We start from the raw sequence: 57,671 nt of genomic DNA on the forward strand, positions 1-57,671 counted from the left end.
CGCCGTAGCGCCGATGGTAGTGTGGGGTCTCCCCATGTGAGAGTAGGGAACTGCCAGGCATCAAATAAGTAGAGAGGCCATCCGGAAGGATGGCCTTTTTGCGTTTATACGCCAAAAAACGGTAGGCCGGGTAAGGCAAAGCCGCCACCCGGCAAGTCAGACCGCACTCCACGCCACAATAAACTCCGCAATCCCATCCACATCATTTAAGTCCAGCACCGGAACTTCAAGCGGCAATACAACATCACTGGCCACCGCAATCACATGCTCATCCAGCGTTAACTCGCTGACATCATGCCCGGCATCGCTTCTGAACAGCAGGATCTTAGGCACGGCCTCATGCTTAAATCCCTCAACCAGCACCAGATCGAGCGTGGAATGATCCATCCTGCTGACCAGATAAGCGAGATCCAGCGGCGCCTCATCCGGGGTTTCTGTCATCAACGCCCAGCGTTGAGTACTTGCTACCATCGTCTGTGCTGCACCCGCTTTACGCAACGCATAGCTATCTTTGCCCGGTTTATCGACATCCATATTATGGTGGGTATGCTTAATCAATCCTGGACGGATACCTCTGGCACAAAGGGCAGGAATGAGCTTTTTCAGCAGCGTGGTTTTCCCGGTCCCACTCCAGGCGGAAATGGCTACAACAGGTATCATCTTTTCTCCTGCATCATCTGCAGATCTTCACGCGTATTGACGTTCAAAAATGCTGATTTCAAATCGCTAAAATCAACGGGATGGCCGCCAGACTCGCGCATAAAAACCATGACCCTGCGCTCTCCCGCAGCCAGATAGGCCTGCAGGGCTGGTACTAGCGATCGGTGCATCAATGCGATAGCGGGATGGTCACGCTCACCGTCATGTACCCAAACCACAGGAGCAGTACCGCGAAGCAATAACAAACGCTCGACAAGACAGGACGGAATAAACGGGGTATCGCAGGGACAGAAGATAAACCACTCACCTTGAGACTGTTGCATGACCGAAAGCATACCGGCCAGCGGTCCTGGGTAATCCTCAAGGATATCCTGGTAAACGGCGTACCCGCTGAGCTGATAAGTGTCGATATGCCGGTTAGCGCTGATGACTATTGTCGACACCTGGCCTGCAAGCGTATCAGCGACACATTGCCATAAGGGTTTGCCGTTCAGGCGTTGAAGCCCCTTATCTTTTCCGCCCATTCGCGTCGCTCTGCCACCCGCCAGAACGACCCCAATGATTTCCTGGCTAAGATTCACGAATATCGCCTCTTTTATTGTGGGATTGACCCTGCTAACGTGTCACTCTAAATGAAAGGAGCACCACCATGAAATGTAAACGTCTGAATGAAGTTATTGAACTCCTCCAGCCCGCCTGGCAAAAAGAGCCAGAGCTAAATCTGATGCAATTTTTACAGAAACTGGCGAAAGAGTCAGGTTTTGACGGCGATCTGGCAGACCTTTCTGACGACATCCTGATCTACCACCTTAAAATGCGTGACTCAGCCAAAGATGCTGTTATTCCTGGTATTCAGAAAGATTATGAGGAAGATTTTAAGACTGCATTATTGCGCGCCCGAGGCGTAATTAAAGAGTAAAAGCTTGTAAGCGGCGGCACCGAAATCGCCACAAGATGATATCCTGAATCATTCGTATAATTTCCGGATGATCGGATGAACGACCAGGCTTTTACTTTCCAGACATTACACCCGGACACCATTATGGATGCCCTGTTTGAACAGGGTATTCGGGTGGATTCCGGGCTAACACCGTTAAACAGCTACGAAAACCGCGTCTATCAATTTCAGGACGAGGATCGTCAGCGCTTCGTCGTAAAGTTCTATCGTCCTGAACGCTGGTCCGCAGAACAAATTCAGGAAGAGCATCAGTTTGCTCACGATCTGCTGGATGACGATGTTCCCGTTGCCGCGCCGCTAAAATTCAATAACCAAACGCTCCTCACGCACGAAGGGTTTTACTACGCTGTATTCCCGAGCCTGGGTGGTCGCCAGTTTGAAGCGGATAATATCGATCAGATGGAGTGGGTTGCCCGCTATCTTGGGCGTATACACCAGACGGGACGCAAAAAACCCTTTATTGCCCGCCCGACTATCGGGATTCAGGAATACCTTCTTGAACCGCGGGGAATATTCGAAACGTCTGCCATGATCCCCACTGCGTTAAAGGGTGATTTCCTCAACGCCACCGATAAGCTCATTGCTGCCGTTAAAACCTGCTGGCGCGACGATATTTCCGTCCTGCGCCTGCATGGCGATTGTCATGCTGGAAATATCCTCTGGCGCGATGGCCCGCTGTTTGTCGATCTCGATGATGCGCGTATGGGGCCAGCGGTTCAGGACCTGTGGATGCTGCTCAATGGCGATAAAGCCGAGCAACGCATGCAGCTTGAGACCATTATTGAAGCTTATGAAGAATTTAGTCCGTTTAATTCAGACGAAATTGCCCTGATTGAGCCTTTACGTGCGATGCGTTTTGTTTATTATCTCGCATGGTTAATCAGGCGTTGGGACGATCCCGCATTTCCCCGGAATTTCCCGTGGCTTACCGGAGAGGATTACTGGCGTAGCCAGATATCTACATTTACTGAGCAGGTCAAGGTTCTTCAGGAACCCCCTCTGCAATTAACGCCGATGTATTAATTAGACACACCCAGGAGAGAGTTAATCATGAAAAAAATTTGGCTGGCGCTGGCAGGTATGATTCTGGCATTTAGCGCTTCTGCTGCGCAGTTTACCGACGGTAAACAGTTTACCACGCTGGAAAAGCCGGTTGCTGGCGAGCCACAGGTTCTGGAGTTCTTCTCGTTCTATTGCCCACACTGCTATCAGTTCGAGCAGGTTCTGCATGTGTCTGACAACGTGAAGAAAAAGCTGCCAGAAGGCACCAAAATGACCAAGTACCACGTCGAGTTCCTGGGTCCATTGGGTAAAGACCTGACTCAGGCATGGGCTGTTGCTATGGCACTGGGTGTGGAAGATAAAATCACTGCGCCAATGTTTGAAGCCGTACAAAAAACCCAGACCGTTCAGACCACTGCGGATATCCGTAAAGTGTTCGTTGATGCCGGCGTGAAAGGTGAAGAGTACGACGCAGCCTGGAACAGCTTTGTGGTGAAATCCCTGGTGGCCCAGCAGGAAAAAGCGGCTGCTGACCTCCAGCTTCAGGGTGTTCCGGCGATGTTTGTTAACGGCAAATACCAGCTGAACATGCAGGGCATGGACACCAGCAGCATGGATATCTTCGTACAGCAGTATGCTGATACCGTGAAATACCTGGTTGAGAAGAAGTAATTTCGCTGATGTAAAAACGCCGGTCACTGACCGGCGTTTTTGTATGAAGATTTAATATTGTCTATCTGTTCGTCTTTCTCTTTCCAGAGCGTATTGAGCCACTGCTGGAAACGACGTTTGAAATTCTTATCGTTAACGTAATCACCATGCAGCTCGCCATCAATCGGGACCAGATCGACACGCACAACAATGCGCGTCAGGTTGCCGCTGAGCATATCGAAGAACGGCGTCTTATCATTTTCCGGATAGCAGAGCGTGACGTTCAGGAGTTTATCGAACTGTGCTCCCAGCACGTTAAGCGCCATCGCAATACCCGCCGCCTTCGGCGGCAGAAGATGCTGATAAGGAGAGCGGGTTTGTTGATGCTTCTCTTCCGTAAACCGGGAGCCTTCAACAAAGTTCACGATGGTCGTTGGATGCGCGCGAAACTTTTCGCAGGAACGGCGCGTGGTCTCCACATCTTTGCCGCGACGCTCGGGATGACGAATCAAATAGCTGCGCGAATAGCGTTTCATAAACGGCATATCGAGCGCCCAGCAGGCCAGCCCGATAAAAGGCACCCAGGCGAGCTGCTGTTTCAGAAAGTATTTGTTCATCGGGATGTGTTTGCGAAAAAGCACGCATAACACTACGATGTCCGCCCAGCTGTGGTGATTGCAGATCAGCAGATACCAGTTCTTCTTGTTAAGGCTCTCCAGCCCTTTGATATCCCACTTCAGATGCGGGTTCAGGCACAGCAGGATCGCCAGTCCTTCGCACCAGCAGTACATCATGAAGTTACAAAATGCGGACACGGCTCGCCACACCACAGGTACAGGCAGCAACAGTTTAACGATCCCGGCGACAATGATCGGCACAGAGCAGGCGACCGTCACCAGAATAGTTAAAATGATGCTTAAAAGTAATGTTATTGCAGCGAGCAATCTCGGCATGATGAGCTTTTTCAGGTAGTTAGCTGTAAGTGAGCGGCCGGCTATGCAACGCCGGGCGCTGATTTTATCAGAAAACAGACAAATTAATGGTGCTTTCACGTGATGATTTGGCCGCTTTTACCCTGTCGTAGACGATTTCACTGTCATTCGGCGCTTATCAAGGCTTATATCCACATAGACTAAATTGCCATCAGTTGGCCATATAGGTAGGATCTAATGCTATAACAGCATGATAATTAAGATCTAAAAATTATCTAATATGTGTTTTTTGTGTCTGTTATTCATATGAAGTGAAAATATGCACAAACTTATCCACAGTTTGATTTTTGCGAGCGATCCTCACGATCGCAAAATCTTTTCCTGTATCAGGCGCTAATAACTGATGTTTTCATCCTTCTGTGGCATCCTTTACCCATAAATTGATTAAAGGCACGGACATTATGGTTCAGATCCCAGAAAACCCTCTTATTCTCGTCGATGGCTCTTCTTACCTGTATCGGGCATACCATGCGTTTCCTCCTCTGACCAATAGCGCAGGGGAACCCACCGGCGCGATGTACGGCGTGCTGAACATGCTGCGCAGCCTGATCCTTCAGTATCAGCCAACCCATGCGGCTGTGGTCTTTGATGCGAAAGGTAAAACCTTCCGCGATGAGCTGTTTGAGCATTACAAATCTCACCGTCCGCCAATGCCTGACGATCTGCGTGCACAGATTGAGCCGCTGCACACCATGGTAAAAGCGATGGGGCTGCCGCTGCTGGCCGTCTCCGGCGTTGAAGCCGATGACGTCATCGGTACGCTGGCGCGTGAAGCAGAAAAGATGGGGCGTCCTGTACTGATCAGCACCGGTGATAAAGATATGGCGCAGCTGGTGACGCCAGGTATCACCCTGATTAACACCATGACCAACACCATTCTGGGGCCTGAAGAGGTGGTCACAAAGTATGGCGTGCCGCCCGAGCTGATTATCGACTTCCTCGCGTTGATGGGCGACTCCTCGGATAACATCCCGGGCGTCCCTGGCGTCGGTGAAAAAACCGCGCAGGCGCTGCTTCAGGGGCTGGGCGGTCTGGACACGCTGTACGCGGAATCGGATAAAATCGCCGGGCTCTCCTTCCGTGGCGCAAAAACCATGGCCGGAAAACTGGAAGAGAACAAAGAGGTGGCTTATCTCTCGTATAAGCTGGCTACAATCAAAACCGATGTCGAGCTGGAGCTGGGCTGTGAGCAGCTTGAAGTGCAACAGCCTTCCGCTGACGATCTGCTGAGCCTGTTTAAGAAATACGAATTCAAGCGCTGGATCACTGACGTGGAAGCCGGTAAATGGCTACAGGCAAAAGGGGCCAAACCTGCTGCAAAGCCGAAGGAGACGATCGTCGTTGACGCAGAAGAGCAGGCGGAAGAAGAAGCCGTGGCGCTTTCCTTCGACAACTACGAAACCATTCTTGAAGAGTCGCAGCTGATCGCCTGGATCGAGAAACTGAAAAAGGCCCCGGTCTTTGCCTTTGATACCGAAACTGACAGTCTCGATAACATCTCAGCCAATATGGTTGGCCTGTCATTTGCGACAGAGCCGGGTATTGCCGCCTACGTTCCTGTGGCGCACGATTACCTGGATGCGCCGGAGCAAATTTCCCGTGAACGCGTGCTTGAGCTGCTGAAGCCGATCCTGGAAGACGAAAAGGCGCTTAAGGTTGGACAAAACCTTAAGTACGACCGCGGCATTCTGCAAAACTACGGCATTGAACTGCGCGGGATTGCCTTCGACACCATGCTTGAATCCTACATTCTGGACAGCGTCGCGGGTCGTCATGATATGGATTCCTTATCTGACCGCTGGCTCAAGCACAAAACCATCACCTTTGAAGAGATTGCCGGTAAAGGGAAAAATCAGCTCACCTTTAACCAGATTGCTCTTGAAGAGGCGGGGCGCTATGCGGCGGAAGACGCTGATGTCACGCTACAATTGCACCTGAAGATGTGGCCAAAACTGCAGAAGCATGAAGGTCCGCTGAACGTGTTCCAGCATATCGAGATGCCGCTGGTGCCCGTGCTGTCACGCATTGAACGTAACGGCGTGAAAATCGATCCCACGGTGCTGCATAACCACTCCGGGGAGCTGGCGCAGCGCTTGACCGAGCTCGAGCAAAAAGCGCATGAGCTTGCAGGCGAGGCGTTTAACCTTTCGTCACCGAAGCAGCTGCAAACCATTCTGTTTGAAAAGCAGGGCATCAAGCCGCTGAAGAAAACCCCTGGCGGCGCACCGTCAACCTCTGAAGAGGTGCTGGAAGAGCTGGCGCTGGATTACCCGCTGCCAAAAGTTATTCTGCAGTACCGTGGTCTCGCGAAGCTGAAGTCTACCTACACCGACAAGCTCCCGCTGATGATCAATCCGAAAACGGGTCGCGTGCACACGTCGTATCATCAGGCTGTCGCGGCGACCGGTCGTCTCTCATCTACCGATCCTAACCTGCAGAACATCCCGGTACGTAACGAAGAAGGCCGCCGTATTCGCCAGGCTTTCATCGCACCAGAGGATTATCTGATTGTCTCTGCTGACTACTCGCAAATTGAGCTGCGCATTATGGCGCATCTGTCCCGCGACAAAGGCCTGCTGACCGCGTTTGCGGAAGGGAAGGACATCCACCGTGCAACCGCGGCCGAAGTCTTCGGCCTGCCGCTGGACAGCGTGACCAACGAGCAGCGCCGCAGCGCTAAAGCGATCAACTTCGGCCTGATTTACGGTATGAGTGCATTTGGTCTTTCGCGCCAGCTCAACATTCCGCGTAAAGAGTCGCAGAAGTATATGGATCTCTACTTCGAGCGATATCCGGGCGTGCTGGAATATATGGAACGCACCCGCGCGCAGGCGAAGGAAAAAGGTTACGTCGAAACTCTGGATGGCCGCCGTCTCTACTTACCGGACATCAAATCCAGCAACGCGGCGCGTCGCGCTGGCGCTGAACGTGCGGCAATCAACGCCCCGATGCAGGGTACCGCGGCGGACATTATTAAGCGTGCGATGATCGCCGTTGATGCCTGGCTGGAAGAAGAGAAGCCTCGCGTGAAAATGATCATGCAGGTACACGATGAACTGGTATTTGAAGTACACAAAGACGACCTCGACGCCGTGTCGAAGAAGGTCCACGAACTGATGGAAAGCAGCATGACGCTTGACGTTCCGTTGCTGGTGGAAGTGGGAAGTGGCGAAAACTGGGATCAGGCTCACTAACGGTTCTTCGCATAACGCGCCTTTTATGTAAGTTTGCAACATAACAACGCGCGTTTTGTGACGATCATTAGAATTCCCTATGTAAAGAATGAAAAAAAACTACAAAAAGTGCTTTTTCTGCAGCACAAAAAGGGGTAGAGTTATCGGCGTAGGGTACAGAGGTAAGATGTTCTATCTTTCAGACCTTTTACTTCACGTAATCGGATTTGGCTGAATATTTTAGCCGCCCCAGTCAGTAATGACTGGGGCGTTTTTTATTGCGGCAAAGAAAAATCCAGGCAAAAAAAAACGCGGCCATCGCCGCGCTCGGTATTACTCTTTTTCCGCTTCCGTCGCGGGTTCCAGCTCGCTAAACCAGGTGTCGAGCTTCTGACGCAGCTTGTCCACGCCCTGCTTTTTCAGGGAGGAGAACGGCTCAACCTGCACATCACCGTTGAATGCCAGCACCGCTTCGCGAACCATATTCACCTGCGCTTTGCGCGCGCCGCTTGCCAGCTTATCGGCTTTCGTCAGCAGCACCAGCACGGCGATATCGCTTGCTACAGCCCAGTCGATCATCTGCTGATCCAGATCTTTCAGGGGATGGCGAATATCCATCAGCACCACCAGACCTTTCAGGCACAGGCGTTTTTCCAGGTATTCACCCAGCGCACGCTGCCATTTGATTTTCATCTCTTCCGGGACCTGCGCGTAACCGTAGCCCGGTAAGTCGACCAGGCGTTTGCCCTCAGCGACTTCAAACAGGTTGATCAGCTGGGTACGGCCAGGTGTTTTTGAGGTACGCGCCAGGCTCTTCTGATTGGTCAGCGTATTCAGGGCGCTGGATTTCCCCGCATTGGAGCGGCCAGCAAATGCCACTTCAATACCGGTATCAGAAGGAAGGTGGCGAATATCGGGCGCACTGGTGACAAAATGCGTCTGTTGGTAGTTCCAGGTAGTCACGTGGTCGTCTCCAAAATCGTAATCTGAAGGGGATTATACCCGAATGCAGGCAAAAGGCTTTTCCGATTGCTACGACCTGTAGGCGAATGCCCCAACCGGTGTGAGAGATCGGCCAGTGATGCTATGGGAGATTTCAGAGAATTCGCAGGCGTTAAAAAAGCCAAACTGTTTTAAATCATAAGTTTATTTCCGGGTAATTGTCTGAAAATCTCTTTTTGTACCGTTTCGTTGCTTGTTAGTTTAACGGAACAAGGTAAAGTGTGCGTCAAGGCGAGGAAGCCAACAGGATATCGACTTAAGGATTAGGGTCAGGAGCGCCAGGAGGCGAAGACGCAGGATTGTCAGGATGACCAGCGCCTGGAGGCGTTTTAACAGGAAATGGAACCGTATCACGGACGGTATTAGCCAAGGGATAAACAGGGTTTGTTGTTGGCAAACATGGAATGTCTGACCCGCTAAGGGTTGTGAGTCAGGAAAAAAGGCGACAGATTGCTCTGTCGCCTTTTTTCTTTGCTTGCTTTCTGCTAGATTTCGCCGCAATTCTATACTGAATAAAACGGCTTAAAGATAAAACATCATGAAAAAACCGACCACCGCAGCGGGCGCGAAACGCCCTGCAAAAGCACGCCGCAAAACGCGCGAAGAACTCAACCAGGAAGCGCGCGATCGTAAACGCGACAAAAAACATCGCGGTCACACTGCGGGTAGCCGTGCCAACGGTGGTGGTGCTGCGGGTACTTCTGCAAAAGGCAAACAGCAGAAAGACCCTCGTATCGGCAGTAAAACTCCCATTCCACTGGGCGTGACAGACACCCCGGTCACTAAGCAGCACAAACCAAAGAGCGAGAAACCTATGCTTTCACCGCAGGCTGAGTTGGATTTGCTGGAGAACGATGAGCGCCTGGACGCGCTGCTGGAACGTCTTGAAGAGGGTGAAACCCTGACCGCTGAAGAGCAGTCATGGGTGGATGCCAAACTGGATCGTATCGATGAACTGATGCAGAAGCTGGGCCTGTCATACGACGATGACGAAGATGAAGAAGAAGACGAGAAGCAGGAAGATATGATGCGTCTTCTGAAGGGTGGAAACTAACATTTGCACCCGGCAGGCACGATAGTCCTGCTTATAACCCTTCCGGTTATATGTTATCTGGTGTGGTTATTCGTTAAACTACGGCGGTTGTCGCGGCGACAGAAGTGGCTGCGCACCCGAGTGATGGCCCGCAATGGGGCCAGAACGGGCCGCCGTATACGAACGCGACACCAACGGAAGGAGTGAGCATGTCAGCACCAACTATCGACTGGGATTTGGCCCTAATCCAGAAATATAACTATTCCGGGCCGCGTTATACGTCATACCCCACCGCGCTGGAGTTCTCCGATGCCTTCGGAGAGCGTGATTTCCAGCAGGCTGTCGCGCGCTATCCTGAGCGTCCGCTGTCGCTCTACGTCCATATTCCGTTCTGCCATAAGCTGTGTTACTTCTGCGGCTGCAATAAAATCGTTACCCGTCAGCAGCACAAAGCCGACCAGTATCTTGATGCGCTCGAACAAGAAATTGTCCATCGCGCACCGCTTTTTGCTGGCCGTCACGTCAGCCAGCTTCACTGGGGCGGCGGCACGCCAACCTATCTGAATAAAGCGCAAATAAGCCGCCTGATGACCCTGCTGCGCGGCAATTTCAGTTTTAACGCCGACGCGGAAATCTCGATCGAGGTAGATCCGCGTGAAATTGAGCTGGATGTACTGGATCACTTACGCGCCGAAGGCTTCAATCGTCTGAGCATGGGCGTGCAGGATTTCAATAAAGAGGTTCAGCGTCTGGTGAACCGCGAGCAGGACGAAGAGTTTATCTTCGCCTTGCTCAACCACGCGCGTGATATCGGCTTTACATCGACCAATATCGACCTGATTTACGGCCTGCCAAAGCAGACGCCGGAAAGCTTCGCCTTCACCCTGAAGCGCGTGGCCGAACTTAACCCGGACCGCCTGAGCGTCTTTAACTATGCGCACCTGCCGACCCTCTTTGCCGCCCAGCGCAAAATCAAAGATGCCGATCTTCCTTCTGCCCAGCAGAAGCTGGATATCCTGCAGGAAACCATCACCTCGCTGACCGAAACCGGCTATCAGTTTATCGGGATGGATCACTTTGCCCGTCCGGATGACGAGCTGGCGATTGCTCAGCGTGAAGGCGTACTGCACCGCAACTTCCAGGGCTACACGACGCAGGGCGATACCGATTTGCTGGGGATGGGCGTCTCCGCCATCAGTATGATTGGCGACTGTTACGCGCAGAACCAGAAAGAGCTGAAGCGCTACTACCAGCAGGTTGATGAATCGGGCAACGCGCTGTGGCGCGGCATTGCGTTAACGCGCGACGACTGCATCCGTCGCGATGTCATTAAGGCGCTAATCTGCAACTTCCGTCTCGATTTCAGCGACGTTGAGTCGCAGTGGGATCTGCATTTCAGCGATTATTTTGCGGAAGACCTGAAGCTGATTGCACCGCTGGCGAAAGACGGGCTGGTGGATGTGTCGGAAAGCGCGATTGAGGTCACGTCGAAAGGGCGTCTGTTGATTCGTAATATCTGCATGTGCTTTGATGCGTATCTGCGCCAGAAAGCGCGCCTGCAGCAGTTCTCGCGGGTGATTTAAGGCGCATTGCCAAAAGCGCGAAACGTAGGCCGGGTAAGGCGAAGCCGCCACCCGGCTTTTACGTTCAACTCGCTAGCTAAACAGCCCCACCAGCGCCGCGCACAACATAGCCGCAACGGCTGTTTGTGGCGTGTGGCTTTCAGCGGCTCCGCTAGAGAGCATATTCACGATTGTTTCCAGCATGATGTTCACCCCCAATTTCCGGGCACGATCATACAAAACTCATCGGAACAGTAAAGCGCAAAATAACGGCAATTTGCGCTCAATTAATAACCTTTACACAGCGGCGTACGATCACTCCATTCCCAGCTCTTTAAGCTTGCGCGTCAGGGTATTACGTCCCCATCCCAACAGGCGAGCGGCTTCCTGCTTATGACCCTGCGTATGGCGAAGCGCGGTGGTTAACAGCGTACGCTCCATCTCTGGCTGAGCTTCAGACAGCAGGTTTTGATGACCGGAACGCAGCGCGCGGTCGGCCCACTGTGCCAGCAGCGTCGCCCAGCTGTCCGGCAGCGCGTGCCCGGTACTGCTTTCAGGCGCGGTCGCTTCAAACAGCTCGGCCGGTAAATCCTGAATCAGCACTTCCTGCCCGGCGGCCATCACGGTTAACCAGCGGCAGGTGTTTTCCAGCTGACGCACGTTGCCCGGCCACGCCAGACGCGTCAGAGCGGCATCGGTTTCCGGGTGAAGCTGCTTGGCTTCCACACCCAGCTCGCGGGCGGCCACCTGCAGGAAATGGCGTGCCAGGCGGGGAATATCTTCCCGACGCTCACGCAGCGGCGGCAAATGAACGCGGATGACGTTCAGACGATGGAATAAATCCTCGCGGAATTTTCCTTCCTGCACGCGTTGCTCCAGGTTCTGGTGGGTCGCGGCGATAATACGCACGTCCACCTTCACCGGCGCATAGCCGCCCACGCGATAAAACTGCCCGTCGGCCAGCACGCGCAGCAGGCGAGTCTGGACATCCAGCGGCATATCGCCGATTTCATCCAGGAACAGCGTGCCGCCGTCAGCCTGTTCGAAGCGCCCCTGACGAATGGTATTTGCGCCGGTAAATGCCCCTTTTTCATGGCCGAACAGTTCGGACTCAATCAAATCCTTCGGGATCGCCGCCATATTCAGGGCGATGAACGGCGCTTTTGCCCGTGGGCTATGGCGATGCAACGCATGCGCCACAAGCTCTTTACCGGTTCCCGATTCACCGTTAATCAATACGCTAATGGACGAGCGGGACAAACGACCAATAATGCGAAACACGTCCTGCATCGCCGGCGCTTCGCCGATGATGTCTGTCGTTGGCCCAAAATCGGGCGCGTGGCGCGGCTGTTGCTGCTCCTGATAATGGCTAATCGCGCGCTCAACCAGCGCCACCGCTTCGTCGATATCAAACGGTTTGGGCAGGTAATCGAACGCTCCTTGCTGATAGGCGCTCACTGCGGCATCCAGATCGGAGTGCGCGGTCATTATGATGACCGGAAGCATAGGGTGGCGTTGTTTGATCTGCTTTAACAGCGCCAGCCCGTCCATGCCCGGCATACGAATATCCGAAAGCAGAACATCTGGCGTTTTGGTGGTGAGTGCGTCGAGCACTTCGCTGCCGCTCTCAAACGTCGTGCAGCTTAATCCCGCCCCTGTGAGCGCGCGTTCAAGCACCCAACGGATGGAGCTATCGTCATCGACTACCCAGACTATCCCTCGTTGCATAAACGTCACCTTTATTTTTTAATCGGCAGGAAAACCGAAAACTCGGTATGTCCCGGCCAACTGGTAAATTCAATTTTCCCGGAGTGTTGATCGATCAAACTGCGGGCAATGGATAAGCCCAGGCCGGTCCCGCCTTCGCGACCGCTTACCATCGGGTAGAACAGGGTATCCTGCAGATGCGATGGAATGCCGGGCCCGTTATCCTCAACGTCGATTCGGGCCGCCAGCCGGTAGCGCACGCCGTGTAACGTGAGCTGGAAGGCGGTGCGGGTGCGTAAAATAATCTCGCCCCCTTCAGACCCCAGCGCCTGCAGGGCATTACGCACAATATTTAACAGGACCTGCTCAATCTGGTCCGGGTCATGGGCCAGTTCCGGCAGGCTTGGGTCGTAATCACGTACCAGCGTGACGTTCTCCGGCAGCTCCATTGAGACGAGCTTCACCACCCGCTCAGCCACTTTATGGATGCTTTCAGTGACGTGCATTCCCGGCTGCTGTGGCCCAAGAAGACGGTCTACCAGATTCCGCAGACGGTCCGCCTGCTCAATGATGACGTTGGTATACTCCGCCAGCGCGGGGTCGGGCAGCGCCTTGGTCAGAAGCTGCGCCGCGCCGCGTAATCCACCCAGCGGGTTTTTGATTTCATGCGCCAGACCGCGCACCAGGTCACGGGCGGCAATTTGCTGCGCATGCTGAAGCTGCTCCTGGCTCAGTCGACGCTGATTATCCATCGGCGCCATTTCCAGCAGGATCATCCCATCGGGAAGACGCTGCGCGGTCAGCGACAGAATGTGCGAGCGTCCGTCGATCACCAGCGTCACTTCGTTATCGGTAAACCCCTGGCCAGCCTGCAAACTTTCATGCATCAGGCCAATATTCAGCGAAAAATAGCTCAGGAGTTCAGGAAGCGGGGTGCCGAACAGTTTACGTGCGCTTTGGGCGAGCAGCTGCTGCGCCGCCGGGTTGGCGTAATGAACGGCCAGCTCGTCATCGACCAGCAAAATGCTGTTAATCAAAGAATTGAGGATCTGCCCAGCATCGGGCAGCGTGCCAGTTGCCATTCAGCAGTCTCCTGGAGTTGTTTGCACTGTTTTAGTGCAGTATAGCGTTTTCGGCGTAAAAAGCGCGTGAGATCAGGTTGTTGGTGGAGAAAAAAGCCCATCCGGAGATGGGCTAAAAGTTTCCACGGCAACTACCCCCGGCGCTTATCACGCCGGGTAAAACAACTTTATTAAACGCTGTAGTACAGCTCGAACTCAACCGGGTGCGGAGTCATACGCACACGGTCGTTCTCTTCAATACGCAGAGCGATGTAAGCGTCGATAGCTTCATCAGTGAACACACCGCCCGCAGTCAGGAACTCACGGTCTGCGTCCAGCGCCTGCAGGGCTTCTTCCAGAGAGCCAGCAACCTGTGGGATCTCTTTCGCTTCTTCTGGCGGCAGGTCGTACAGGTTTTTGTCCATCGCTTCACCCGGGTGGATCTTGTTCTTGATACCGTCCAGACCGGCCATCAGCAGTGCTGCGAAGCACAGGTATGGGTTAGCCGCTGGATCCGGGAAGCGCACTTCGATACGACGCGCTTTCGGAGAAGCAACAACCGGGATACGGATAGAAGCAGAACGGTTACGTGCAGAGTAGGCCAGCATCACTGGCGCTTCGTAGCCCGGGACCAGACGCTTGTAGGAGTTGGTGGTTGGGTTCGCCAGGGCGTTGATCGCTTTAGCGTGTTTGATAACACCACCGATGTAGTGCAGCGCCTGCTCGGACAGACCCGCATATTTGTCGCCAGAGAACAGGTTGGTACCGTTCTTGGACAAAGACATGTGGCAGTGCATACCGGAACCGTTGTCGCCAAACATTGGTTTTGGCATGAAGGTCGCGGTTTTACCGAAACGGTGCGCAACGTTGTGCACAACGTATTTGTAGATCTGAATCTCATCCGCTTTTTTAGTCATGGTGTTGAAGCGGGTAGCGATTTCGTTCTGGCCAGCGGTCGCCACTTCGTGGTGGTGAGCTTCAACAACCAGGCCCATCTCTTCCATGATCAGACACATGGTAGAACGGATGTCCTGTGAAGAATCGACCGGAGGAACCGGGAAGTAACCGCCTTTCACGCCAGGACGGTGACCTTTGTTACCACCTTCGTATTTGGTGGAAGAGTTCCATGCGCCTTCGATGTCATCGATAGCCACGTGGGAACCAGAAATTGAAGCGCCGAAACGGATGTCGTCAAACAGGAAGAACTCTGGCTCTGGTCCGAACAGAACGGTATCCGCGATGCCGGTAGAACGCAGGTACTCTTCAGCACGTTTTGCGATAGAGCGTGGGTCGCGGTCGTAGCCTTGCAGCGTGCCTGGCTCGAGGATGTCGCAACGGATGATCAGGGTTGGTTCTTCGAAGAACGGGTCAATGAGCGCAGTGGTCGCGTCCGGCATCAGAACCATGTCGGATTCGTTAATGCCTTTCCAGCCACCAATGGAGGAGCCGTCAAACATTTTGCCTTCTTCAAAGAATTCGGCGTTCACCTGATGAGCAGGGATTGTGACGTGCTGTTCTTTACCTTTGGTATCGGTGAAGCGCAGATCAACAAACTTCACTTCATGTTCGTTCAGCATCGTCAAAACGTGTTCAGCGGACATACTTAACTCTCCAGATTGGTCATTGTCGTCGTGGTAACGAGGTCTTCAATTTCTGTTTGTACTGGCTGTTGCCATGTATTTTTTATAAAGCGAAATCTGTGCCAACTTTTAAAACACCCCAAAAAGGCGTTATCATGCGCACCATAGTGCAAAAGGGCTGCACCACGATGGATTTGTTGCACCAGTATAGTGCTTCAATGTGAACATTGAGCACCATATTGGTGCAATTTACGTTAAAGTGCCCTTTTACCGCTCCGTGAAAGCGATCACAAAGCATCTCTGCAATACTTGTTTGCGGGGGATGTTTGTGATCCTGTTTTGTAGTGCGATTAATCCGTGTACAATAACGCGCTATTTCTAAATGCCTGAGGCAAAGTTGTGATCGAAAATTTGCGTAACATCGCCATCATCGCGCACGTAGACCATGGTAAAACTACCCTGGTTGACAAGCTGCTGCAGCAATCCGGTACGTTTGATGCGCGTGCCGAAACCCAAGAACGCGTGATGGACTCCAACGATTTGGAGAAAGAGCGTGGGATTACTATCCTCGCGAAAAACACCGCGATTAAATGGAATGACTACCGTATCAACATCGTTGATACCCCAGGGCACGCCGACTTCGGTGGTGAAGTTGAACGTGTAATGTCCATGGTAGACTCCGTTCTGCTGGTCGTTGACGCAATGGATGGCCCAATGCCACAGACGCGCTTCGTGACCAAAAAAGCTTTTGCCCATGGTCTGAAGCCAATCGTTGTTATCAACAAAGTTGACCGCCCTGGCGCGCGTCCTGACTGGGTTGTTGACCAGGTCTTCGACCTGTTCGTTAACCTCGACGCGACCGACGAGCAGCTGGACTTCCCTATCGTTTACGCCTCTGCGCTGAACGGTATCGCAGGTCTGGACCACGAAGACATGGCTGAAGACATGACCCCGCTGTATCAGGCGATTGTTGACCGTGTTCCTGCGCCAAACGTCGATCTCGACGGCACCCTGCAGATGCAGATCTCTCAGCTCGACTACAACAACTACGTTGGCGTAATCGGCATTGGTCGTATCAAGCGCGGTAAAGTGAAGCCTAACCAGCAGGTTACTATCATCGATAGCGAAGGCAAAACCCGTAACGGTAAAGTTGGTAAAGTACTGACTCACCTGGGTCTTGAGCGTATCGAGAGCGACATCGCTGAAGCGGGCGACATCATCGCTATCACCGGTCTGGGTGAACTGAACATCTCCGACACCATCTGCGATCCGCAGAACGTCGAAGCGCTGCCAGCCCTGTCCGTTGATGAACCAACCGTAACCATGTTCTTCAACGTCAACACCTCTCCGTTCTGTGGTAAAGAAGGTAAGTTCGTTACCTCTCGTCAGATCCTTGACCGCCTGAACAAAGAGCTGGTGCACAACGTTGCGCTGCGCGTTGAAGAAACCCCGGATGCAGACGCATTCCGCGTTTCTGGTCGTGGTGAGCTGCACCTGTCTGTTCTGATCGAAAACATGCGTCGTGAAGGTTTCGAAATGGCGGTTTCCCGTCCGAAAGTCATCTTCCGCGAGATCGATGGCCGTAAACAAGAGCCATTCGAAAACGTAACGCTGGACGTTGAAGAGCAGCACCAGGGTTCTGTGATGCAGGCACTGGGTGAGCGTAAAGGTGACCTGAAAAACATGAATCCAGATGGCAAAGGCCGCGTACGTCTCGACTACGTGATCCCAAGCCGTGGTCTGATCGGCTTCCGTTCAGAGTTCATGACCATGACCTCCGGTACCGGTCTGCTGTACTCCACCTTCAGCCACTACGACGACGTTCGTCCGGGCGAAGTGGGCCAGCGTAACAACGGCGTGCTGATCTCCAACGGTCAGGGTAAAGCGGTTGCGTTTGCGCTGTTCGGTCTGCAGGATCGCGGTAAGCTGTTCCTGGGTCACGGTGCAGAAGTTTATGAAGGCCAGATCATCGGTATTCACAGTCGTTCTAACGACCTGACCGTAAACTGCCTGACCGGTAAGAAACTGACCAACATGCGTGCGTCCGGTACTGACGAAGCAACGGTTCTGGTTCCACCGATCAAGATGACTCTGGAGCAGGCTCTGGAATTCATCGATGATGACGAACTGGTCGAAGTGACTCCACAGTCAATTCGTATCCGTAAACGTCACCTGACCGAGAACGATCGTAAACGTGCGATGCGCGGTCCGAAAGAAGACTAATACGGTTAATTCGTATTAAAAAAAGCCGCTGATTTCTCAGCGGCTTTTTTGTTGTTATTTGAAGCTGTATTTCACTCCCAGCATCCCCTGGGTATCGCTGTAGCCTTTGTCGCCTATTTGCTGAGCCACATTGCCCCATACGCTAAGCTGCGGCGTAATCTGTCCCTCTACGCCTGTCTTAAGTTCACCGATATTGCGAGTACCGCGCATTTCATTGCTGACGTCATCCATGCGGATGCGCGTGGTCTGGGTATTGTGGATCCAGTTTGCCTCGATAAACGGCTGGAAGGTCCGTGATTTACCGTCGTCAATCGCATTATGGCCGCTGATGTAGGCCTTCACGCCGAGACGTGTCATCAGGTTCCCCTGGGTTTCGTCTTTCACCCGCGTACCGTTGCGTTCGCGATGATCGTCAGCCTGCACGTCCATCCAAACGGCCTGCGCCTTCGGCTGGATCCAGTAGCTGTTGCGGCCGCTTTCGCCTACCTTAACGCTATAGCCAGCTTCTACAGAAGCGGTCACGCCGCTGGAGCGATAACGCTCAGTGGCCTGGTCCTGCCCCATAACCTTATTGTCGAACCAGTTATACAGCATCCAGCTATCCACGTAGGTACCACTTTTATCCGCGTCGTTTGCGTACCAGGTACCGTATAGCCCTACGCTATAGCCATTCACTTCACCGCGTGAGCGGTATCCGGTCAGGCTGGAAGCACTCCGGCTCTGGCTGTTGCCGTAGCCCGCCATCAGGCCAAGATGCCAACGATCCAGGCCGTCGGTGCTCCACTGGGCGACATCACCACCCAGCTGCAGTACGTAGCGATTGGCGGTGGTTTTTAGCTGGCCGCTGCCGTCCCTGAAACGCGTATGGCCGCCGACGTTACGCATCCACAGACTCGTTACTTTTTGCTCGCCGGTGAGCATGTCGGTGTACTGCGTTTCACCCAGACGATCGTACAGGCGGGTCATAAACAGCGTATTTGCCGCATAGCTGTTCGCCTGATAGCTACCAAATTCCGGGCGATATTGATGCTCGCTTTTTGGTGGTGCAGGCGGTGGAACCGGCTCTTGAGGCGGAATCACCGGGTCAACAGGCGGATCAATCGGGTCGACAGGTGGGGCTACGGGGTCGACAGGCGGGTCCACGGGGTCGACAGGCGGGTCCACAGGGTCCACAGGGTCGACAGGTGGGTCTACCGGGTCAACCGGTGGATCAACGGGCTCAGCCTGGCTGGTCAGAAACCAGTTTTTACCTTTTTGCACAACGTTATAGTCATAACCCCCCGCTACGATACGGCTGGCCTTCTCAAACGTTCCGTCAGAGTTGCCGCCCACGCTGACAATTTCAATCCCTTCTACGGTTTGTGCGCCAGTACCGCCAATGTTATTCACTTCCACCCCGGTATGACCGGAGGTGTTCCCTTCAACGATCAGTTTGTCCGTTTCAGAGGTGTCGTCAAACAGCACGGTATTGAAAACCAGCTTGCCGCCGTTGCCGATAAAATCGTCACTGATGGTCAGAGTTTGCCACGCCGCATCCTCAGCATGCTGGAAATTAATCGTGCCGCCCTCATTCAGCGTCAGGCTGGTCAGCGTTGAGCTGTCACGCATATTCCACACGGCATCATTCATCGTAAGCGCGATAGTCCCGCTACCGTTGGCGTTGCTCTCAATATAAGACGCCCCGTTCCAGAGTGAGTTATCCTGCATGGTTAGCGCGATCGCGCTGTTTTGCGCTGCCGCAGTGCTGGTGGCCGCGACGCCGCCTGCGGAGAGGATATCGCCGTTGAGGATGAATTTTCCGCCCGCGGAGGCATCAATCACGCCACCGTTGCTGGCGTTCAGAGCATAGCTACCGTTGTCGCGCTGGCCAGCAGTGGTAATGGTTGCGCCACCCTCGAGCGTTATCACGCCGCGTGACCAGGCATACATCCCGTGCGGCGCTTGCGCGGAGCTGCTGGTTTTCTCGCTGCTGTTGACCGCAATGGTGACGTTATCACCAAGATTCACCGCGCCTGTGTACGCATAGACGCCATGTGCGCTGGCACCGTTGGTGGTGATGGTCGCGCCTTCATCAAGGGTGATGGTTGACGAGCCGGTAGAGTACACCCCAGAGGCGCTGGCCGCGTCGGTGGTTATCGTCGCGTTTTTTCCCAGCTCAATTTTAGATGCGGAACCTGCATACAGGCCGTAGGCCGATGTGCCGTACGTTTCGATGGCGGCTTCATTACCCAGACGGACGTATGAGCCGCTCTGGTTGGTACGAATCCCCTCGGCGTAGGTACCACGCGTAACAATATGCGCACGATCGCCGACGATAACGTTATTTTTGGCCTTTGACGCATCATTCAGTGCATAGGCGCTGATGCCTCGACCGGTACTGCCGGTGGTTTCGATATAGAGATCGTCACCTACATAAATATTGGCGGAGCCGAGAGAGCCCTGGCTGAAGGAGCTGTATCCGGCATTAATGCCGTCACCGCTTTGGCCATTGACGTAAATGTGGGTACGGTCGCCGGTAATGATAAACACCGGGTTGTCCGGCGTGTTCATCCCATGGGTACGAATGCCGTCGACGTCTTTACCATTGTTGGCGGCCACTTTTGACTGGGTGCGAATAGTCAGATCGTCACCAAATATCACTCCCGGGCTGCCGGACGTGGAGTTCTGAATCACGGTTACCGAATGCTCAAAGGCTTCTGCCCCCGGTCCTTCGAGGGTGATCCCATCTCCGTAGATCGGAATATTACCCGCGCTGTACTGGTAGACATAGTTAGGGTCGCTGGTATTTTTGCTAAAGTTCGCGTTTGCCGTTGCTGGGATCAGCGCCTGTATTTCTGCAGGCAAATCCGTTACTGCTCCGGAGGCAGGTAAATTAGCAAAATCTATTACCGCTGCATGTGCGGCAAATAGCGCTGACGATAACGCCAGAGAAATCGCAGCGGCGATTGGTGAATGTTTCATTAAATATGGCATAACTGCCCCCTTTCTTTCAGGCGTAGAACACCCTCCACACCATTAAATGTGGGTATATTAAGTGGTTGAAATTACAAAATAGAAACGAGAATTTTATGAATGCTGTTGCCTAACTTCCTCTCAAGTCGTACTTTATGAACATAAATTTTTTTAACATCAATGCTGTCTGTTTTTATAATCTCCTGGAGACACGCTCCTGATAAAAATCGGTTAAGTAAAGTGAATTCGACGGTATTCAACGTACTTCCTCGTCTACTATTCACCCGTCTGCCGGAGAAAAGATGGCTAATTTTTTCCTGTAATATAACGTCATTATCATCCGAATAAATAACTCCCTTTATTTCACTGCGGTGATTGAATAAGTAATTAGCTAGCGCCTCCAGTTTGCGGTCCGTGATAATGACGATGTTCATGTTGGTTATCGTCAAACGTTCAATCCATTGCGGATCGGCAAGCACACGCAGGTTGTGCATCGAAAAATCTACAAAAATAAATCCACGTGATAAGTGATTCTTGTTCCCACGCAATATTTTATTTTCTACTGCAATCTGCAGGAAATGATTACCAACCGGCCAAACCGCGAACGAGGCGTTGCCACAGTATTGTGATCGTACTGCGTTATCTGGATATAACTGACAGGACAATTCACAGCTTATACAGCGGACAACCTTTTGCGACGATGTTATCATCCAGTCCACTCCTGTCTTATTTTCATAGTCAATATTTCACTGCCGCTCAAATGTGTCAATCTTGAAACATATTTGGTGATCCTGCCTTATTTACGAAAAACAATGGCAGAGAATATAAATTCCTGGTGGTCTCTATTCTGTCAGGCCGTCGTCATAGCGAAAGAACATCCACTGGCAGAAGTAAACCAGGAATATTCATCAATCCTTTAAGATTATTCGACAAAAAAGAGTCGAAAAGGAAATTCACGAAATAGCACTAATAGCTAAAGATTCGTTTCTTCTTTCTGCCGTTACGTCAGTCTTTTCTCTGGTTGCGGCTCAATATAGTTATTTAGCCTGGCGAAGTGTAATGAAATCTCATTATGTCGTTTTAGATGAGGGAAACCTAAGAAAAACGGCTTGTAACAGATTGAAAAATAATATGTTGTTTTTAATCTTAGGCGGGATGGTATCGCGTCCTAATCCATCTGACCTATAATGTTGTTAAATATACGTATATGTTTTTAGCGTATAAAGTTAGGCATTGTTATTGCAGAGGAAGGGAAAATTGTATCTCATTAACAAGTTGGTCGAGTATGACCCAGAAAACAAAACGCTGGTGAATCATATTACCGGGCGCACGATACAATTGCAGCTTCCTGCCAATCTCTGTTTTCTTTATCTCGCCACCCATCCTGGGGAAATTATTCCGCAAAACCAGTTAATGGTGGTGGGGTGGGGGGATCGCAATGACGTCACCACACCGAATACCTTTTACCAGGCCATTTTGACATTACGCAATGCTCTGGCTGAGGTGGGGTTACCGCGCGATACGGTAAAAACAATTTCTCGCCGCGGGCTGATGCTTTCCGAAGCCACTCAGGTTGAAGTATTTACCCCAGCCGCCGAGCTGACCATCGTCAATAAAGACGTGGCAATAGCCGATGGCACCGAGAGGCAGAAGACGGCCTGGTGGATAATTATCACCGCGACGCTTTTGCTGATCGCGCTTATCAACGGGGGGATATTATATAAACACCGCCAGAACATGCCGTTTAGCCACTTCATTCCACTTTCGACGGGCAGCGCGACCAACGCCTGCCAGCTTTTTTATGCCCCTAATGAACATATTCAGGATCATTACTTGCGCCTGTTAAAAAACTACCCCGGTCTATGCGCCGAAAAACGATACGTTTTCCTCATCGGCTATAGTAAAACGGAGCGAATCGCGGCGTTTGTCTGTAATAACGATGCGCGATGGGACGCGGCAGCTTTATGTACCACGCATTATTTTTGGGCGCATGAGCAATGAAGACACTCCGGAACCGTATTATTTTGCTGGCGGCGTTTCTGATGGCCGCTATCACCAGCGGGTGGTTAGCGTATTCGCATTTTTCGAGTACGCCGATACGCTGTACGGGAGATGTGGAATGGACGATTGGTAAAAATCGATTTGTGGGTACGGTTTCCTGGCGGATGCAGCATCGGGAGGGGGCTACCGTCATTAACGGTAAATTATTTGGTCAGACGGTTTCTGAAGTTAACCGGACCATCTATTTTCACTACAGCTATCATCAGAACGCGCGCGTACTAAATAACGATCGTATTGTTAAAACCTTCGCTGATAATGCGGATGAGGCTGATATCAACGCAACGCTGCCGGGTTTTTATCGCACGCCGGGAAGAGAGTTGAGCCTGATGATCGATGAGTACCGGGGTGCCTGGCTTTTTGCCGCGTCAAACGTCCCTTCACTTTACTGTCGTAAAAACGCGCCGTAGAAATCGATCGCACACCTTAGACGGCACGCATAGTCAAATCTCTCTATTCCCGCTACAGTTACTTCTCCACGGCGAGCAGGAGATAACCATGCTTTATATCTTTGATTTAGGAAACGTAATCGTCGATATCGATTTTAATCGCGTGCTGGGTGCATGGAGCGACTTTAGCCGCGTTCCGCTGGCGACACTGAAGCAGAATTTCGCGATGGGCGAGACCTTCCACCAGCATGAACGCGGCGAGATCGACGATGAAGAATTCGCTGAACGTTTCTGTCAGGAGATGGATTTACCCTTAAGCTACGAGCAGTTTTCACACGGCTGGCAGGCAGTGTTTGTCGCCATCCGGCCTGAAGCGATCGACATCATGCATAAGCTTCGCGAGCAGGGCCATCGGGTCGTTGTGTTGTCAAATACCAACCGTCTGCACACCACGTTCTGGCCTGAGGAATACCCTGAAGTTAAGGCGGCGGCCGATAAGATCTATCTCTCACAGGAGATGGGGATGCGTAAGCCTGAAGCGCGCATTTATCAGGCTGTTCTGCAGTCAGAGGGATTCACCGCGGCCGATGCGGTCTTTTTCGACGACAACGCCGATAATATAGAGGGAGCTAATCAGTTGGGTATAACGTCAATTCTGGTGACCGGAAAAGAGACGATACCAAACTACTTCGCGAAGCAGCTATGCTAAAAACCGTTCATCAAAAAGCCACGCATCATACTCGCCCGCTGAGGGCCTGGCTGAAACTGCTCTGGCACCGTATTGATGAGGACAACATGACCACGCTGGCGGGTAACCTCGCCTACGTGTCGTTGCTCTCATTAGTGCCGCTGGTGGCGGTCATCTTTGCCCTGTTTTCCGCCTTTCCAATGTTTGCGGACGTCAGCCTGCAGCTTCGTCATTTTGTCTTCGCGAATTTCATTCCGGCAACCGGGGATGTCATCCAGAACTACATTGAGCAGTTTGTCGCCAATTCCAGCAAGATGACGGCAGTGGGGGCATGCGGTCTTATCGTCACGGCGCTGCTGTTGATGTATGCCATTGATAACGCGCTGAATACGATCTGGCGGAGTAAAAAAGCGCGGCCAAAAGTGTATTCCTTTGCCGTGTACTGGATGATCCTCACGCTGGGGCCGCTGCTGGCCGGGGCGAGCCTGGCGATCAGTTCATATCTCCTTTCCTTGCGCTGGGCGAGTGATTTAAACGGCGCTATTGATAATGCGCTTCGCATCTTTCCGTTGATTCTTTCGTGGCTCTCGTTCTGGCTGCTCTATAGCGTCGTGCCGACCACGCGCGTGCCTAACCGCGATGCGGTTGTGGGGGCGCTGGTAGCGGCGCTGCTTTTTGAGCTCGGTAAAAAAGGGTTTGCCCTCTACATCACCATGTTCCCGTCTTATCAGCTGATTTACGGCGTGCTGGCGGTGATCCCCATTTTGTTTGTCTGGGTCTACTGGACCTGGTGTATCGTCTTGCTTGGTGCCGAAATAACTGTCACTCTCGGTGTATACCGCGAACTGAAAAAAGCAGCAGAAGCTGAAAAACAACAAGAAGCAGACCAACCATGATTGCATTGATACAGCGCGTAACCCGTGCCAGCGTCACCGTGGAGGGAGAGGTGACGGGCGAAATTGGCCCAGGACTTTTGGTGTTGTTAGGTGTCGAAAAGGATGACGACGAACAAAAAGCCAACCGCTTGTGTGAGCGCGTGCTGGGCTACCGTATTTTCAGCGATGCGGAAGGTAAGATGAACCTGAACGTCCAGCAGGCGGGCGGCAGCGTGCTGGTGGTTTCCCAGTTTACGCTGGCAGCGGATACCGAGCGCGGCATGCGCCCGAGTTTCTCTAAAGGTGCCGCGCCGGATCGTGCAGAAGCACTTTACGAGTACTTTGTTGAGCGTTGTCGCCAGCAGGAAATGAATACGCAAACCGGACGATTCGCTGCAGATATGCAGGTTTCGCTGGTGAACGATGGCCCCGTCACATTCTGGCTCCAGGTATGAGCCAACTGGCGGCGTGGCCGCGGGTAACAAGAGAGAGTACAGCTATGTATCACCTTCGAGTACCGCAAACGGAAGAAGAGTTAGGCGCTTATTACCAGTTCCGCTGGGAAATGCTGCGCAAGCCACTGCATCAGCCAAAAGGCTCCGAACGCGATGGCTGGGACGCGATGGCCCACCATCAGATGGTGATGGACGAGGAGGGTAACCTCGTCGCCGTCGGGCGCTTGTATATCAACGCCGATAACGAAGCGTCTATTCGCTTTATGGCGGTTCATCCCTCCGTGCAGGACAAAGGTCTGGGAACGCTAATGGCGATGACCCTTGAGTCCGTCGCCCGTCAGGAAGGCGTTAAGCGCGTCACCTGTAGCGCCCGCGAAGATGCCGTAGAATTCTTCGCCAAACTTGGTTTTGTGAATCAGGGGGAGATCACGACCCCGCAAACCACGCCGATTCGTCATTTTTTGATGATTAAACCCATCGCCACGCTGGATGATATTCTTCATCGTGCCGACTGGTGTGGTCAGCTGCAGCAGGCCTGGTATCAGCACATTCCGCTCAGTGAAAAAATGGGCGTGCGCATTCAGCAGTACACCGGACAAAAATTTATTACCACCATGCCGGAAACCGGCAATCAGAACCCGCACCACACCCTGTTTGCCGGAAGTCTTTTCTCACTGGCCACGCTCACCGGCTGGGGACTTATCTGGCTGATGCTGCGCGAGCGCCATCTGGGCGGCACCATCATTCTGGCCGATGCCCACATTCGCTATAGCGCACCAATAAGCGGCAAGCCGACCGCCGTGGCCGATCTGGGATCACTGGGTGGCGATCTTGACCGCCTGGCGCGCGGCCGTAAAGCTCGCGTACAGATGCAGGTCGAACTGTTTGGCGATAAAACACCGGGTGCGGTGTTTGAAGGGACCTACATTGTTCTTCCGGCGAAGCCTTTTGGTGCATATGAAGAGGGTGGGAACGAGGAGGAGTAATTTCTTGTTCATTCATCTCGGGCGTGCTTAATCCGCCCGGCGATATCCCGCATAACGTCTCGCGCTGACTGGCTGACGCCGCCAAGCTGAAAGAAGCCATGGATGACGCCCAGCCAGCGCTGAGCGGTACACTTCACACCCTGCTCAGTCAGATGCTGATACAACATTTCTCCCTCATCGCACAGCGGATCGTACTCTGCGGTAATGATATGCACTGGCGGAAGCCCGTAAAAATCATCGCGCCACAGAGGGCTAGCTTCCGGATGCTGGCGGTCAGTCTCTGCGAGATACATTTCATACCCACTAAGCAGGGTATCGCGGGTGATAATATAATCCGTGCCATTAAGGGCATAGCTTTCAAAACTGGCCGTGGCGTCGAGCATGGGATAGATAAGAATAAGCTGCACAGGTTGCCACAGCTTTTTAACCTTAAGCCTCAGCGCCGTTACCAGCGCCAGATGCCCTCCTGCGCTGTCTCCACAGAGGGTGAGCCGGTTCTTATCTACGCCTAATTTGTCTGCATACTGCCAGACCAGATCCGCACCTCTTTCAGCATCGTCATGCGCGGCGGGAAAGGTATGCTCCGGTGCCAACCTGTACTGAATTGCAACGATCCGGCAGTTTCCTTTAAACGCCAACTGGCGAAGCTGATTATCATGGGTATCAAAACCACCGCTGACAAAACAGCCGCCGTGATAGTAGATGGCTGCAGGTAGTATTTCTGGTGCATTGAGGGGCGAAAATACCCGAAAGGTCATACCTTCAAGAACATGCGTTTCAACCTGGACGCGAGCTTCTGTCTCTCCGGCAAGCCCCGTGCTGGCAATATACCCTGCACGTCGTACCTCAATGGTCTGTCGACGCGACGAGGGCCGACCTGCAGCGATAAATCCCTGAACCAGCTGCGCAATACCCTGTTCCAGTGCCATAAGAACTCCCTTTAACTGTATGGATATACAGTTTTATAACCTGGTTTGATCCAAAAGAAAATAAGAAAATTGTCGAGAAAAAAAATCTGGAAAGCGGTTTGTTCGCTTCTCCTGCCAGAACATCTGCCAGCGAGTTATTCTCAAACGTATTCTTCCCGGCCTACGCGGTCGGCACTGCCGCTGTCAGATTATCTGCTTCGGTTTTTTCGGAAGTGCTGGGAGTAGATCCACCAACAACCTATTGCTCCAATAACTCCTCCCGCGATACTTCCTTTCAAAATTTTCACGTAATCAATAGAGGACAAATTCAAAGATAATCCATCAAGGAAAAAGTAAAAAAGTCTGATTAAAATCTGCATAGTTACAGCAGCAATAAATAACCCAACCGGAAAGGCTATTAGCAGGTAAATGAAGATTAAAAACCATTTTGAGACTAAGCTTTTCATTTCCCACCGCCCAGTTCTTTTTCTGCGTGATTCGCTTTATCACGGACAATCACCGTGCCATTTTCAACCGCAGCACGCGTGGTGCCTTCCGCGCTGCCGCTGCTGTCTGCCCCGCTCAGCATGCCGTTTGCCATATTCCCGGCAAACTGTCCGGCGATGCTGCCGCCGGTGCTGATGCCCGCGCTCTGGTGCTCCACGCTGTATTCGGCTGTGTTATGGATATCCCGCCAGCCGAGCGTGCCGGTGTCGAGGCGGTTTTTATCCGCCGTGGCGGAGGAGGCGATAACCGCACCGTCCAGCTGCGTGTGGCCGCCCACCGTGACGTCAAACCCGCCGGAGCCTGCGAATATCCCGCTCTGCTCCCGCACGGAGGCAAAATCGCTGTCCATTTTGTCGCGGCTGTAGCTGATGCCGCCCGAGCCGGTCATGGTGCCGAAGCTGAAGCTGCCGCCTGCGCTGATATTCTTCTGGCTGCTGTCATAGCGGTCGGTGTCCTGCTCGCTGGTAATGGTCAGGTTACGCCCGATATCGGCCAGCACGCTCTCCCCGCTGACCTGCGCCCCGGTGAGATGCGTATCGCGGCCGCTGATAATCGTGAGCGTATCCGCCGCGTTAACCGTGGTTTCGGTGTGGGTGAGGGTGGTGCCGTTCTCCTTACCTTTCCCGGCATTCACGCTGGCGGAAATGTTGATGCCCGCGCCACCGGAGCCATAGCCAATCCCGATGCCCGCGCTGCCGCCGTGACTCTCATTTTTGCCTTCAAGCGTTGAGGTGTTTTGTGCCGACAGGAGGTTCACGTCGCGGCTGGCCTGAAGCAGCAGGTCGTTTCCGGCATCAAGCTGGCTACCCTGCACCAGCACATCCCCCGTCCGTCGCCATGTTTGGCATACCGACTTTGATGGGCCGTCACTACAAGTGAAGTGGACTTATCAACACCATGCTGATGTGACCACATAACTTCACTCCGGTCATATCTCACGACTTTCTGTAGTGAAATGGATCATTTTTTTAGCGAATTAGCAACCCACAACATTAAACCTGCAAAGCTACCGATACTTACACTTATTTTGATTAAAAGAAAAAAAATACTTGATGAAAAAGACATTTGTATTCCTTTATAAAAAAAGAAAAAAAACTCCCCACATATATATAAAACCACCCCTGTTAGAAAAATTGACACTATGCTAAAGGCAATCAAAAAAAATAAAGGGAACATGAATTTTAGTGGTTTCATTTACCACCTCCTGCTTTTTTCATTTTGTATTCTGTATATTTACCGCCAACTTCTGAAGATATACTACCTCCAATGTCGCCAATTGAACTGGGAACATTACTTGGCACCATTTCCTTTGAGATCCCAAAATCTCCTTTTATTTCAGTAAACTGCATTAACTCTGAGTTGAATTTCGGATCCCATCCACCTTTCCACCAGTTTGCGCCAGAATTTATTCCCCACGATAGGCCCTTACCGATACCATAGCCTGCGACAGAACCCACACCATTGATTAATGCACCAGACAACGGGTCCTTACCATCAATCCAGTTACCCAATGCGCCACCAGCGGCATTCCAGCCCACAGTGCCCACCACGTAATTACCCATAGTGATTACGTTTACCCAGCCAGCAATAGCCACATTTGCCGGATCAATTGTGCCATCAACCCAGTAACTGATACCTGCGTTCGCTCCAGCCCCTAGTGCCCACATGGACAGAGTCTCCCCTGAGAGAAAAGCCGTGCCTCCAGATGCAATTGCCAGTGCGACAGCATCCCGCTCATTTATTGCTTTCTGACATGCCGCCCCGGACGGGTTATCGGCACATGTTGCCATATCCGTTCCGTGCTGTCGTAACCACGCAGCCTGTGCATCTTCACTCCCGGCCATTAGGTTATTCTCCACCGTCGTCTTCCCTGTCTGCGCCCCTGCCACCGCGGATGCCGTGCTGTCACCCGTCAGCCCGCCCGCGATGCCTGCGGCGAGGGTCGCCAGGGCGCTGATGGTCTGCTTTTCACTTTCGCTCAGCGCAGCAACATCCTTCCCGTACATCTCCAGCGCGAGCGTGCCCGCCACCTCTCCGGCGGCGGCACCCGCTGCACCCGCGGCACCCGCAAGCGCGTCTTTCCCCTGCACTGCCGCCAGTACGGCACTGGCCACCGCGTGGGCAGCGGCTTTTTCCATCCCGTCGTCCAGCCCGGACCGGTGACCGATAATCTCCGCCACGTACGGTGCGGCGGCTCCGGCCAGCGCGGCTGTCATATCGCCACCCGCCAGCCCCTGAGCCGCAGCGGTGGCTGCCTGGATGGCCCGCTGGATATCGCTGCCCGTGCCGGACTGCGCCTCCCCGTTCAGCTCGCCCTGCGTGCGGGCGATATCAGACACCTGGCTGCCGATGTCGCTGATAAGCTGCGCCTCGTCGAGCCTGCGCTGCTCTTTCTCCTTATCGAAGATAGCGTCGATGCTGCCGTTTGCATTCTCCGTGTCGCGGGAAAGAGCGGCGGTATCCTGCGCCTGATTCGCTTTATCACGAACGGTAATGGTTCCTTCTCCGACAGCGGCACGCGTGGTGCCCTCCGCGCTGCCGCTGCTGTCTGCCCCGCTCAGCATGCCGTTTGCCATATTCCCGGCAAACTGTCCTGCGATACTGCCGCCGGTGCTGATGCCCGCGCTCTGGTGCTCCACGCTGTATTCGGCTGTGTTATGGATATCCCGCCAGCCGAGCGTGCCGGTGTCGAGGCGGTTTTTATCCGTCGTCGCCGCAGAGGCCATCATGCCGCCGTCCAGCTGCGTGTGGCCGCCTGCAGTGCGAATGTGTCCTGCATGTATGAACTTTGTGCCACCAGTTTATTATCCACCTGTATATTTTTATCTGAACATATTTACTGTGATTATTTAAAAGAAAGTGTTACTGGTATCGTTATTATTTTTTCGAGCTGCTTCGCATTTATTAAACATTCCCTGTAATACAACGCTGTGTTTTTATCCATAGCGGTATAATAGGCACAGGTAATTTCAGCGGCATGGGCTGTGAATAATATGTAATGAAAGTGAAGCGGTAAGCACGCGGTATAAAGGTGTTGGCGCACCGATATACCGCTAACCACAAACAACTAAAGAGGAGTTGATTATGGCTGAGAAGAATTCTATGCCAGAGTGGGCTATTGCCCAAACAGAAAATGCAGTATTCGAGAGTGATAATGAAATCCGCGAGCCGGTGCACAAAAAAGATGCCCGTCGCCTGCATGGTAAGCGGACTGATGCTGCCCCTTTACATCCGCGAGCTGAAACGCCGCAGGACAGTTCAGCCTGTTGTGAGCTTTATTCCCGTATGGACAGAAATTACCTGCCCCTTAACGGGAAGTGGTTGTCGAATGCGGGTTTTATTGATGGTATGCCGGTGAAAATCCGTGTGATGAAGGATTGCATTGTGATTACTCCACAGCATACGCGCGAGTTATGGGGATGTCTTGAAGGTATGAGTGTAGTGAATATAAATAAGCAGAAAGTGGCTAACTGGTTGAAGACGTTTCCGGGAGCGCTGAATGATACGGGGGATGTGCCTGTGATTAAGCGCGATAATTAACAGTTAAAAGACCGAACACGGCTCTATTACCGTGTTCGGTCATATCTATGCTATCGTCCAGATGTATTTTTAGAAAAGTAAGGGATGAAATATATACCTATACCACCTACTAACCCTCCCACAGAACCAACCTTAATACTAATGTTTAGTATGTCAAAAAAAGGAATATTAAAGCTTCTCATTTCGATTATATAAAATAAGCTGCGGCTAATAAAAACCCCAGTAGTAACTATTGATATAACAAATGATATAGTGGCAATCAATTTGAGGAGATTAAGCATTATTTTTCCCCTTCTTTTAAATGGTCGGCAGCTTTAGAGCTACCTTGACCTATGCTTTCAGTTGAGCCGGAAGCAATGATGTTCCCTATCACAGCTGGACGTGGATCCAAAGGTAATGGTCTACTTATGCCCATTCCCAAATCTACCCAATCATAGTTTTTCCATGCGGGATTAACCCATTTGTCTAATGAGATTGTGGCTGCCTTACCTATTCCATATCCTATACCAGCAGAACCACCACTTATGATTGCTCCCATTAAAGGGTCATCCCCTTTTAAGTAATTAGATGTGGCTCCCCCCGCTGCGTTCCAGCCCATAGTCCCCCAGACGCCCGTATTTGCTGTAAATCCTCCAACATAACTGGCAATCAGGACATCTGTGGGATTAATATCGCCCGTCAGCGCATACTGAATCCCCGCATTTGCTGCTCCACCAATCCCCGCCGTCACCTGCATTCCTCCTGGCAAATAAATCAGTCCTGCTGATGCCATTGCGAATGCCACTGCATTGGCTTCGTTCTGTGCTTTCTGACATGCCGCCCCGGACGGGTTATCGGCACATGTTGCCATATCCGTTCCGTGCTGTCGTAACCACGCAGCCTGTGCATCTTCACTCCCGGCCATCAGGTTATTCTCCACCGTCGTCTTCCCGGTCTGCGCCGCAGCAACCGCAGATGCTGTGCTGTCGCCCGTCAGCCCGCCCGCGATGCCTGCAGCGAGGGTCGCCAGGGCGCTGATGGTCTGCTTTTCACTTTCGCTCAGCGCAGCAACATCCTTCCCGTACATCTCCAGCGCGAGCGTGCCCGCCACCTCTCCGGCGGCGGCACCCGCTGCACCCGCTGCACCCGCAAGCGCGTCTTTCCCCTGCACTGCCGCCAGTACGGCACTGGCCACCGCGTGGGCAGCGGCTTTTTCCATCCCGTCGTCCAGCCCGGACCGGTGACCGATAATCTCCGCCACGTACGGTGCGGCGGCTCCGGCCAGCGCGGCGGTCATATCGCCACCCGCCAGCCCCTGAGCCGCAGCGGTGGCGGCCTGGATGGCACGCTGGATGTCGCTGCCCGTGCCGGACTGCGCCTCCCCGTTCAGCTCGCCCTGCGTGCGGGCGATATCAGACACCTGGCTCCCGATGTCGCTGATAAGCTGCGCCTCGTCGAGCCTGCGCTGCTCTTTCTCCTTATCGAAGATAGCGTCGATGCTGCCGTTTGCATTCTCCGTGTCGCGGGAGAGGGTTGCCACATCCTGCGTCTGGTTTGCTTTGTCACGGACAATCACCGTGCCATTTTCAACCGCAGAATGCGTGGTGCCTTCAGCGCTGCCGCTGCTGTCTGCCCCGCTCAGCATGCCGTTTGCCATATTCCCGGCAAACTGTCCGGCGATGCTGCCGCCGGTGCTGATGCCCGCGCTCTGGTGCTCCACGCTGTATTCGGCTGTGTTATGGATATCCCGCCAGCCGAGCGTGCCGGTGTCGAGGCGGTTTTTATCCGCCGTGGCGGAGGAGGCGATAACCGCACCGTCCAGCTGCGTGTGGCCGCCCACCGTGACGTCAAACCCGCCGCTGCCTGCGAATATCCCGCTCTGCTCCCGCACGGAGGCATAATCGCTGTCCATTTTGTCGCGGCTGTAGCTGATGCCGCCCGAGCCGGTCATGGTGCCGAAGCTGAAGCTGCCGCCTGCGCTGATATTCTTCTGGCTGCTGTCATAGCGGTCGGTGTCCTGCTCGCTGGTAATGGTCAGGTTACGCCCGATATCGGCCAGCACGCTCTCCCCGCTGACCTGCGCCCCGGTGAGATGCGTATCGCGGCCGCTGATAATCGTGAGCGTATCCGCCGCGTTAACCGTGGTTTCGGTGTGGGTGAGGGTGGTGCCGTTCTCCTTACCTTTCCCGGCATTCACGCTGGCGGAAACGTTGATGCCCGCGCCACCGGAGCCGAAGCCAATCCCGATGCCCGCGCTGCCGCCGTGGCTCTCATTTTTGCCTTCAAGCGTTGAGGTGTTTTGTGCCGACAGGAGGTTCACGTCGCGGCTGGCCTGAAGCAGGATGTCGTTTCCGGCATCTAGCTGGCTGCCCTGCACCAGCACATCCCCGTCCGTCGCCACCACCGAGAGGTTATTTCCGGCGAAGAGGCTGCTGCCTTTCGCCGTGGTCTCCTTCATGGTCTGCGTCGATGTTGAGGACTGGCTGCCGTAAGAGAGGCTGATGCCGATCGTGTTGTCATTGCCCGCCTGGTTGCCGGTGGCCTGGTCGGTGAGGACTGCCTGCGCCCCCTGTCCCGCGGTCATCGCACCTTTGACCGCCTGCAGTGCGGCCAGACGGTCGTTATCGGTCTCCCTGGCCTGTTTCAGGGTGCTCACGCTGGTGTTAAGCGCGCTGCCCGCGGTACCGGACAGCGCGAGCGTCAGGCCGGAGGATTTCTGCTCCACGGTATGAGTCTGTGCGCTGCTGTCCGTGGCGGCGGTGATGCTGACATTTTTCCCGGTGAGCGTCATGTCCTGCCCGGCTATCAGGTCAGAGCCGTGCACCGCCAGATCATGACCTGCGCTGAGTGAGACATTGCCGTTTACGGAACCGATGGTGCTGCCCCGATGGGTCACCTCCTGCGTATTATCCGTCACCTTCAGGCTCTGGCTGCCGTAGCTGATACCGATGCCGCCCGTACCGGAGAGGCCGGATTTTTTCTCCTGTCGCTGATGGCTCTCCTGGCCGTGCTCGTCTGCGGAGGTGACGGTCAGGTTGTTTCCGGCCGCGAGCCGGACATCGTTATCTCCGACAATATCGCTACCCTGAACCCGTAAATCATGTCCCGCCTGCAGGGTTACGCTGTCGCCGCTGAACAGGGAACCCTGCGCCGTCTCGCTATTTACCACATCGTGCGTGGTCACGGTTTTTTTCGAGAACGCGCCGCTGCTGCCGGTGGATTGATGGTGTGATTCAAATTCGCTGCTGTCGATGGCGGCGGTGATGGACATATCACGGCCTGCGCTGACGGCAAGGCTGCTGCCCGCGTCGACGGTCGCGGCCTGAGCGCTAACGTCGCGCCCGGCCATCATTGAGACATCGCCTCCGCCAGCCACCTCGCTACCCACCTGCTGCGTGGTGGACTGCTTCAGCCAGTTATTTTTATCCCAGGTCAGGTTATCGCTGGCGGAGGTGGTCACGGTGGTGAGGTTCAGGTCACGTCCTGCATTAAGCACGGTCTGGCTCTCGCTGCCGCTGTTAACGACCTGCGCCCCGGTCAGATTGAGATCGCGCCCGGCGCTCAGCACGAGCTTGCCGTCGTCACCCTGAACGTAGATGCCCGCAACTCGCTCAAGGGTGGTGCGCTCAAAGCTGTTTTTCCCGGCGGTGTTTTTGGCGCTACGGGTCGTGGTGGTGAGGTTGATATCCCGCCCGGCAGTTGCCAGTACGGAATTGTTACCTGAGATTGTGCCGCCAATGTTGTTAATGTCCGTGCGGGCCAACAGGCTGACATCCGCACCGTGAATGGTACCCGCGCGGTTGGTGAGGGAGTCTGCGCTAAGCTGAACCCTCTCCTTGCCGTGGATCGTGCCGCTATTGACCAGATCGCGGTTCAGGTTCATCACCACGTTCTGACCGCCCATCAGCGCGCCAGCGCCGTCAACGTCGCCCGGCTGTACGCGAACATAAACCTGCGGCACCATCACCGTCTGCCAGCTTCCGTCCGCAAGCTGGACGCGGGTGTTGACCAGCCAAACCATATCTTCCGTCAGAAGACCCATCTGCTCGGCGGTGAGCGCTACTCCCGGAACAAGCTGATGCGCCTTGCCGAAAGCAATACCGGCATCCATCAGCGCTTTGAACTGCGTTTCGTCGTCACGGTGGTCGCCCAGGTAACGCCCGCCGGTAAGCGCAATGATCTGCTCCCGCACCAGCCGCTGCTCGTAATAGCCGTCGCCAAGACGCTTGTGCATGTTGTCATGGTCCAGCGCGAACGCGTCCTGCATGTAGTCGCTGCCCAGCCACGCTTTGTTGTTCGTGAAGCGTGGATCGGTCTCGATCAGGTAACGGGCATCGGGTGCTGGCAGCGTGTTAAACAGGCTGTTGTCCGGCAGGCGGATGTCGGGGGCGATTGCGCGGATCACGTCGCCCTCTGCGCCGCTGGCAGGGGTTTCAATCCATTTCCCTGCCGTATTGCTGGCAGGCAGCACAGGGGGAAGTTTTTCCTGTTTCGGTGACGCCGCGCCCACGTCGACGGACAGGCTCCCCGTCCCATTGAGCGTGGCATCTGTTCCGTGCGCGGCGGCGGGCGAAAGGGTCATGCCGCTGCCCTCGGTCTGGCTGTATCCTTCCATTTTGCCCGGCGACAGGGTGATCGACTGGATCACCACGGGTGGCAGATAGTCCGAGGTACTTTTTCCCTGAGAATCGCCGCCTTTTTTGGTTTTACGGCTGTAGTGTGTGACCGAGCCTGCATCCGTTATCCATCGGCTGCCTTCCGGCATGACGTTATCTACCGAATCGGCGAAAATACCGAGCGTACCTCCCGCGACAATCTGGCTTTTGTCGTTCAGGACGTGGTTCGCGCTGATGACCATTTGTCCGCCGGAGAGGATCTTGCCCGGGTCACTCTCTGCAATAACCTCCTCTTCGATGGTGCGGGTGTAGTTGTACTCGTAAAAGTTGTCGTTGTTGGCGCCGGTATCTTCCGGCGTGTTCAGGTTCAGCAGGTTGTCGGCCGAGTTGTGGTCGACAAACACGCCTTCTTCATCAGCGCTCCAGCGCTCGGGCGATCCCTTGTGCTGGTACTCGTGGATCTGCTCGGTGGAGATCAGCGCCACCTCGGTGCTGAAATGGTCGTTGATGTTATTAAGCTGGCTGACGGAGAGCGCCATGTCACCTGCGGACTCAATGGTCGCGCTGTGGTTGTTCAGCGTTTGCGCCTGTCCGGTCGCAAAGCCGTTATCGTCCACGCGTCCACCGATGGCGAGCACGCCGTCGCTGTAAATCAGCGCGTGGTCACGGTTGTTGATCGTCCCCGCCCCGATGTCCACGCGCTGGCGTCCGGCGATAGTAGCCGCCGTACCGTCCTGGGCAAGGTTATTGAGCGTTGTCGCCTGAAGTGAAAGATGGTCGCCATAAAGTCGCCCCGTTCCGACGTTGTTCAGCGTGTCCGCATTAATCCACGTCTGGCTGCCGTCGATAAGACCGTAATTACTGAGGGATGAGGAGACGGTCAGCCAGGTGGCTCCGGCGGCAATCTCACCGGACGCGGTATTGAGCAGGCTTGCGGCGCTGAGGTCAAGTTTTGCCCCTGCCAGCAGGTTACCGCTATTGGTCACGCTACCCGGCGTGGTGAATGTCATGTTGCCGTTGGCGATAACGTCGCCCGCGTTGTTAAAACTCTGCTGCGTGCGAATCATCATGTCGCCGAGCGAGAGGACCTGGCCATCGCCGGTCAGCGATTCGGCTTCAAGCGTGACGTTCTCGCCGCCAATCACGACACCATCAGTGTTGATGAGGCGCAGAGCCGCGCCGCTCAGCGACAGCGTGCCTGCGGCGGACAGTTCGCCCTGAGTGTTATTGAGTGTTTCGGCGTGAGTGATGTGCAGCGTATCGCCTGAAATCACCGTTCCCTGCGCGTTATCAAGCTGCTGGCTGACGATGGCCACATCCAGCCCCTCAATCCCTTTCCCGGCGGCCTGGGTGTTTCGGTTGATCAGGCTGGCAGCGTTGAGCGTCACCGTTGCGCCGCTGCGCATCAGCCCAAGCGTGTTGTCGATAACCCCTGAAACGGCGTTAACCATCAGGCTGCCGAGGGATTGTATTTGCCCCTCGTGGTTATCAAGACGTTCGAGATTTAACGCGATCGCCTGCTCGCTGACCACGCGCCCGCCTGCGCGGTTATCTAGCGACACGGCGTGCAGCGTGATGTCGCTCTTCGCCCCAATCGTGCCGTTCTGGTTGTTCAGGCTGGCGGTCGCCAGCTGCATTGACGCCAGGCTGTAGAGCGTTCCTTGCTGGTTATCCAGCTGATATCCGTGTGTATCAAGGAAAATGCCGTTGCCCTGCATCACTCCCTGACGGTTATCGGTATCGCTGCGCGTTGCAAGCGTTAGCGCGTCCAGCGCCACCAGCGTGCCAGCGATATTGCTAAAGCGGGTGGTGTCTAACGTCGCCTGTTTCCCCGCCAGCACGACTCCCGCATCGTTTTGCACATCGGCGGCCAGGATCGCTATGTCCCCCTGGCTGACGATCCCGCCGGTGTCGCCGCTTTCGCGGTTGCTGATATGCTCCACGTTCAGCGTAAGGTCACCACCGGTCTGCACCAGACCGCCACCGTCGTTATCCAGCCGCTGCGCCGTGAGCGTAAGGTCGCGTTGGGCGGCGATAACCCCTCCCTGGCTGACGATTTGCGCCGTTTCTATACGCGCACTGTCACCCGAGACCAGCGTTCCCTGCGTATTCTCAAGCGTCCAGGTGCGTGCATTGAGCGCTCCCGTCGCGCTGACCGTACCGTTGCGGTTATTCAGCGCGTCGGTTAAGTCCAGCGTCAGGCTTTCGCCTGCGCTGATCGTACCGAACCGGTTGTCAACGGAGAGTGCATCCAGATGCAGGGTGGCTTCAGAGGCCAGCATGCCGTCGCGGTTATCCACGCGGGTGGCCTGCATCGTGGTCTTTTGCGCACCGGCCAGCATGCCGTGCTGGTTATCAATGGCGCTGGCGAGGACATCCAGCTCGCCAAAGCTGACGATACCCCCCGTAGCGAGGGTATTTTTGTTTGAAATCGTATTGCCGTGCGTGTTGATGGACATTGCCGAACCGGACTGGATAAGGCCGTTATCGTTATTCAACGCACCGCTTTCGAGGGACAGCGTGGTGCGGGCGACGATTTGTCCGCTGACGTTGGTCATCGGCTTGATGCTGGCGAGCGCGATGCGGCCCTTTTCCGCGCTAATAAGCCCGCTGTCGTTGTGCATCTGGTCTGCGGTCACGCTGATGCTTTCTGCGGCGGCCAGTACGCCTTCGCGGTTATCCGCCACACCCGCGGTCTTCACCGACAGGCTACCTGCATCTGCGGCCAGGATCTGGCCTTTACGGTTATCCAGCGCGGCGGCATTAAGGGATATTGCGGCGTTGGCGGCAATGGTACCGTCGCGGTTATCTATACCGTCCCGGTGGGTGAGTTCCAGCGCCTGCGATCCGCTCTGGCTAATCTGGCCTTTCTGGTTTTGCAGCTTTTTCGCCGCGAGCGTGATGCGGTCGGCGGCAAGCTGGCCGCTGCTGTTATCGAGGGTGCCGGATGTCGTGACGCTGAGTTGGTCATTCGCAACGACCTGCGCGCTGGCGGTACGGATATCGCCCTGTCCGGCATTGAGCGTAATGTTTTTTGCCTGCGTCAGGCTCCCGGAGGCATCAAGACCCAGCCCGGAGGCGGTTACGTTACCGCCCGCCGCGTTCAGGCCATGCATCTCAAGTTTGCCGCTGGCGTTGAGCGTCATGTCGCCGCCGCTGCCTAATGCGCCGTCTGGCTGCACGCCAGCGGCCAGCGCTCCGGTGCTGACAATCGTGTTGCCCGTCAGGCTAACGTTACGCTGTGCCGCGATGGACCCGCTGTTCTGAACGGCAGCGCTACCAGAGAGGACAACGTCAGCGGAAGACCAGATTGCACCGCTGTTTTCGATACGGCCATCGGCTGAGAGGGTGACCATCCCGGCTTCTGCGCCAATATTGCCCGCATTACGCACCCCGACGCCTTTTTCCGTCCCGAGAAGGCGAATTTTTCCGGCGTACATGCCGCCCACCTGCGATACATCCAACGCCATTCTGGGTTTTGCCGTGCCGTTATCCGCGAGCGCAGTAATCTGTTCATGAGCGGCATCCACGCTATTGCGCCCGGTCGTGACGCGTAAATCCTGGGCATGAATGGCCGCATTTACCTGCACCGCACGGCCAATAATATCGGTGTGGCTCTGGCCGGTAGCGTTCATTCCGTTACCGTTAATGTGAATTTCACCCTGCTCGACCCGGTAGCCCGTTATCTGACCGTTCTGCATTTGCGCCGTGCCGGTGGTGAGCGTGGCGCGCCCGGCGTTGATAAATCCGCAGCCGTCGCAGGTAATGCCCGACGGACTGGCAATGACGACGTCCGCTTTTTGTCCCGCCACTTCGATAAAGCCGTTAAGGTGGCTCGGATCGCGGGCGTTAACCTCGTTGAGGATAATTTTCGCTTCGCCTTTTGCCAGCCATGGGTTGGCTGCCACCATTCCGCCGAGCTGGGAGGTCGTATTTTTATGGGAGTTGTTAAGAATGGCCCCCTTCTGATCAACGTCGAACTGACTGAAGGTATTGCGGGAAACGCCGCCCGCTGATGGCGTCTGGATATTCACCTGCGGCGTACCGTTGGCGGTGCTGATGATGGTTGGCTGCTGTTTATTGGGTGCCGATTTATCCGCCACAATCCCTGCGGCCTGTACCGTTATTGCCCCGCTTGCCAGCCACAGGCTGAGGCTAATCGCCCCGACGCGGCAGATAAGTCGCTGGTGGTTATGTTGCAAACCGGAAGAGGGCGCGCTGCCAGAACAGCCGCGAGCCAGCTCCGATACCACCATCAGCATGCCGCGAGCTTTGTTAAAGACGATACGGTAAAGACGTTTGTTCATGTGAAAATCCTTTTATGTGTTATCCGTGCAGCGGGTGCGTCTTTTTCCAGTTCAGCAACGCGTCGCGCGTGACCCGTTTGCCGTAAAACGTTTTGATGCGGCGTCCTTTTTCTTCGCCGCGATGCCAGAGAGAACGGGCCATGTGATGCGGGAAAATCTCTTCGCGTAACAGGCGGAACATGTCTCGTGCGTGGCCAAAGGGGGCGATAAAGTCGCGAAACCAGAGGCGATCGCCGTTGCACCAGTCTTCCTCTGGCAGGGTAATGGTGGCCTCGTTGAGATAGCGGCCTTCAGCCTCTTCGCTCATCCACGCCCAGCTCAAAAAAAATACCGGGCGACCTTCTTTTTCCACGAGGACGTACTGCTTGCGCTTGATAACGGGCAGAAGAACCACAGGCAGCACGTGCAGCGGCGCATCCCGGTGGTTGAAGGAGTGCATCCATAGCCAGACCGATGCGCCCAGCGCTTCCGCTTCGTTAAGGGTTTCGCCCAGCATAAACGGGCAGTGGACCGTGAATTCGCCATACCGCATCGTCAGAGATCCATGTTCAGGTTGAAGCCGAACGTGGCCGGGCTGGTTTTGAACCCCTCGGGGCGAGAAAACGGAACGCCCGCAAACAGGTCGAAGCCGACTTTCCAGAGCGTGCCGCGTAGCCCGGCTGCACCACCGGCCAGGTGATTTCCCGTCAGGTATTCCGTTCCGCTGCCCGCCACTTCGCCGTAGTCGGCTGCCAGATAAAACTCGGTGCCCGGGAGAGGGGTCTGTAAGGAGAGATCGTTGCGTACCAGCCAGCCACGATCGGCATTCAGGGTGCGTTCACCATCAAAGCCGCGCACGGTCCAGCGCCCGCCAATGGAGAATTGATCCTGCGAAGTCAGCGGGGTGGTGCTGGTCTGACGCTGCCAGGCTATGTCGTAGCGGAAATGCTGGTCGATCAGCTCAAACGGCAGGCTCAGGCGGGCATCCGTGCGAAGAATGCGGCTCAGCGCCGTGGCTTCATCGAATACTTCTTCTGGCGCAGGCTGTGCGCCAAACCAGCGAGTACCGCGCTGATAGCTTATTCCTGCATCCAGCGTTGCCGGGCCAATATAGTGACGGTGCGAAAGTCCCGCCTTCCAGGAGGAAACGTGGCGACGCTGCACCTCGATTTCAGTGTCGCTGATGTAATTTCGCGTGGTCCGGCTCTCGACGTCCCACGTGAATGAGGTTTTTTGCGCGCTGTTGCGGTGCAGCACCCGGCTGAGCTGGGCAACCAGGCTTTGGCTCTTTCCGCTGTAGCGGTAATCACCGCTCAACCCGGCGACCGTCTGGTGGTAGTGATAGTCGCTGCCGGTCAGGGAAAACCCCCACCAGCCAACCGGAACGGACCAGTGGGCGCTGAGGTTCTGGTTGCCTTTCTCCGGGCCGGTTTGCAGGTCATGGTTAATGGAAAACCAGAAGAGATCGCTCAACGCCAGCGGGTTATCCAGTGAGAGGGTCAACCCACCCTGATAGCGTCCGGTTGATGACGAGCCGGAGTCGTCAAGCGAGAGGCCAAGCCGCCAGAATTTGCTCTGCTGGCGGGAAATAACAATATCGCTTTCGCCGGGCTGCTCGGCAGGAACAATCTCCATTTCCACCTGCACGGTGGGCAAGCGCTGGAGGTTCTCAAGCCCTTGTTCAATGTCCCGCAAATCGAGCAGATTGCCGTCATGCGCCGGGAAGGCGCCGTAGAGCCAAATCCAGGGGCTGCTGTTGTCGGTTAAGGTGACGTGACGAATTTTTCCAGGGATCACGGCCAGCTTTAAGTGGCCGCTTTTTATATCCTGAGCGGGGGCCAGCACGCGTGCAGTCGTCCAGCCATGGGAAATCAGCCGGTTCTGAAGCGTGCTCATCAGATAATTAATTCCTTTCGCGCCGAGGCATCTCCCCACCGCCCGATCCGCGAGGCGTTGCAGCGGCAGCCAGTGTGGCAATGCGTCCTGTCCTGAGAGCGTAACGTCGTGAATAACAAAGCAGGGCGTTTCGGCAGGAAATGCCGTGGTGATGGCTTTTTCAGCGGGGGGCTGCAGGCGAATATCCGGCGCCTGCGGCGTCAGCTGGGCTTCCAGTGCCTGCTGACGCTGCTGCTGAAGGATAAATTGCTCATCGGCCGGTGCGGCAACAGCCGCCGCTGAAAGGCTGAGAATAGCGCAGATGAAAAAGACGGCTCTTTTCGTCCTTAATCGTTGAAAGTCCATTTCAACATTTTCCCTTACAAAAAGTAATGTTTTCTTGCGAGGGATAGTGACGAAGTAAGGGGGAGTTTTCTACGCGCAACGGCTAAATAAAATCTGAAATTGTCGCGCTGCGGCAGGGGGCTGGAGACGTGCGAAAACGGATAAAAAAGGAGTATTTACAGGCCGGGCAAGCTCGCGCTGCCCGGCACTGTCACAGGGGATTACTCCCCTTCACCCGGGAACAGGAACGGGTTGATCGAGCTGCGGGCAAAGCCCTCCTGCTCCATCTTCGCGTCCAGAATCAGCGAGGCGAGATCGTCGGCCACGGCTTCGACTTTCGGGTCTTTTTCCTGATACAGAATCTTCAGGTAAGTGCCGCAGTCGCCGCAGCTTTCGGCTTTCACCGACGCTTCTTCGTTTTCCAGCGACCAGTAGTTCAGATCGCGGGTCTGCTCGCAGTTGCTGCACTTGATGCGAACCACGTGCCACTCGGTTTCACACAGGTTGCAGTGCAGGTAGCGCAGCCCCTGAGTGGTGCCGATTTGCACCATGCTGGAGACGGGCATTGAGCCGCAGACCGGGCAGAACTGGCGCGCTTCGCCGTATTCGGCGCGGGCCTTGCCCGGGATCAGGCTTGCCATTTGCGCCCAGTAGAGCGACAGCGCAGCCCAGATAAACGGCGCTTTATCGCTGCTCACCAGAGAGAAGTCGGAGGCAAACAGCGCGCTCGCCATCTCTTCCAGCTCCAGTTCGGACGCTTTTTCCAGATTCTCAATGACCGCCAGCGCGGTGCCGCTCATCTCCGGCTTCAGCTCGGCAATGAGCGAATGCAGCAGCTTTTGCCAGTGCTTGTCGCGCGGCAGGACGTGAATGTCCAGCGGCGGCTTGCCCTGCTCGTTGGCTTCTTTGATGCGCGCGGTCAGGTCAATTTGCAGCGGATGGTCGTACAGCACCACTTCCTGCGCGTGGGCAACCAGCGCGGCAAAGCGCAGAAAATCGCCCAGCGGGTTGTTCTCTGCCAGCTCGCGCAGACGCTCTGCGCGGCGGTTGTAGAGGTTCTTGAGTCTGGGGAATAACAACGGCGGAATGTAATCCGCCGTGCGTTTCTCGCTCGACCCCAGCTCATCTTGCGGGATTATGCGAATACTCATTCAGATGACTTTTCCTGTTTCTGGCGGACTTCACGGTACCAGCGCGGGTGATGTTTCTTCGCCCACGTACTGGTTACCCATCCTTCCACCATCGCGGTAATGGTGCCTTTCACCCAAAGGGCGGCGTAGATATGCACCATGATAACCACAATTAACGCCACTGCGGCAAATGAATGCAGCATCAGCGCGAATCGGATCACCGGGATTGAGAAAGCAGGCGCAAAGTACGGACGCCAGATGATCACGCCGCTCACCAGCAACAGGACCAGGAAGATAATCGCCGCCCAGAATACGCATTTCTGGCCGAAGTTATAACGCCCGGTATCACCCACTTCCTCGTTGACGACGATCTTACGAATATTCTTCGCCCAAAAGATATCATCCCGATTGATTAGGTTATGGTGCCAGTAGCGGAAAAACATGATGATAAACGACGCGAACATGATGACGCCCACAAACGGGTGCAGAATACGCGCCAGCTGTGGTGTCCCCATGATCTGCATCAGCCAGTTGAAGGACGGGAAGAAGAACCCCAGCCCGCTTATCGCCGCCAGCATGAAGCAGAAGGCGGTGACCCAGTGGTTGATGCGTTCCGGCGCGGTGTAGCGCACGATGGTGTCACGTTTTCTCATTTGCGCACCTCGTCTTTCTCTTCATGCAGGTTGTCGTCTTCCTCTTCCGCGCGGTTCGGACCAACGCCGACGTAGTGGAAGATGCTCGCTGCGAAGGTGGCAGCAAATCCCACCGCTGCCAGCGGTTTCCAGATGCCTTTCCAGAACTTCACGGTGGCGCTGATTTCCGGGTTCTCCGGCAGGCCGTGATACAGGTTCGGCTTGTCGGCGTGGTGCAGCACGTACATGACGTGCGTACCGCCAACCCCGGCCGGATCGTACAGGCCTGCGTTATCGTAACCGCGGGTTTTCAGCTCGCCCACGCGCTCTGCCGCCAGCGTTTTCATATCCTCTTTGGAGCCAAAGTGGATAGCGCCGGTTGGGCAGGTCTTCACGCACGCAGGCTCCTGGCCAACGGTGACGCGGTCAACGCACAGCGTGCATTTGTAGACGCGGTTATCTTCCGGGTTCAGGCGCGGAACGTCGAACGGGCAGCCTGCGATGCAGTAGCCGCAGCCAATGCACTGTTCGGACTGGAAGTCGACGATACCGTTGGCATACTGAATGATAGCCCCTTCTGACGGGCACGCCTTCAGGCAGCCTGGATCCGCACAGTGCATACAGCCGTCTTTGCGGATAAGCCATTCCAGTTTGTCGTTCTGCTCAACTTCCGAGAAACGCATCACCGTCCAGGACTTGGCGGTCAGGTCCGCCGGGTTGTCGTACACCCCGACGTTGTGACCCACTTCGTCACGGAGGTCGTTCCACTCTGAACACGCCACCTGACAGGCTTTACAGCCGATACAGGTGGTCACGTCGATAAGCTTCGCCACTTCCTGCTGGTGGTCCCGCGCCTGAGGCGCGGGCGTGAAACCGTTAGTCGCGGAACGACGGATAATGTCTTGAGATTGATAAGCCATAAGTCGTCTCCGTTACACCTTTTCCACGTTCACGAGGAAGGCCTTAAACTCCGGCGTCTGCGTGTTCGCATCGCCGACGAACGGCGTCAGGGTGTTCGCAATGAACCCTTTCTTCGCCACGCCCTCATAGCCCCAGTGGATCGGGATACCGATGGTATCCACCTCCTGACCGTGAACGTTCAGCGTGCGAATACGCTTGGTCACCACCGCCTTGGCTTTAATATAGCCGCGGTTAGAGGAGACCTTCACGGTATCGCCATGGGCGATGCCGAGCTTGCCCGCCAGCTTCTCGCCGATCTCCACAAACTGTTCCGGCTGCGCGATGGCGTTAAGCAGCGCGTGCTTGGTCCAGTAGTGGAAGTGTTCGGTCAGACGATAGGTAGTGCCCACGTACGGGAACTTGTCCTTTTTACCCAGCGCTTCGAAATCGCCCTTAAAGATACGGGCTGCCGGGTTAGAGACCACGTTCGGGTGCAGCGGGTTGGTGCCCAGCGGCGTCTCAAACGGCTCGTAGTGTTCCGGGAACGGACCTTCCGCCATCTTATCGATAGCAAACAGACGTCCCATCCCTTCAGGCTGCATGATAAACGGCCCAACGTCGCTGCCCGGTGCGGCAGTGCTGTAGTCCGGAATATCCACGCCGCCCCATTTCGCGCCGTCCCACTTCAGAAGCTGACGCTTCGGATCCCACGGGTTGCCCTGCGGGTCAGCGGATGCGCGGTTATAGAGGATGCGGCGGTTGAGCGGCCATGCCCATGCCCAGCCCAGCGTATTGCCGAGGCCCGACGGGTCGGCGTTATCGCGGTTGGCCATCTGGTTGCCCTTCGGCGTCCAGCTACCGGCAAAGATCCAGCAGCCGCTCGACGTCGTGCCGTCATCGCGCAGGTGTGCGAAGGTGCTGAGCTGATCGCCTTTCTTCGCCAGCACGGTACCGGTGGCCGGGTCGATAACGTCCGCCAGCGCCTTACCGTTGCTCTCCATCGCCACTTCTTCCGGCGCAGGGTTTTCCGGCGTCGAGTAGTTCCAGGTCATGTTCAGCACCGGTTCCGGGTTCGCACCGCCTTCTGCCGCATACATCTTACGCAGGCGTAAGAAGATGCCGGCCAGGATCTCGCCGTCGTTCATGGCGATGCCCGGGGCGTCCGCGCCTTTCCAGTGCCACTGCAGCCAGCGTCCGGAGTTGACGATAGAACCGTTTTCTTCCGCGAAGCAGGTAGACGGCAGACGGAACACTTCGGTCTGAATCTTCGACGGATCGACGTCGTTCGATTCACCGTGGTTCTGCCAGAAGGTCGAGGTTTCGGTATTGAGCGGGTCAATCGTCACCAGGAACTTCAGCTTCGACAGAGACTCAACAACCTTGTTCTTGTTCGGGAACGAGGCAACCGGGTTAAAGCCCTGGCACAGATAGCCGTTCACTTTGCCCTGGTGCATCATCTCGAAATACTGCAGAACGTCGTAGCCTTTGTCCCACTTCGGCAGCCAGTCAAAGCCCCAGCTGTTTTCAGCCGTCGCTTTGTCGCCGAAGAAGGCTTTCATCATCGAGACGAAGAACTTCGGATAGTTGCCCCAGTAGTTCACCTGGCCTTCAAGCAGCGGTTTAGGCGTGCTGGCCGTCAGGTAGGTTTGCAGGTCGGTCTGTTTCTCGCTTGGCAGGTTCATGTAACCCGGCAGGCTTTGAGACAGCAGGCCGAGGTCGGTCAGACCCTGAATGTTGGAGTGACCGCGCAGGGCGTTCACGCCGCCGCCTGCCATCCCCATGTTGCCGAGCAGGAGCTGAACCATCGCCATGGTACGGATGTTCTGCGCACCGATGGAGTGCTGCGTCCAGCCGAGGGCGTACAGGAACGACGCGGTTTTATCTTTCGCGCTGGTTTCGGCGATCAGCTCGCACACCTTCAGGAAGTCAGCCTTCGGCGTACCGCAGATGTTTTCAACAACCTCCGGCGTGTAGCGGGAAACGTGCTCTTTCAGCAGGTTCCACACGCAGCGCGGGTGTTGCAGGGTGGTATCGCGCTTCGCAAAGCCTTTTTCATCCAGCTCGTAGTTCCAGCTGGTTTTGTCGTATTTGCGTTTTTCGGCGTCGTAACCGCTGAACAGGCCATCTTCGAAGTGGTAATCCTCACGCACGATCAGGCTGGCGTTGGTATAGGCTTCGGTGTATTCGCGGTTATATTTTTCGTTGGTCATCAGGTACAGCAATACGCCTGACAGGAAAGTGATGTCAGTACCTGAACGAATAGGGGTGTAGAAATCCGCCACTGACGCAGTACGCGTAAAGCGGGGATCGATCACAATCAGTTTCGCACCGTTGTGGATTTTGGCTTCCATCGCCCAGCGGAACCCGACAGGGTGCGCTTCAGCGGCGTTACCGCCCATCACCACAATGAGGTTGGCGTTCTTGATGTCGACCCAGTGGTTGGTCATCGCACCGCGACCAAATGTTGGAGCAAGACTTGCTACCGTTGGTCCGTGTCAGACACGCGCCTGGTTGTCGACCGCGAGCATACCGAGTGCGCGCGTAAATTTCTGGGTTAAATAACCGGTTTCGTTGCTGGAAGCAGAGGCACACAGCATCCCGGTGGAGAGCCAGCGGTTGACCGTGACGCCATCGGCGTTCTTCTCAACAAAGTTGGCATCGCGGTCTTCTTTAATGTGTTTTGCGATGCGGTCGAACGCCTCTTCCCAGCTGATTTGCTGCCATTTGTCGGAGCCAGGCGCGCGATATTCAGGGAATTTGAGGCGGCTTTCGGAGTGGATAAAGTCCACCAGACCGGCCCCTTTCGGGCACAATGCGCCGCGGTTGACCGGATGATCCGGGTCGCCTTCGATATGGAAAATAGACGCTTTAGCGTTTTTAGCACCGTCGCCGAGGCTATACATCAACAGCCCGCAACCGACAGAGCAGTACGTACAGGTATTACGGGTTTCACGGGTGCGCAGCAGTTTATACTGCCGCGTTTCCGCCAGCGCTACGCCGGGCGCAAAGCCCAGTGCCGCTGCCGTGGTGCCTGCCATACCGCCAGCGCAGATCTTAAAGAACTGCCTTCTGCTGACCTGCATGGGTCACTCCTTGTTTCGACATTGCTTACATATGTAGTTTTGACTTCGCGGCTTAAGAATGACCGCAAAGGAAAAAAATTTGCGTTAATCCCTCAATTCCACGAGGGATATCATCAGAATACCACAATGTCGGTACTGCTGTTCTAATGGCGTTAATACAAAGTGAACGTATTATCACCATGTTGATTATAAAGTGTGATATTGATCACATTAACAGCTCTGCTTGTTAAAGGTGTGTAGCGGGTGTCGGGTTGCACCCCTTCTAAATGAGTAGGAGAATGATTGTTGAAAAGTTGATCCATACTATGCGTAACGCCTGTGGATTATGCTGCAATAGCAGGCTCACCTCCGTGGTTGTTCAGGAATACCGCTGTGTCTAAACAAAACCGTGCTCCCCACTCGTCACCACTGCCTGCGGGCATTGTGGAACTGTCGGTACACAGACCGCCCCACATCACCCATGCCACGCCGGATTTTCTGGCGGAAGAGGTGCCCGTGGCGCTCGTTTACAACGGCATCTCGCATGTGGTGATGATGGCTTCGCCGAAAGATCTTGAGCTGTTCGCCATCGGTTTTTCCCTCTCGGAAGGCATCATTGACCATCCGCAGGAGATCTACGGCATGGACGTGGTGCAGGCTTGCAACGGCCTTGAAGTGCAAATCGAACTCTCCAGCCGCCGCTTTATGGGGCTGAAAGAGCGCCGCCGCGCGCTGGCCGGGCGTACCGGCTGTGGCGTCTGTGGCGTGGAGCAGCTCAATGATATTGGTAAACCCGTTGCGCCACTGCCGTTTACGCAGACCTTTAATCTGGCTCACCTCGACCATGCGCTCGAGCACCTGAACGACGTACAGCCCATTGGTCAGCTGAGCGGCTGCACGCACGCGGCGGCATGGGTGTTGCCGTCGGGGGATATTGCCGGGGGACATGAGGACGTTGGCCGCCACGTGGCCCTGGATAAGCTGCTCGGTCGCCGGGCGCGTGAAAGTGACGTGTGGAAGCAGGGGGCGGCACTCGTTTCCAGCCGCGCCAGCTATGAGATGGTGCAAAAATCCGCGATGTGCGGTGTGGAAATTCTGTTTGCGGTCTCAGCCGCAACGACGCTGGCGGTGGAGGTGGCGGAGCGCTGCAACCTGACGCTGGTGGGCTTCTGCAAGCCGGGAAGGGCGACCGTTTATACCCATCCACAGCGATTAATTGTTGATCAATAATTTTGAATGATAATAGCAAATCCTTCCGCTTTTAGTTGTTCGTGATGAGGTCTAGTATTTATCTCATCAAGGCACGGTGCCTTAACTAAACAACTTAATGAAAGGGTTAAAACACATGAATAGCATCAAAACTTTTGTCGCTGTAATCGCTCTGGCTACTTCTTTCGGTTCTTTCGCTGCACAGACCGTGACCGCAACCGCGTCAACCATTGATGGCGCAGAAGCTAAAATCGCGGCTCAGGCTCAGGAAGCCGGCGCGTCATCTTACAAAATTACCCAGGCGTTCTCAGGTAACCGCGTACACATGACTGCTGAACTGACTAAATAAGCTGTCACACCGTCGAAAGAGCGCCCCCGGGGCGCTTTTTTAGTTTATGCCCGCCACGCGCAGCAGCGCGGTTACCACAGCCGCCGCTACGATCACCACAATTAACGGCATCTTTCTCCAGGCCAGAAATACCGCAAACGCCACGCCCAGCACGCGCGCCATTCCTGCGAAATGTTCGCCTTCATAAAACGTGGTCGCCAGCGCCACGGAAAACAGCAACACTGTCGCCGCATCTGACAGCAGCGCCTGTGAACGCTCTGATAATGCCAGCCTGTTCCCCAGTTTCGCCCCGCCAAGACGCATCAGATACGTTCCCGCAGACAAAATGGCGATGCCGAGAATAAAAAACGTCATATTTCCCATTATTTTTTCCTCGCAGCGAGACCCAGTAAAGAGAGCAGCACCGGTAATCCCACCGGGGCAAACGGCACGGCGGCCAGCGACACAACGGCACCGCTGCAGGCGCGGATAAGCGTGGTGCGGTTTTTAAATGCGGGAACCACCAGCGCCAGCAATATGGCCGGGAATACCGCATCCAGGCCAATGGTTTCCGGATCCGGCAGCAGTTTGCCGACCATAGCGCCCAGCAGGGCCCCCAGCGGCCAGACAATCGCCACGCCTAAACCGCATAACCAGTACGCCGCTTTACGCTGTTCGGGCGTTTTTTGCGACAGGCCAAAAACCACGCTTTCGTCGTTCATGATGTGGCAGCCCAAAAGGCTCAGGCCACGTTTGCCCACCAGTTCACGTACCGTGACGCCAAACGGCACGTGCCGCGCGTTGACCAGCAACCCCGCGGCTGCCGCCGCCAGCGGGTTACCGCCGCTTGCCACAATGCCGATAAACATGAACTCAGACGCGCCCGCGAGTACGGTGATGGAGAGTACAAACGGTACCCAGACCGGGAAACCGTAGGCCATCGCCAGGGAGCCGTATGACATCCCGACCACGCCGACCGCGAGGCAGACCAGGATGATTGCTTTTATGGTGTCGCCTTTCAGGCAAGAGAGATGATGCTTCATACATTTTTAGCCATATCGAACGTGTATCCATTATAATGAACGCAACAGAAGTGTTTTTCAAGATGAACGATTCGTTCGATTTACAGAACAAAGGGGCCGTTATATGACGCAGCCAATCAGCCTGATCGCTAAAAGTCTGGTGCGGGAACGCCTGCGAACCGGCCTTTCACTGGCGGAAATTGCCCGCCGCGCCGGGATCGCTAAATCCACCCTTTCCCAACTGGAGTCCGGCAACGGTAACCCTAGCCTGGAAACGCTGTGGTCGCTTTGCGTGGCGCTGGATATCCCTTTTGCCCGCCTGCTTGAGCCGCAGTTGCCGACCACGCAGGTGATCCGCCGTGGTGAAGGGACGAAAGTGGTTGCCGGACAGGCGAATTACGAGGCCATTTTGCTGGCGGCATGCCCCCCGGGCGCGCGTCGCGATGTCTATCTTCTGATGACCCAGCCGGGCGCAGACCGTATTTCTCAGCCACATTCACCGGGCTCAGTAGAGCATATTATTGTGACGCAGGGACGGGCGCTGGTTGGTCTGCTTGACGCGGCGGAAGAGCTCGCCGCAGGAGATTATATTTGTTATCCCGCCGACCAGCCGCATATCTTTAAGGCGCTGGAGCCGGATACGCACGCGCTGCTGGTTGCAGAACAAAATTAACGAAGATACGGAAAATCATGTCGCTTAAAGCCATTGCCAAAGAACTGGGGCTGTCTGTTACCACCGTCAGCCGCGCCCTCAACGGATATGACGACGTCTCCGCCGAGACGCGTGCCCGCGTGGAAGCGGAGGCCCAGCGACGCGGGTATCGCCCTAACACCTTCGCGCGGCGTCTGAAGATGGGCAAAATTGACGCCGTCGGGCTGGTGTTTCCGGTGCATCCTGTTCCGCTCAATAACAGCGTATTTATGGACATGGTCGGCGAAATTAGCCACGAACTGGCGCGACATGAAATCGACTTACTGCTGATTGCGGATGACGATCTGGCCGATAAACACAGCTATATGCGCATGGTGCAAAGCCGCCGCGTGGATGCGCTGATTGTGGCGCATACGCTGGATCACGATCCGCGTCTTGAGGAGCTTCAGGCCGCCGGTTTTCCTTTCCTGGCGCTCGGTCGCAGCCAGCTGCCGCAGCCTTACGCGTGGTTCGATTTCGACAACTACGCAGGGACGTATCAGGCCACCCGCTGGCTGATCGAGAAAGGTCATCAGCGCATCGCGCTGCTGGGCGAAAGCAACAACCAGGCCTTCATCACCCAGCGCCGACAGGGGTATCTGGACGCCCTGCGGGAAGCCGGCCTCTCCAGCGAATGGTTGCGCGCCATGCCACCTTCGCGCCGCGTGGGGTATGCCACTACGAAAGAACTTCTCTCCCTGCCGCTGCCGCCCACGGCCATTATTACCGACTGCAACACCCACGGCGACGGCGCGGCCATGGCGCTGGCACAGATGGGACGCTTAACGGGTGAAAACGCCGTTTCGCTGGTGGTCTATGACGGCTTGCCGCAGGACAGCATTGTCGATATTGATGTTGCCTCGGTCATACAGTCCACCCGTCAGGGCGTCGGAAAACAGATTGCCGATATGGTGCGCCAGCTGATTAGCGGCGGCGATATTGAGACGCTCCAGGTGCTCTGGCAGCCAGAATTCTCACCCGGTCACACAGCCTGAACGCACCAAATTTCTAAACCCGATCACAAATCCGAAACGTTTTGGTTTGTATCCGAAACGTTTCGGATCAACACTCAGACTATCCCGACGACAGGAGATGTCTGATGCACGATTCCATTTTTCGACTTCAAAGCACAACGGTAGACGTGGTGATTAAAACCCACCCGTTCGCCGAAATTCTCTATTGGGGGCCTCACCTTCAGCACTTTTCGCCTCAGGATGTCACTACGCTGGCGCGCCCGGTTGCCAACGGCAGGCTGGACGTGGACTCCCCGGTCACGCTGATGGCCGAGCTGGGGCACGGCCTGTTTGGCTCACCGGGCATTGAGGGGCATCGCCAGGGGCTGGACGGTTCACCCGTCTTCAACACCACTGACGTGCAGCAGCAGGGACAATCCCTGACGGTAACGGCAGAAGATGACCATGCGGGTCTGCGTCTGACCAGCGAACTGGCGCTGGATGCCAGCGGCGTGCTGATGGTGCGTCACGGCGTAACCAACCTGAAAGCACAGGCCTGGCAGGTGGACCGTTTCGCCGTGACGCTGCCGGTAGCGGAGCGCGCGCAGGAGATCATGGCCTTTCATGGGCGCTGGATACGTGAATTTCAGCCGCACCGCGTGACGCTTGAACACGACAGCTTTGTGATTGAAAACCGTCGCGGCAAAACGTCGCACGAACACTTCCCGGCGCTGATTTCAGGTACGACGTCGTTCAGCGAAATGCAGGGTGACGTCTGGGGTGTTCATCTGGGATGGAGTGGCAACCACCGGCTGCGCGCGGAAGCCAAAACCGATGGCCGTCGCTATTTGCAGGCTGAAGCGCTTTACCTGCCTGGGGAAATGGCTGTCGAGGAGGGCGACACGCTCTGGACGCCGCGCCTGTACGCGAGCTACTCCGCGAACGGACTGAACGGCATGAGCCAGCAGTTCCATCGTTATCTTCGCGACAACGTGATTCGCTTCCCGGACGACAAGCCGCGCCCGGTACACCTCAATACCTGGGAAGGGATCTACTTCAACCACGATCCGGACTACATCATGCGCATGGCCGACGAGGCCGCGGCGCTTGGCGTGGAGCGCTTCATCATCGACGACGGCTGGTTCAAGGGCCGCAACGATGACCACGCCGCGCTGGGTGACTGGTATCTGGACGAGAAAAAATACCCGAACGGCCTGACGCCGTTGATCGACCATGTCAAACGGCTCGGCATGGAGTTTGGCATCTGGGTTGAGCCGGAGATGATTAACCCGGATTCCGATTTGTATCGCGCGCACCCTGACTGGGTACTGGCGCTGCCGGGCTACGCCCAGGCGACCGGGCGTCATCAGCTGGTGCTCAACCTCAACATTCCGCAAGCCTTTGATTATCTGGTTGAGCGTATGAGCTGGCTGCTGGGTGAACATGCGGTCGATTACGTGAAATGGGATATGAACCGGGAGCTGGTGCAGCCGGGACACGAGGGTAAAGCCGCCGCCGATGCACAGACGCGCCAGTTTTATCGCCTGCTGGACGTGCTGGGCGAGCGCTTCCCGCATATTGAGTTTGAATCCTGCTCGTCCGGCGGCGGGCGTATTGATTATGAAGTGCTGACCCGCTGCCACCGCTTCTGGGCGTCCGACAACAACGACGCGCTGGAACGCAACACAATACAGCGCGGCATGAGCTACTTCTTCCCGCCGGAAGTGATGGGCGCGCATATCGGTCATCATAAATGTCACGCCACCTTCCGCCAGCACAGTATTCAGTTCCGTGGTCTGACGGCGCTGTTCGGCCATATGGGGCTGGAGCTGGACCCGCTCACTGTGGATGCGCAGGAGCGCGAAGGCTATCGCCATTACGCCGCGCTGCATAAGCAGTGGCGCGAGGTGATCCACCGGGGGACTCAGTGGCGCGTGGATATGCCGGATCCCAGCACCCTGGCGCAGGGTATAGTGAGCGAAGATAAAGCGCAGGGGTTGTTTGTGGTCAGCCAGATCGCGATGCCGGATTACAGCCTGATGATGCCGCTGCGTATGCCGGGGTTAGACGCCCGCGCGCAGTACCGCATCACGCTGCTCGATCACCCGAACATCCAGATCACGGGCAAAGGTGGGCACACCATGCGCAAGCTGCCGTCTTGGATGGACGCGCCGCAGACGGTGAGCGGTGAGTGGTTGATGCAGGCGGGGATTGCGCTGCCGGTTCTGGACCCGGAAACCGCCATTCTGATTGGCGTCGAACGCGTGTAAGGGTGACGGGCCGGGCAACCGGCCCTCCGTTGAGGATAAAAATAATGAACACAACAACCTGTACCCACAAAGACAACCCTAACTTCTGGATCTTTGGGCTGTTCTTCTTTCTCTACTTCTTCATTATGGCCACCTGCTTTCCGTTTCTGCCTATATGGCTGTCGGACATCATCGGCCTGAACAAAACCCATACCGGAATTGTTTTCTCCTGCATCTCGCTATCGGCCATTGCCTTCCAGCCGGTGCTGGGGGTGATTTCGGACAAGCTGGGGCTGAAAAAACACCTGCTGTGGATTATTTCTGTGCTGCTGTTCCTGTTCGCGCCGTTCTTCCTGTTCGTCTTCGCGCCGCTGCTGAAAACCAATATCTGGCTGGGCGCGCTAAGCGGCGGGTTGTATATCGGGTTTGTCTTCTCGGCGGGATCGGGGGCCATTGAGGCCTACATCGAACGCGTCAGCCGCAACAGCTTCTTTGAATACGGCAAGGCCCGCATGTTCGGCTGTCTCGGCTGGGGCTTGTGCGCCTCTACGGGCGGTATTCTGTTCGGCATCGATCCGTCGTACGTCTTCTGGATGGGATCGGCGGCGGCGCTGCTGCTGATGCTGCTGCTGGTGGTCGCGAAGCCGAAGCCCAACCAGACGGCGCAGGTGATGAACGCCCTGGGCGCGAACCAGTCGCAGATTACCGCTAAAACCGTGTTTAACCTGTTCCGCCAGCGCAGAATGTGGATGTTCATTCTGTACGTGATTGGCGTGGCCTGCGTGTATGACGTTTTCGACCAGCAGTTCGCCACCTTCTTTAAAACCTTCTTTGCCACGCCGCAGGAAGGGACCCGCGCCTTTGGTTTCGCTACCACGGCGGGGGAGATTTGTAACGCCATCATCATGTTCTGCTCGCCGTGGATCATTAATCGCATCGGCGCGAAAAACACGCTGCTGATCGCCGGGGTGATTATGGCGACGCGCATTATCGGCTCGTCGTTTGCCACCACGGCCATTGAAGTGATTGCCCTGAAGATGCTGCACGCGCTGGAAGTCCCGTTTCTGCTGGTGGGCGCGTTCAAGTACATCACCGGCGTGTTTGATACGCGCCTGTCTGCCACCATCTACCTGATTGGCTTCCAGTTTGCCAAACAGTCGGCGGCGATTTTCCTCTCTGCCTTTGCCGGGAATATGTATGACCGGATCGGCTTCCAGGAGACGTACCTGATGCTGGGCTGTTTTGTGCTGGCAATTACGGTAGTGTCGGCGTTTACGCTGAGCAGCAGGCAGGATATTGCGGCAAGCCGAAACGCGGTAGAGGCGAACTAGTTAAAGACGCTGCCGCATTCGCGGCAGCGTTAAAGCCTTACGCCAGGTAAAACACCTCGTTCAGCTCGGCACTCACCGGGCTATTATCCAAATTTGACGGCATGACATCCCGCATGTGTTTCCACCAGCGCTGGCAGACGTCGGTGTTCGCCACCGCGTTCCAGCGTTCTTCCGATTCTATTTCTACGGTCGCAAACAGCAGGTTGCGTTCGTTGTCGAGATAGATGGCGTAATGGTGCGCGCCGTGGGCTTTCAGCACGCCTTCCAGCTCGGGCCAGATAGGATTGTGGCGGCGCGCGTACTCCTCGTGCGCGTCCGGGTTCACCTGCATCACAAACGCTTTGCGGATCATAAAGCCTCCAGGTACAGCTCGCGAACTTCCTCACGGCTGGCGGTGCGCGGGTTGCATGGCGCACACGGATCGGCGAGGGCTTTATCCAGCCAGCCTTCAATATCGGCTTTGGTCACGCCGAGCTGGCTGAAGCCGGACGGAATGCCGACGCGAGCGCTCAGGTCGCGAATCGCCTGAATGGCGGACATGCTGGCGGCTTCGTCGCTCATGCTACGCGTATCAACGCCCATCGCCTGCGCCACGCGGGCGAAGCGGACGACCGCGTTCGGGCGGTTAAAGTTTTCGATGACCGGCAGCAGGATGGCGTTGCACACGCCGTGCGGCAGGTTGTGCGTCGCGCCCGGCTGGTGCGCCAGGGCGTGTACCAGACCCAGACCGGCGCTGTTAAACGCCATGCCCGCCAGATACTGGCCAAACGCCATCTGCTCGCGCGCTTCAAGGTTATGACCGTTGTTGACCGCTTCCGGCAGCCACAGGTTGATCAGGCGAATTGCTTCCAGCGCGTTGGCGTCGGTCAGCGGGTGCGCGCCAACGGACACATAGGCTTCAATGGCGTGGGTTAACGCATCCATGCCGGTTGCGGCGGTCACGGAGGCGGGAATATCCAGCATGACGCTGGCATCGTCCACGGCGATGTCCGGGATGATGTTCGGGTCGATAATCACCTCTTTCACCTGACGCGCGGAGTCGATGATCACCGCGTTGCTGGTCATCTCCGCCGCCGTGCCTGCGGTGGTGTTGATCGCCACCAGCGGCACGCCCGCGTTTTTCACCTTGCCGACGCCGGAATAATCGGTTGACGGGCCGGGGTTGGCGGTGAGGATTTTAATCGCCTTGGCGGTATCAATCGGGCTGCCGCCGCCAAAGGCAATCACGTAATCACACTCCGCGTCCCGGTAAGCCGAAATTCCTTTTTGCACCAGCGCTTCCGTCGGGTTCGGGAACACTTCATCGAACAGGTGATACGACATCTGATGGGCGTCCAGCGCGGTAAACAGGCTGTCGAGCAGGCCCAGCTTTACCAGCTGGCCGTCGGTGACAATCAGCGCTTTACCCCACTGCTTGTTTGCCACCAGGTTGACCATATCGCCGATTGCGCCCGCGCCGTGAAGGCTGATTTTTGGAAGTGCCAACATAAAGCTCATGATATTTATCCTTAACGATCAACGTTCGTCCTGCGAAGGCGTTATGCGTATAAATCCAGCGCGGATTGCAACGGGCTCACGCCAAAGCGCTTGCCCAGTGCGATCAGTTCTTCCCGGGTGATGGTTTGCTTCATGCCGCCCATGGAGTACACCTTCACCAGCACTTCCGCTGATTTCTCGGCGGTGTCGATCAGGCCAAAGGTTTCATCCAGCGTTGGGCCGCTGCCGAAGACGCCGTGGAACGGCCACAGCACCAGCGAATGTTTTTGCATATCGACGGCGGTTGCCTGGCCGATTTCGTCGGTCCCCGGCACCATCCACGGCAGAATGCCCACGCCGTCCGGGAAGACCACCAGACATTCGGTGCTGCCTTCCCACAGTTTGCGGGTGATGAAATCGGCGCTGTTTTCCAGCACGTAGGTCAGGGCGATCAGGTTGGTGGCGTGGCAGTGCATGATCACGCGGTCTTTACCGTTAGTCGCCTTGATGCGCTCGCAGTGGGAGAGGAAGTGCGCAGGCAGTTCGGAGGTGGGCACCGCCTCGTCGGTCAGGCCCCACAGAATGTGGTAGCCCGCGCCGTCGCTGTCAACTTTCACCACGCCGA

Annotated in this window: 44 protein-coding genes and 2 pseudogenes (1 of these 46 running past the window's edge); 20 read left to right on the plus strand and 26 right to left on the minus strand. The window is 55.4% G+C overall.

Annotated elements, in window-relative coordinates; translation table 11 throughout:
• Positions 1-156: 156 nt before the first annotated feature.
• Together mobB and mobA are read right to left on the minus strand one after the other, a co-directional pair.
• A complete protein-coding gene (mobB, locus tag AB8846_RS18385) occupies positions 157-660 on the minus strand; it encodes a molybdopterin-guanine dinucleotide biosynthesis protein MobB (protein WP_370733351.1) in 504 nt (167 codons plus the stop codon).
• Positions 657-1,241 (minus strand): molybdenum cofactor guanylyltransferase MobA, encoded by a 585-nt coding sequence (gene mobA / locus AB8846_RS18390; protein WP_370733352.1) that lies wholly within the window; start codon positions 1,239-1,241, stop codon positions 657-659. The genes mobB and mobA overlap by 4 nt, the downstream gene beginning before the upstream one ends.
• Positions 1,242-1,309: 68 nt before the next feature.
• On the opposite strand from mobA, the gene AB8846_RS18395 reads away from it, so the two are divergent.
• From AB8846_RS18395 to dsbA, 3 genes are all read left to right on the plus strand, one after another.
• Positions 1,310-1,579 (plus strand): YihD family protein, encoded by a 270-nt coding sequence (locus tag AB8846_RS18395; protein ID WP_008501866.1) that lies wholly within the window; start codon positions 1,310-1,312, stop codon positions 1,577-1,579.
• Between the two features lie 75 nt (positions 1,580-1,654).
• Positions 1,655-2,641, plus strand: a complete 987-nt coding sequence (locus tag AB8846_RS18400) for a serine/threonine protein kinase (protein ID WP_370733353.1) — start codon at positions 1,655-1,657, stop codon at positions 2,639-2,641.
• Between the two features lie 27 nt (positions 2,642-2,668).
• On the plus strand, positions 2,669-3,292 hold the full coding sequence (gene dsbA, locus AB8846_RS18405; RefSeq protein WP_023333903.1) for a thiol:disulfide interchange protein DsbA: 624 nt from the start codon (positions 2,669-2,671) through the stop codon (positions 3,290-3,292).
• Positions 3,293-3,315: 23 nt separating this feature from the next.
• On the opposite strand, the gene AB8846_RS18410 is transcribed toward dsbA, so the two are convergent.
• The gene (locus AB8846_RS18410; protein WP_370733354.1) at positions 3,316-4,224 is read right to left on the minus strand and encodes an acyltransferase; all 909 of its coding nucleotides are present in this window, start codon (positions 4,222-4,224) and stop codon (positions 3,316-3,318) included.
• Between the two features lie 440 nt (positions 4,225-4,664).
• Between AB8846_RS18410 and polA the strand changes: the two genes are divergently transcribed.
• Positions 4,665-7,457 carry a DNA polymerase I gene (polA, locus tag AB8846_RS18415; protein ID WP_370733355.1) on the plus strand — a complete coding sequence of 931 codons (2,793 nt, stop codon included), beginning with the start codon at positions 4,665-4,667 and terminating at the stop codon, positions 7,455-7,457.
• 312 nt (positions 7,458-7,769) lie between these two features.
• On the opposite strand, the gene yihA is transcribed toward polA, so the two are convergent.
• Positions 7,770-8,399 (minus strand): ribosome biogenesis GTP-binding protein YihA/YsxC, encoded by a 630-nt coding sequence (gene yihA, locus AB8846_RS18420; protein ID WP_370733356.1) that lies wholly within the window; start codon positions 8,397-8,399, stop codon positions 7,770-7,772.
• A gap of 577 nt (positions 8,400-8,976) precedes the next feature.
• Between yihA and yihI the strand changes: the two genes are divergently transcribed.
• Together yihI and hemN are read left to right on the plus strand one after the other, a co-directional pair.
• Positions 8,977-9,492, plus strand: a complete 516-nt coding sequence (gene yihI, locus AB8846_RS18425) for a Der GTPase-activating protein YihI (protein WP_331413992.1) — start codon at positions 8,977-8,979, stop codon at positions 9,490-9,492.
• 188 nt (positions 9,493-9,680) lie between these two features.
• Entirely contained in the window at positions 9,681-11,054 is a 1,374-nt protein-coding gene (gene hemN, locus AB8846_RS18430) for an oxygen-independent coproporphyrinogen III oxidase (protein ID WP_370733357.1), read from the plus strand.
• A gap of 72 nt (positions 11,055-11,126) precedes the next feature.
• On the opposite strand, the gene AB8846_RS18435 is transcribed toward hemN, so the two are convergent.
• From AB8846_RS18435 to glnA, 4 genes are all read right to left on the minus strand, one after another.
• Positions 11,127-11,237: a YshB family small membrane protein gene (locus AB8846_RS18435; protein WP_023333898.1), complete on the minus strand. Its 111-nt coding sequence runs from the start codon at positions 11,235-11,237 to the stop codon at positions 11,127-11,129.
• A gap of 111 nt (positions 11,238-11,348) precedes the next feature.
• On the minus strand, positions 11,349-12,761 hold the full coding sequence (glnG, locus tag AB8846_RS18440) for a nitrogen regulation protein NR(I) (RefSeq protein ID WP_023309765.1): 1,413 nt from the start codon (positions 12,759-12,761) through the stop codon (positions 11,349-11,351).
• 11 nt (positions 12,762-12,772) lie between these two features.
• The gene (gene glnL / locus AB8846_RS18445) at positions 12,773-13,822 is read right to left on the minus strand and encodes a nitrogen regulation protein NR(II) (protein ID WP_370733358.1); all 1,050 of its coding nucleotides are present in this window, start codon (positions 13,820-13,822) and stop codon (positions 12,773-12,775) included.
• Positions 13,823-13,992: 170 nt separating this feature from the next.
• The gene (gene glnA, locus AB8846_RS18450; protein WP_014072406.1) at positions 13,993-15,402 is read right to left on the minus strand and encodes a glutamate--ammonia ligase; all 1,410 of its coding nucleotides are present in this window, start codon (positions 15,400-15,402) and stop codon (positions 13,993-13,995) included.
• A 378-nt stretch (positions 15,403-15,780) separates the two neighbouring features.
• Between glnA and typA the strand changes: the two genes are divergently transcribed.
• Positions 15,781-17,604, plus strand: coding sequence for a ribosome-dependent GTPase TypA (gene typA, locus AB8846_RS18455; protein ID WP_029741474.1), 1,824 nt, complete (start codon positions 15,781-15,783; stop codon positions 17,602-17,604).
• Between the two features lie 54 nt (positions 17,605-17,658).
• Here the strand turns inward: typA and AB8846_RS18460 are convergent, their stop codons facing one another.
• Together AB8846_RS18460 and AB8846_RS18465 are read right to left on the minus strand one after the other, a co-directional pair.
• A complete protein-coding gene (locus tag AB8846_RS18460) occupies positions 17,659-20,577 on the minus strand; it encodes an autotransporter outer membrane beta-barrel domain-containing protein (protein ID WP_370733359.1) in 2,919 nt (972 codons plus the stop codon).
• A gap of 71 nt (positions 20,578-20,648) precedes the next feature.
• Positions 20,649-21,266 (minus strand): helix-turn-helix transcriptional regulator, encoded by a 618-nt coding sequence (locus AB8846_RS18465; protein ID WP_370733360.1) that lies wholly within the window; start codon positions 21,264-21,266, stop codon positions 20,649-20,651.
• Positions 21,267-21,813: 547 nt separating this feature from the next.
• Between AB8846_RS18465 and AB8846_RS18470 the strand changes: the two genes are divergently transcribed.
• The 6 genes from AB8846_RS18470 (at position 21,814) to fabY (ending at position 26,007) form a co-directional block, all read left to right on the plus strand.
• Positions 21,814-22,557, plus strand: coding sequence for a transcriptional regulator (locus AB8846_RS18470; RefSeq protein ID WP_370733361.1), 744 nt, complete (start codon positions 21,814-21,816; stop codon positions 22,555-22,557).
• Positions 22,554-23,024 carry a hypothetical protein gene (locus tag AB8846_RS18475; RefSeq protein WP_370733362.1) on the plus strand — a complete coding sequence of 157 codons (471 nt, stop codon included), beginning with the start codon at positions 22,554-22,556 and terminating at the stop codon, positions 23,022-23,024. The genes AB8846_RS18470 and AB8846_RS18475 overlap by 4 nt, the downstream gene beginning before the upstream one ends.
• An 88-nt stretch (positions 23,025-23,112) precedes the next feature.
• Positions 23,113-23,712 carry a glucose-1-phosphatase gene (gene yihX / locus AB8846_RS18480; RefSeq protein WP_032662695.1) on the plus strand — a complete coding sequence of 200 codons (600 nt, stop codon included), beginning with the start codon at positions 23,113-23,115 and terminating at the stop codon, positions 23,710-23,712.
• A complete protein-coding gene (locus AB8846_RS18485; protein WP_063144322.1) occupies positions 23,706-24,587 on the plus strand; it encodes a virulence factor BrkB family protein in 882 nt (293 codons plus the stop codon). Before yihX ends, AB8846_RS18485 begins: the two co-directional genes overlap by 7 nt.
• On the plus strand, positions 24,584-25,021 hold the full coding sequence (gene dtd, locus AB8846_RS18490; protein WP_008501836.1) for a D-aminoacyl-tRNA deacylase: 438 nt from the start codon (positions 24,584-24,586) through the stop codon (positions 25,019-25,021). Before AB8846_RS18485 ends, dtd begins: the two co-directional genes overlap by 4 nt.
• 44 nt (positions 25,022-25,065) lie before the next feature.
• Positions 25,066-26,007 carry a fatty acid biosynthesis protein FabY gene (gene fabY, locus AB8846_RS18495; protein ID WP_370733363.1) on the plus strand — a complete coding sequence of 314 codons (942 nt, stop codon included), beginning with the start codon at positions 25,066-25,068 and terminating at the stop codon, positions 26,005-26,007.
• Between the two features lie 8 nt (positions 26,008-26,015).
• Here the strand turns inward: fabY and AB8846_RS18500 are convergent, their stop codons facing one another.
• From AB8846_RS18500 to AB8846_RS18515, 4 genes and pseudogenes are all read right to left on the minus strand, one after another.
• On the minus strand, positions 26,016-26,936 hold the full coding sequence (locus AB8846_RS18500; RefSeq protein WP_370733364.1) for an alpha/beta hydrolase: 921 nt from the start codon (positions 26,934-26,936) through the stop codon (positions 26,016-26,018).
• 484 nt (positions 26,937-27,420) lie between these two features.
• Positions 27,421-28,248 (minus strand): annotated as a pseudogene (locus AB8846_RS18505) (hemagglutinin repeat-containing protein); the annotation flags it as partial.
• A 134-nt stretch (positions 28,249-28,382) separates the two neighbouring features.
• Positions 28,383-28,616, minus strand: coding sequence for a hypothetical protein (locus AB8846_RS18510; RefSeq protein WP_370733365.1), 234 nt, complete (start codon positions 28,614-28,616; stop codon positions 28,383-28,385).
• Positions 28,613-30,184 (minus strand): annotated as a pseudogene (locus tag AB8846_RS18515) (VENN motif pre-toxin domain-containing protein); the annotation flags it as partial. The gene AB8846_RS18510 and the pseudogene AB8846_RS18515, both read right to left, overlap by 4 nt.
• Positions 30,185-30,506: 322 nt before the next feature.
• Here AB8846_RS18515 and AB8846_RS18520 point away from each other — a divergent pair.
• On the plus strand, positions 30,507-30,962 hold the full coding sequence (locus AB8846_RS18520; RefSeq protein ID WP_370733366.1) for a SymE family type I addiction module toxin: 456 nt from the start codon (positions 30,507-30,509) through the stop codon (positions 30,960-30,962).
• Positions 30,963-31,242: 280 nt separating this feature from the next.
• On the opposite strand, the gene AB8846_RS18525 is transcribed toward AB8846_RS18520, so the two are convergent.
• The 7 genes from AB8846_RS18525 to fdnG all read right to left on the minus strand — a co-directional run bounded on the left by AB8846_RS18525 (position 31,243) and on the right by fdnG (position 47,808).
• Entirely contained in the window at positions 31,243-39,864 is an 8,622-nt protein-coding gene (locus AB8846_RS18525; RefSeq protein WP_370733367.1) for a hemagglutinin repeat-containing protein, read from the minus strand.
• A 19-nt stretch (positions 39,865-39,883) separates the two neighbouring features.
• Positions 39,884-40,396 (minus strand): toxin-activating lysine-acyltransferase, encoded by a 513-nt coding sequence (locus AB8846_RS18530; protein WP_370733368.1) that lies wholly within the window; start codon positions 40,394-40,396, stop codon positions 39,884-39,886.
• Between the two features lie 2 nt (positions 40,397-40,398).
• The gene (locus AB8846_RS18535) at positions 40,399-42,084 is read right to left on the minus strand and encodes a ShlB/FhaC/HecB family hemolysin secretion/activation protein (protein ID WP_370733369.1); all 1,686 of its coding nucleotides are present in this window, start codon (positions 42,082-42,084) and stop codon (positions 40,399-40,401) included.
• 200 nt (positions 42,085-42,284) lie between these two features.
• On the minus strand, positions 42,285-43,214 hold the full coding sequence (gene fdhE, locus AB8846_RS18540) for a formate dehydrogenase accessory protein FdhE (RefSeq protein WP_370733370.1): 930 nt from the start codon (positions 43,212-43,214) through the stop codon (positions 42,285-42,287).
• On the minus strand, positions 43,211-43,846 hold the full coding sequence (gene fdoI / locus AB8846_RS18545; protein ID WP_008501832.1) for a formate dehydrogenase cytochrome b556 subunit: 636 nt from the start codon (positions 43,844-43,846) through the stop codon (positions 43,211-43,213). Before fdoI ends, fdhE begins: the two co-directional genes overlap by 4 nt.
• Entirely contained in the window at positions 43,843-44,745 is a 903-nt protein-coding gene (fdxH, locus tag AB8846_RS18550; RefSeq protein WP_008501831.1) for a formate dehydrogenase subunit beta, read from the minus strand. The genes fdoI and fdxH overlap by 4 nt, the downstream gene beginning before the upstream one ends.
• Positions 44,746-44,757: 12 nt before the next feature.
• A complete protein-coding gene (gene fdnG, locus AB8846_RS18555) occupies positions 44,758-47,808 on the minus strand; it encodes a formate dehydrogenase-N subunit alpha (protein WP_219322016.1) in 3,051 nt (1,016 codons plus the stop codon).
• Between the two features lie 372 nt (positions 47,809-48,180).
• Between fdnG and fdhD the strand changes: the two genes are divergently transcribed.
• Positions 48,181-49,017, plus strand: coding sequence for a formate dehydrogenase accessory sulfurtransferase FdhD (gene fdhD, locus AB8846_RS18560; protein ID WP_063144326.1), 837 nt, complete (start codon positions 48,181-48,183; stop codon positions 49,015-49,017).
• Between the two features lie 115 nt (positions 49,018-49,132).
• Positions 49,133-49,345, plus strand: a complete 213-nt coding sequence (locus tag AB8846_RS18565; RefSeq protein WP_032639988.1) for a DUF1471 domain-containing protein — start codon at positions 49,133-49,135, stop codon at positions 49,343-49,345.
• Between the two features lie 39 nt (positions 49,346-49,384).
• On the opposite strand, the gene AB8846_RS18570 is transcribed toward AB8846_RS18565, so the two are convergent.
• Together AB8846_RS18570 and AB8846_RS18575 are read right to left on the minus strand one after the other, a co-directional pair.
• Positions 49,385-49,708: an AzlD domain-containing protein gene (locus AB8846_RS18570; protein ID WP_116343751.1), complete on the minus strand. Its 324-nt coding sequence runs from the start codon at positions 49,706-49,708 to the stop codon at positions 49,385-49,387.
• Entirely contained in the window at positions 49,708-50,367 is a 660-nt protein-coding gene (locus tag AB8846_RS18575; RefSeq protein ID WP_047646952.1) for an AzlC family ABC transporter permease, read from the minus strand. Before AB8846_RS18575 ends, AB8846_RS18570 begins: the two co-directional genes overlap by 1 nt.
• A gap of 103 nt (positions 50,368-50,470) precedes the next feature.
• On the opposite strand from AB8846_RS18575, the gene AB8846_RS18580 reads away from it, so the two are divergent.
• The 4 genes from AB8846_RS18580 (at position 50,471) to AB8846_RS18595 (ending at position 55,570) form a co-directional block, all read left to right on the plus strand.
• Complete coding sequence (locus tag AB8846_RS18580) at positions 50,471-51,019, plus strand: helix-turn-helix domain-containing protein (RefSeq protein ID WP_063144328.1); 549 nt, start codon at positions 50,471-50,473, stop codon at positions 51,017-51,019.
• Positions 51,020-51,036: 17 nt separating this feature from the next.
• A complete protein-coding gene (locus tag AB8846_RS18585) occupies positions 51,037-52,032 on the plus strand; it encodes a LacI family DNA-binding transcriptional regulator (protein WP_370733371.1) in 996 nt (331 codons plus the stop codon).
• A gap of 104 nt (positions 52,033-52,136) precedes the next feature.
• Positions 52,137-54,260, plus strand: coding sequence for an alpha-galactosidase (locus tag AB8846_RS18590; RefSeq protein WP_370733372.1), 2,124 nt, complete (start codon positions 52,137-52,139; stop codon positions 54,258-54,260).
• Positions 54,261-54,304: 44 nt separating this feature from the next.
• Positions 54,305-55,570 (plus strand): MFS transporter, encoded by a 1,266-nt coding sequence (locus AB8846_RS18595; RefSeq protein ID WP_370733373.1) that lies wholly within the window; start codon positions 54,305-54,307, stop codon positions 55,568-55,570.
• A gap of 37 nt (positions 55,571-55,607) precedes the next feature.
• Here the strand turns inward: AB8846_RS18595 and rhaM are convergent, their stop codons facing one another.
• The 3 genes in view from rhaM to rhaD are tightly spaced (at most 41 nt apart) and all read right to left on the minus strand, a layout consistent with a single transcriptional unit that may run on beyond the window.
• The gene (gene rhaM, locus AB8846_RS18600) at positions 55,608-55,922 is read right to left on the minus strand and encodes an L-rhamnose mutarotase (protein ID WP_063144332.1); all 315 of its coding nucleotides are present in this window, start codon (positions 55,920-55,922) and stop codon (positions 55,608-55,610) included.
• Positions 55,919-57,067 (minus strand): lactaldehyde reductase, encoded by a 1,149-nt coding sequence (fucO, locus tag AB8846_RS18605; RefSeq protein WP_370733374.1) that lies wholly within the window; start codon positions 57,065-57,067, stop codon positions 55,919-55,921. The genes rhaM and fucO overlap by 4 nt, the downstream gene beginning before the upstream one ends.
• Before the next feature lie 41 nt (positions 57,068-57,108).
• Positions 57,109-57,671, minus strand: the 3' portion of a protein-coding gene (gene rhaD, locus AB8846_RS18610) for a rhamnulose-1-phosphate aldolase (RefSeq protein ID WP_063144334.1). Its footprint extends 268 nt past the window's final position; 563 of the gene's 831 nt are visible here — the last part of the coding sequence; its start codon lies off the right edge, out of view; its stop codon occupies positions 57,109-57,111.

This window comes from Enterobacter sp. KB-221C9, assembly GCF_041320715.1.
GTDB lineage: Bacteria > Pseudomonadota > Gammaproteobacteria > Enterobacterales > Enterobacteriaceae > Enterobacter > Enterobacter asburiae_D.

What these genes read in the sequence shown, in the direction of transcription:
- AB8846_RS18570 (WP_116343751.1), bottom strand. Translation starts at nt 49,708, where the DNA reads ATGGGAAATATGACGTTTTTTATTCTCGGCATCGCCATTTTGTCTGCG.
- AB8846_RS18585 (WP_370733371.1), top strand. Translation starts at nt 51,037, where the DNA reads ATGTCGCTTAAAGCCATTGCCAAAGAACTGGGGCTGTCTGTTACCACC.
- yihI (WP_331413992.1), top strand. Translation starts at nt 8,977, where the DNA reads ATGAAAAAACCGACCACCGCAGCGGGCGCGAAACGCCCTGCAAAAGCA.
- fdxH (WP_008501831.1), bottom strand. Translation starts at nt 44,745, where the DNA reads ATGGCTTATCAATCTCAAGACATTATCCGTCGTTCCGCGACTAACGGT.
- AB8846_RS18475 (WP_370733362.1), top strand. Translation starts at nt 22,554, where the DNA reads ATGAAGACACTCCGGAACCGTATTATTTTGCTGGCGGCGTTTCTGATG.
- AB8846_RS18520 (WP_370733366.1), top strand. Translation starts at nt 30,507, where the DNA reads ATGGCTGAGAAGAATTCTATGCCAGAGTGGGCTATTGCCCAAACAGAA.
- fdhE (WP_370733370.1), bottom strand. Translation starts at nt 43,214, where the DNA reads ATGAGTATTCGCATAATCCCGCAAGATGAGCTGGGGTCGAGCGAGAAA.
- AB8846_RS18500 (WP_370733364.1), bottom strand. Translation starts at nt 26,936, where the DNA reads ATGGCACTGGAACAGGGTATTGCGCAGCTGGTTCAGGGATTTATCGCT.
- glnA (WP_014072406.1), bottom strand. Translation starts at nt 15,402, where the DNA reads ATGTCCGCTGAACACGTTTTGACGATGCTGAACGAACATGAAGTGAAG.
- AB8846_RS18590 (WP_370733372.1), top strand. Translation starts at nt 52,137, where the DNA reads ATGCACGATTCCATTTTTCGACTTCAAAGCACAACGGTAGACGTGGTG.
- AB8846_RS18410 (WP_370733354.1), bottom strand. Translation starts at nt 4,224, where the DNA reads ATGCCGAGATTGCTCGCTGCAATAACATTACTTTTAAGCATCATTTTA.
- mobB (WP_370733351.1), bottom strand. Translation starts at nt 660, where the DNA reads ATGATACCTGTTGTAGCCATTTCCGCCTGGAGTGGGACCGGGAAAACC.
- AB8846_RS18525 (WP_370733367.1), bottom strand. Translation starts at nt 39,864, where the DNA reads ATGAACAAACGTCTTTACCGTATCGTCTTTAACAAAGCTCGCGGCATG.
- AB8846_RS18510 (WP_370733365.1), bottom strand. Translation starts at nt 28,616, where the DNA reads ATGAAACCACTAAAATTCATGTTCCCTTTATTTTTTTTGATTGCCTTT.
- AB8846_RS18580 (WP_063144328.1), top strand. Translation starts at nt 50,471, where the DNA reads ATGACGCAGCCAATCAGCCTGATCGCTAAAAGTCTGGTGCGGGAACGC.
- fabY (WP_370733363.1), top strand. Translation starts at nt 25,066, where the DNA reads ATGTATCACCTTCGAGTACCGCAAACGGAAGAAGAGTTAGGCGCTTAT.
- AB8846_RS18575 (WP_047646952.1), bottom strand. Translation starts at nt 50,367, where the DNA reads ATGAAGCATCATCTCTCTTGCCTGAAAGGCGACACCATAAAAGCAATC.
- AB8846_RS18465 (WP_370733360.1), bottom strand. Translation starts at nt 21,266, where the DNA reads ATGATAACATCGTCGCAAAAGGTTGTCCGCTGTATAAGCTGTGAATTG.
- AB8846_RS18435 (WP_023333898.1), bottom strand. Translation starts at nt 11,237, where the DNA reads ATGCTGGAAACAATCGTGAATATGCTCTCTAGCGGAGCCGCTGAAAGC.
- dtd (WP_008501836.1), top strand. Translation starts at nt 24,584, where the DNA reads ATGATTGCATTGATACAGCGCGTAACCCGTGCCAGCGTCACCGTGGAG.
- AB8846_RS18485 (WP_063144322.1), top strand. Translation starts at nt 23,706, where the DNA reads ATGCTAAAAACCGTTCATCAAAAAGCCACGCATCATACTCGCCCGCTG.
- AB8846_RS18400 (WP_370733353.1), top strand. Translation starts at nt 1,655, where the DNA reads ATGAACGACCAGGCTTTTACTTTCCAGACATTACACCCGGACACCATT.
- polA (WP_370733355.1), top strand. Translation starts at nt 4,665, where the DNA reads ATGGTTCAGATCCCAGAAAACCCTCTTATTCTCGTCGATGGCTCTTCT.
- yihX (WP_032662695.1), top strand. Translation starts at nt 23,113, where the DNA reads ATGCTTTATATCTTTGATTTAGGAAACGTAATCGTCGATATCGATTTT.
- AB8846_RS18460 (WP_370733359.1), bottom strand. Translation starts at nt 20,577, where the DNA reads ATGCCATATTTAATGAAACATTCACCAATCGCCGCTGCGATTTCTCTG.
- AB8846_RS18565 (WP_032639988.1), top strand. Translation starts at nt 49,133, where the DNA reads ATGAATAGCATCAAAACTTTTGTCGCTGTAATCGCTCTGGCTACTTCT.
- AB8846_RS18530 (WP_370733368.1), bottom strand. Translation starts at nt 40,396, where the DNA reads ATGCGGTATGGCGAATTCACGGTCCACTGCCCGTTTATGCTGGGCGAA.
- fucO (WP_370733374.1), bottom strand. Translation starts at nt 57,067, where the DNA reads ATGAGCTTTATGTTGGCACTTCCAAAAATCAGCCTTCACGGCGCGGGC.
- rhaM (WP_063144332.1), bottom strand. Translation starts at nt 55,922, where the DNA reads ATGATCCGCAAAGCGTTTGTGATGCAGGTGAACCCGGACGCGCACGAG.
- AB8846_RS18535 (WP_370733369.1), bottom strand. Translation starts at nt 42,084, where the DNA reads ATGGACTTTCAACGATTAAGGACGAAAAGAGCCGTCTTTTTCATCTGC.
- glnL (WP_370733358.1), bottom strand. Translation starts at nt 13,822, where the DNA reads ATGGCAACTGGCACGCTGCCCGATGCTGGGCAGATCCTCAATTCTTTG.
- fdoI (WP_008501832.1), bottom strand. Translation starts at nt 43,846, where the DNA reads ATGAGAAAACGTGACACCATCGTGCGCTACACCGCGCCGGAACGCATC.
- hemN (WP_370733357.1), top strand. Translation starts at nt 9,681, where the DNA reads ATGTCAGCACCAACTATCGACTGGGATTTGGCCCTAATCCAGAAATAT.
- AB8846_RS18395 (WP_008501866.1), top strand. Translation starts at nt 1,310, where the DNA reads ATGAAATGTAAACGTCTGAATGAAGTTATTGAACTCCTCCAGCCCGCC.
- glnG (WP_023309765.1), bottom strand. Translation starts at nt 12,761, where the DNA reads ATGCAACGAGGGATAGTCTGGGTAGTCGATGACGATAGCTCCATCCGT.
- AB8846_RS18595 (WP_370733373.1), top strand. Translation starts at nt 54,305, where the DNA reads ATGAACACAACAACCTGTACCCACAAAGACAACCCTAACTTCTGGATC.
- dsbA (WP_023333903.1), top strand. Translation starts at nt 2,669, where the DNA reads ATGAAAAAAATTTGGCTGGCGCTGGCAGGTATGATTCTGGCATTTAGC.